Source organism: Ensifer sp. 22521 (assembly GCF_052044795.1).
Classification (GTDB): domain Bacteria; phylum Pseudomonadota; class Alphaproteobacteria; order Rhizobiales; family Rhizobiaceae; genus Ensifer.
Genome location: NZ_JBQENM010000007.1, coordinates 143,345 through 196,555 on the forward strand (window position 1 = coordinate 143,345; position 53,211 = coordinate 196,555).

The window sequence follows — 53,211 nt, forward strand, 5'->3', positions numbered from 1 at the left end:
TCTCAATTCATAAGCCTCGCCGACCCGAAAATATCACCTGCAGAAACCGGCGCTTTTTGTGGGTGATGTTGCGACTGGTACGCGCAGGCTTGCGGTAAGACTGCTATAGGTCGAGTCTTTCCTTCCCTTGTGTGCAGCCAATGACATTCCAGACCAGTTTCCGTGAGCGCATCGTTCTCTATGCGCTTCTGACCTCGCTGACCTCGATCAGCATCGATGCGCTTTTGCCGGGCTTGCGCCAGATCGGGGCCGATCTTGGCGTTCAGCCGCCACTTTCCACCCAGCACATCATCTCGCTTTTCATCCTCGGCATGGCGTTTGGCGAGCTCTTGCTCGGGCCGCTTTCCGATGCGATGGGGCGGAAGAGGGCGCTTGTTCTGGGGCTTGGCGTCTATGCGCTCGGAACCGTCATCGCCATGGCAGCCGGCTCGCTCGAAATGGTCATTCTCGGCCGCTTCCTTCAGGGCGTCGGGGTCTCGGGGCCGAAGATTGCGACGCGGGCGATGATCCGCGACCAGTTCGAGGGTGATGCCATGGCGCGTGTGATGTCGTTCATGTTCACGCTCTTCATTCTCGTGCCGATGCTGGCCCCGACGCTCGCGCAAGGGATCATCGCCGTCGGTGGCTGGCGTAGCGTCTTTGCGGTCTATCTCGCGGCGGCGGGACTTCTCGGCGTGTGGCTGGTGGTGCGCCAGCCGGAAACGTTGCCGCTAGAGAAGCGCATTCCCTTTCGCCCGCGGCTTCTCGTGTCGAACGGGCGGCGCATCCTGTCAAACCGGCGCGTGGCGCTGCTGATCGTGGCGACCGGGCTCGTCTTCGGTGCGCAGCTCCTCTATCTCAGCACCGCGGCGGATCTGTTCTTCGACGCCTACGGGATCGGGCAGACCTTCCCCTTGTATTTTGCCATGCTGGCGACCGGCATCGGGCTTGCCTCGTTCCTCAATGCCAAGCTCGTGCAGCGCTTCGGTTCGGAGGCGATGGCGCGTTACGGCTTTATTGGCCTGGCGGTGGCGGGGCTCGCGATGCTGGCGGCATCCACCCTTTGGGCCGGCCGGCCGCCGCTCACAGTGCTGATGGTACTCGGCTTTGCGGCCTTCTTTGCGATCGGGGTGCTCTTCGGCAACCTGAATGCCATGGCCATGCGCTCGCTGGGGCAGGTTGCGGGCCTCGGGGCGTCGTTGATCGCCTCCGGCTCGAGCCTGATCGCGACCTTTTTTGCGATCGCATTCGGCGCGTTTTACGACGGCACGACGCTCAATCTGTCCGCCGGGTTCTTTATCGCCGGCGTCAGCGCACTCGTGCTTGCGGAGATCGCGCTGCGGGCAGATGCCTTGCCGGTGGAGGCCGTACGCTAAGTCAGGCAAGATCCGAGCGGACCGTGCGGCAGGCGCGGCCCGCCCAGCCCCCTGGGAAATGGGAAACAAGCCCAGGGGAACCCGCAAAGCATGGTCGCGATCCGTCCGTGCACGTCGTTTTCGCAAAGCCGTCCCGTATTGTCCGCAACGGCAACCCTAGCCGTTGTAGACGACTGAAATCTTGTTTCCGGATGGATCGCGCATGTAGGCGGAGTACCAGTCAGGCCCATAGTGCGGACGCGGCCCGGGTGCGCCTTCGTCCGCCCCGCCATTGATGATGGCGGCCTGGTAGAAAGCATCCACCTCCGCGGGCGACTTGGCCATGAACCCGACCATGGAGCCGTTTCCGGCGGTCGCCGGCTCACCGTCAAAAGGTTTGCAGACCCACAGGACAAAGCCTTTGCCGGCTCCGCCTTCGGAATAGGCGCGCCAGTCCGGAAACTCTATGTGCTTGCTCCATCCGATGGTCGCGAGAATTGCGTCATAGAAGGCATTCGAGCGGGCGCAGTCCAAGGCACCCACGGTCAAATAAGCGCTCATAATGTCCCCTTTCTCCGGTGGTGAAGGTGGGGAATGCATAGCGCATCATAGTGAACATAACAAGAACAAAATGTGGCGACGGCGACTGACAAGATCCTGCTGCCGGGGCGGAAGACGCAATTGGGCATCTCCCTCGTCGCAATCTGGGAGCCCGGCACGGATGGCCGGGCTCGCGTCGTTTCGGACCGGATTCCTTCTTCAGCCGGCAAGTCTCGCCTTGCTCGCTTCCAGGAAAGCGCCGAGCTTCACCGGCGTTGCACCCGTCAGAGACGTCACGTCGTTCGTCACCATGTTGATATGGCCTTCGCGGGTGTTGGCATCGAAGGAGACGACGATCGGGATGAGGAAGTCCGGCAGGCCGGCGCCCTTCAGGCCGCCTGCGAGCGCCTCGTCCGAGATGTGCACGACATCGAGCCGCTTGCCGGTCGCCTTGGCGACGAGGGCCGCGATCTCGTCGGTCGAGCGCTGCTCGCCGCCGGTCAGCGTATAGGTGCGGCTCTCGCGCCCGCTTGAGGCAAGCGCAGCGGCGGCCGCCTTGGCGGCATCGGCGCGGGCGATGTGGGCGAGGCGGCCCTCGCCGGACGAGGAATACCATTGGCCGGTCTCTAGCGCGTGCGGCAGCGCCATGAACAGGTTCTCCATGTACCAGCCGTTGCGCAGGATGGTGTAGGGGATGCCGGTCGCCTTGATGGCGTTTTCGGTGCCGAGATGATCGGGCGCGAAGGGGATCACCGATGTCTCGGGGCTGGGCATCGAGGTGTAGAGGATATGCTTGGCGCCGGCCTTCTCGGCAGCTGCCACGGCGGCGAGGTGCTGCTTCAGGCGCTTGCCCGGCTGATCCAGCGCGTCGGTCGAGATGATCAGGATCCGGTCGGCGCCGGCAAAGGCCTTGTCGAGCGAGGCCGGGTCGTCGAAATCGGCGACGCGGGCCTGAACGCCCTTGGCCGTGTAGTCGGCAAGCTTCGCCGTGTCACGGCTGGTGGCGATGATCCTCGCCGGCTCGACGCCGGAGCCGAGAAGCTGGTCGAGCACGAGCTTGCCGAGCTGGCCGGTCGCGCCGGTGACGAGCAATGTATCGGACATGGTCTTTCCTTTTCCTCTAAACCTGAGACGGGATGGCCGCGGGAGATCGCCCGCACTTTCCTCGCTCGTCGTTGATGCCGGCGGCCCGGGAGGTCGCGCGGCACATGGTCTCTTTTTGAGACTTGCTCTTATCTCGTAATCTCGGTACAGCTGTAAAGGAGGCAGTTTTTTCTGCTGTGGTTACAGGAAGGGTACCGCCTATGAACAAGCTGACCGGGGATGTGAAGGGCAAGCGCGTGGCCATCGTCTGCGGCGTTCCGATGGACATGGAGAACTGCCCGGTGCGCGACGTCATGGACAATATCGGCGGCAAGTGGAACTCGCTGATGATCCTGTCGCTGGCCGACGGTCCCTTGCGTTTCTCCCAGCTTCGCCGGCTCATCCCCGACATTTCCCAGCGCATGCTGACCCAGACGCTGCGCGACCTGCAGCGCGACGGCTACATCCACCGCACCGTCTACCCGACCCAGCCGCCGAGCGTGGAATATGCACTGACCGATCTCGGCCGCTCCCTGCTTGGCCTGCTCAAGCATTTCGTCGACTGGTCGTTGGAAAACCACGGAGCGATCCGCGCGGCACGCGAGGTGTACGACGCGGAGGCGTAGGGCGTTTCCCTGCAGGCGCGAAATTCGCCGTGGGGGCCAATCATTGGCGCATACGGCGCTTTCTCTCTCGTTCCGGGCTTTCGCTAGCGAAGTTTGCCCCTCACCCTAGCCCTCTCCCCGCGGGCGAGGAGAGGGGACGTGGACGACGGCTGCGCTCCCAGCCGGGACCTGCTGTCGAGAATGTCGTGACTGAAAATCGTGAGGTGGAGCGAGGGGGTGCCACGAGTCTCCTTCGCCCCGCCTGCGGGGAGAAGGTCCCGGCAGGGGGATGAGGGGCTGTCGACCACGTGCGCGACGTCGTGTCCCTTCGTGTAGACTTGCGCTAGCGCCTTGATTTTCCCTATAGTTTCGTCGACTGCCTACTCACCTCGGGGACCCATGAAGACACTTGATATCGGCATTGCGGGCGCCGGCCCGGCGGGGCTCGCGGCGGCGCTGATGCTGTCGCGGCAGGGTCATCGGGTGGAAATCCTCGAACGCTTCGACGTGGCCTCGCCGGTCGGTTCCGGCCTGATGCTGCAGCCGACGGGACTGACGGTGCTGAACGCGCTCGGCCTGCTGCCGTCCATGCTTGCCCTCGGCAGCCGGATCGACCGGCTCTATGGCGCCGATGCAAGATCCGGCCGCACCGTTCTCGACGTGCGCTATGACGCGCTGGCCGGTGGCCGCTTCGGGCTGGCGGTGCAGCGCGCGGCGCTTTTCAACACGCTGCATGATGCCGTGGTCGCCGCCGGCTTGCCGATTCGCACTGGCGTCACGCTCGCCGATGTCCGAATGGCGGGTGCCAAGGCAGTGCTTCTGGACACAGAGGGGTGCGAGGTGGGCGCCTATGATCTGGTGATCGACGCGAGCGGTGCGCGCTCGACGCTATCGGCCGGCTCCGCTGTCGCGCCCAAAGTGCGCGAGCTCACCTATAGTGCCTTCTGGGCGACGCTCGACAGCGAAGGGCTCGTCCATGATCCTCACGCCCTGGTGCAGCGCTACGACCAGGCGCGGGTGATGATCGGCATCCTGCCGGCGGGCAGGGCGCGGGTCGGCGAGAAGGCGCGCGTCGCCTTCTTCTGGAGCCTGAGGGTCGCGGATGCGGACGCGGTGCGCATTGCCGGGCTTGAGCGCTGGAAGGCGCGTATCCTCGACTACTGGCCGGATTGTGCGCCCTTGCTCGATCAGGTCGCCGACTGGGAGCAGCTGACGCTGGCGCGTTATGCGCATCGCACCATGCGCCCGCCCGTCTCCGGCCGTATCGCCTTCGTCGGCGACAGTGCCCATTCGACGAGCCCGCAGCTCGGGCAGGGGGCCAACATGGCGCTTCTCGACGTGGCGGCGCTGGCGCATGCGCTGGAGACCGCGCCGGATCTTGATTGCGCCCTTGCCACCTATGCTGCCGCGCGGCGCAATCATGTCGCGCTGTTCCAGCTTCTCTCGCTGGCCTTCACGCCGTTCTACCAGTCGGACTCGGCGCTGCTCGCCTGGCTGCGCGACCGGCTGGTCGCGACGATCGCCCGCACGCCGCCGATGCAGGCGCTGCTCGCCTCGATCGTCTCGGGCACGCTGATCGACCCCTTCGCGTCGGCCGGGCTTGCCGAATGCGATTGGCAGGCGTTGGGCGCGCGCCCGGACGGCCTGTTCCGGTCCGCCTCGGATGCGATTTCCGCCTGAGGCAGTCGGCGAATCCTGTAACGAGAGGGCCGGATGGAGGGATGGAGAAATTGCGATGACCGAAAGCGTGGCGGCCATACTGGTGCATGTTCCCGACACGGAAGAGGGGCTCGCCTGGTATCAGCGTGCTTTCCCAACGGCCGAACGCCGGTGGCTTCAGGCGTTCGACTTCGCCTATCTCAAGGGCGGCACGGTGGATCTCGAAATCGTTCAGGCGGATGAGAAGGTGGCGAGCGGTGCCGCAGGTTCCGTCGTCTACTGGGCGGTCGAGGATTTCGACCGGGCGCTTGCCCATTTCGAAGCGCTCGGCGCACCTCTCTATCGTGGACCGATGGCGATCCAGGAGGGGCTCTGGATGTGCCAGGTGCGCGATCCCTGGGGCAATTGCATCGGCCTTCGCGGCCCGCGATCTGGATACAAGGGAGAGGAAGCCTGATGCCGGATGGTCCCGTCAGCTGTGAAATCCGCTACCGGCTCGCGCAGGGCCGGATGACGGAGTTCGATGCCTATGCCCGAACCTGGGTTGAGCTCATCGAGCGTCATGGCGGCACGCACCACGGCTATTTCATCCCGCGCGAAAAGCCCGAGGGCATCGGCACGAGCTTTCCGGGTGTCGGCGAGGAGGGCGCCGGGGATATCGCCATCGCGCTCTTTACCTTTCCGGACGAGGCGGCTTACCGCCGCTATCGTCGTGACGTTGCCAGCGATCCGGACGGCATCGCGGCCAATGCGCGTTATGCCGACGATCCGCCGTTCATCAGCTACGAGCGCATCTTTCTGAAGCCGCTTCCAAGAAAATGACTGGACGCAAAGCGGAGGGCGGATTTCCCGCCCTGCGTTTGCACCCGTTTCTCGTTTCTGTTCAGGCAGCCCGTGCCAGCAACGCGCCCTCGAGCGCAAACTCGACGGCAGCGTCCGCGTGGATCGCGGTCGAATCGAAGCCCGGCAGCGGCAGGGCCCTGGGGTCGAGGGTCAGGCAGATCTCGGTGCAGCCGAGGATGACGGCGTCCGCGCCTTCCGCCTCGGCCTTGTCGATCAGGTCGATCAAAGCTCTGCGGGAAGAACGCAGGACCTTGCCGGCGCAGAGTTCGTCAAAAATGACGTTGTGGACGAGCGTCCGGCCATCCGCGTCCGGCACCATGATGTCGATGCCGTGGCTCCGCATGCGCTCTGCGTAGAAGCCGTGCTCCATGGTATAGCGGGTGGCGAGCAGCAGCGGCTTGCGGCTGCCGGCGGCCTTGAGGCGGAGCGCCGTCTCGTCGATGATGTTGATCAGCGGGATGTTCACCGCCGCCTGCACCGCGTCTGCGATCAGGTGCATGGTGTTGGTGCAGATCAGCACGCAATCGGCGCCGGCCGCTTCCAGGCCACGGGCGACATCGGCAAGCCGCTTGGCGGCATCATCCCAGCGGCCAGCCTTCTGCAGGTCGACGATCGACTGGAAGTCGACGGAATGCAGCAGCACCTCGGCCGAGTGCAGCGCGCCCAGGCGCTCGCGAACCGCCTCGTTGACCATGCGATAATAGACCACCGAGCTTTCGAAGCTCATACCGCCGATCAGACCAATCTTGCGCATCGCCATTCCTCTTTCCCTTTATGGCGCGCCGGGCACGCCGTTGTTCGATGGCCAGAACTATGCGGCCGAAGCCGCCGGAATGGTTCGCTTTGTTCGCGAGAGGAATGCCGTTCGGCGCGAAAAATTTGCGCATAGAGGTAAATTTGTGCAAATATATACGGCATTGAATCGCAATGGGTGGAGGGATCGGCGTGCTTGACGAGAGAGACAGGAAGCTGCTTGGGCTGTTGCAGCAGGATGCCAGCGTCGCGGTCGGCGAATTGGCAGAGCGGGTCAATCTTTCGCTTTCCGCCTGTTCGCGCCGCATCCAGCGGCTGGAGGAGGCGGGTTACATCGCCAGGCGGATCGTCGTGCTCGACCGCGAGCGCATGGGCGTGCCGACCACCGTCTTCGCGCTGATCAAGACGGCGCATCATTCGGACGAGTGGATCGAGACGTTCCGCCGCGCGATCAGCGATATCCCTGAAATCGTCGAGGCACATCGATTGACGGGAAACCATGACTATATCGTCAAGGTCGTGCTGCCGCGCGTCGAGCACTACGACGTGGTCTACAAGCAGATCGTGCGAAAGGTGGAGCTCTTCGACGTTTCCGCCTCGATCTCGATGGAAATCCTGAAGAGCGGCACGGCGGTGCCGGTCGATTATGCGGAGTAAGAATCAATGACGGATGAGGCAAACGAGGCGAGCACCGCGAACGAAGGCGACGTTGCCGATGCGCTTGTGGTCGTCGATGTTCAGCGCGCTTTCATCTCCGGGCCGGAGGCGGTGCCCGGCCATGTCGGCCTTCAGCGCGCCGTCGGGGTTCTGTTGCGGCAGGCTCGTGCGGCAGGCGTGCCGGTGATCTTCCTGCAGAATGACGGACCCGAGGGTGCCTCCGACGAGCCGGAGACCGACGGCTGGCAGCTCTTCTATCCGGCGGAGGCGGAAGAGGCGGTGGTGCGCAAACTGAAGGACGACGGTTTCGATGGCACCGACCTTGAGGATCTGTTGCGGAAGCGAGAGATCGAAACGATCGCAATTTGCGGCATGCTCTCGGAGATGTGCCTGGCGGCGACGGCCCGCACGGCAATGGTGAAGGGCTTCACCGTGATCCTCGCCAACGACGCGCACGCCACCTATGACGTGCCGCCCGGTCCCGGCCGATCGCCGATGGTGCCGGCGCGGCTGGCCGCGCGCGCAGCCGAATGGTCGCTCGGCGACGAGATCGTGCTGGTGGACGCGGCCGACGAGATCACCTTCGCGACAAGGCCTTGATCGCCGGCCGTTCTTGACTTTTTGCAAGGGTGACATGAGGTGGCTGCGCTTGTCCTTGCTGACCACAACCCCAATCTTGTGGCATGTCCAATAGAAGGCCGGCTGGGAGCCAGCTGGAAGCAAACATGCAGGACAGGCATCATGTGGTCGTCGTTGGCGGCGGGTTCGGCGGATTGCAGCTCGTCAAAGGGCTCGCCGGCTCGCCGGTTCGCATCACCCTCATCGACCGGCGTAACCACCATCTTTTCCAGCCCTTGCTCTATCAGGTGGCAACGACGCTGATCGCCACCTCGGAAATCGCCTGGCCGATCCGCAGCCTTTGGCGCGACCGGCCGGAGGTGACGACGCTGCTCGGCGAGGTGACGGATGTGGACGCGGCCGAAAAGGCGGTCGTTCTCAGGGACGGCAAGCGCATCGGCTACGATACGCTGGTGTTGGCGACCGGGGCGACGCATGCCTATTTCGGCCATGACGAATGGGAGCCCTTCGCCCCCGGCCTGAAGACGCTGGAGGACGCGACGACGATCCGCCGCCGCGTGCTGCTCGCCTTCGAGCGCGCCGAGCTGGAAGAGGATCCGGATGCCCGCGCAGCGCTCCTGACCTTCACCGTCATCGGTGCCGGCCCGACGGGCGTCGAGCTTGCCGGCATCATCGCCGAGATGGCGCATCGCACGCTTCCAGACGAATTTCGCCGTATCGATACGCGGCAAACGCGCGTGCTCCTGGTCGAGGCGGGTCCGCGCATTCTCGCTGCGTTCAGCGAGGATCTCTCGGCCTATGCGGTCAAGGAACTGGAGCGCCTCGGCGTCGAGGTTCGCACCGGCACGCCGGTGACATCATGCACCGAAGAGGGCGTGATGATCGGCGAGGAATTCGTCGCCAGCCGCACGCTCGTCTGGGCTGCGGGCGTCCAGGCGTCACCCGCTGCCCGCTGGCTTGATATCACTGCTGACCGCGCCGGTCGGGCGATTGTCGGCGCCGATCTGACTGCACCCGATCATCCCGATGTCTTCGTCATCGGCGACACGGCTTCGGTTACCTATGACGGCGGCAAGCCGGTGCCGGGCATTGCGCCCGCCGCCAAGCAGCAGGGCGCCTATGTGGCCGATGTCATCCGCGCGCGGCTTGCAGGCGACAATCCGCCCGCCGATTTCCGCTACCGCCACCAGGGCAGCCTCGCCACCATCGGCCGCCGCGCCGCGATCATCGATTTCGGCCGGTTCAAGCTGAAGGGCGCGCTTGCATGGTGGATCTGGGGCATCGCCCACATCTACTTCCTGATCGGCACGCGCAGCCGCTTCGCGGTCGCCTGGAGCTGGTTCTGGACCTATCTCAGCGGCCAGCACAGCGCCCGGCTGATCACCCAGAAGGAGACGTTGAAGGAGAAGGGCTGAGGGGTTCTTTGCCGCATGATTCCAGCCGACCGGAGGGCAAACATGCGGCAACTCCGAAAGGGCGACAGCGCTGCGCGTCGGCAAAGGCGTGCAGTGCTGCAGAATTGCACTTTCTGGATGGTGCTCTGATCTCTATGTTCCCGTCTCATTTCAGGGAGTCGGGGATCCAGATGACGAGACATCAGCGCTTGGGCTGCCTTTATGCCATGGCCTTCACGCTTGCCGGTTTCAGTGCACCGGCTGCCGAAGCCGCGCCGTCCTGCCCCAAGATCAGCTACTCGGCGGAACGGGCCCGGCTGCAAAAGGTGCTCTCGGCGAATGCGTTCCCACGGGACGAAACCGCCTTCCTGCTGAGGGGTGTGGATCAACAGCTCAAGGAAATGCCCCAAATCCGCCTGAACGCACACGGCGCTGAATGCGGCATTCAGGCGGTACGTGCGCTCGTCCTGGGGTGCGTGAACAAAACACTCTCTGACATGTTGGAGACGACGTCCAGGCCGAGCGCCAAATCCGGACAGGCCTATTGGGACAAAGCGAATGTTTCCCGTCGCGAAGCGGCCGTGATCGGGGTCACCCATGCGTGCCGCAGCGCGGCGATGGAAACATTCCTCTCAGGCTCGTGACGCGAGGGTGGACCAAAGTGGCTACCTACTTCTGCACTTTCACGATCAGGATCATCGGGCGCTTCTTCGGCCAGGGCGGGGATCTCCGCGATCTGCGCCTCCGTCGGCCGCCACTCCTCTACGTGGCGGATGGCAAAGCCCGTTGATATCAGCGTGTTGAGCGTCGTGCCCATCGTGCGGTGGTGCTTGATGACGCCCTTTGCCAGCCAGTCGGTGGTGCGCGGTCCCTCGGCCGAATAGTGATCGACCGGCCAGGTGCGCTCGCCGTTCTCAAGCCGCCAGCCGGGATTGAGCGACGCCATATAGATCGGGTGCTCGATGGTGAAGACGAAATGCGCGCCGGGAACCAGCGCCCGGTGGATGGTGGCGACCACCCGGCCGAAATCCTCGACATAGTGGAAGGCGAGCGAGCTATAGGCGAAGTCGAAGCTCTCTTCGGGCAATTCGAGCTGATCGAGATCGGCGATCCGGTAGTCGATCTCCGGATCGGACGTATCGGCCCTGGCGCGGGCGATCATTTTTTCCGAGAGATCGAGGCCGAGCACCTGGGCCGCACCAGCCTCGCGGGCATAACGCGAGAACCAGCCGAAGCCGCAACCGAGATCGACGACGCGTTTTCCCGACAGATCCGGCAATTGGGCGCGAATCGCCGGCCATTCGGCAGCGCCCGCAAGGCCATGCACCGAGCGTCCGAGCTGGCTGTAGCCTTCGAAGAATTCCGGCTTGTCGTAAATGTTCTGGGCCATATCGGTCTCCTTCGGGGCAATGGGCAAGAGCGCGGTCGTCTGCCGCGCGCGATAGGGCGAGCGGGCATCGTTTGCCGTTACCTTGGGAACAGCATGCCGGCAAGGATCCTGCTCGAAACCTCCGGCATTTCAAAGTGCTGGCGCGTTGATCTGATAGGGCGCCGAGCGCCGCAAGGTCAAGTTGCGGCTGAGGTGCAAGGTTTTACTTGTGTTTTTTGGGGGTGTGTTAATGTACGATTCTCTTGGTCCAGTCCGTTTTGTGGAGGCGTAATGTCCGAGGCCATCCATCCCACTGCAATCCATCATTTGCCGGCATTCATCACGGCGCCGGGACAAAGCGACGTCCTGTTCAACGTCGTCGTCGTCTTCATGATCCTGGCGATCTTCGCCCTCGGCACCTTCTATCTCAGGCTGCATTCGCTGCCCGAAACCATGGCGCACAAGAGCCACAAGGTGCAATACGAGCTGGTGGCGGTGCTGGGGCTGATCTCGCTGCTCACGCACAACAACATCTTCTGGATCGCGGCGCTGATCCTGGCGCTGATCGACCTGCCGGACTTTTCCTCGCCGCTCTCGTCGATCTCCCGCTCTCTGGAGAGGATCGCCGGCAAGGTGGATGCATCAACTGAACCGGTGCCGGCCGAGCCCGAGACGGTGGCGAGCCATCCGGCCGCACCTGCAGATCAGCCGTCGATGGAAGGGAAGGCCTGAGCCATGTTCGAATTCATGCTTTGCTCGATGCTGACGATCCTTCCTGACTATCTCTTCCGCCGCTATGTCCAGGGCAAAAGGTTCGGGCGGGAGATCACCATCTATTCGGTGTGGTTCGAACTGCGCTGGGGCATCACCGCCTGCATCATCCTGACGATCTCGCTGATCACGCTGATCTTCTACTTCCACCCGTCGACGAAGAATGTCACCGCGGCGTTCCGCACGGTCGCCATCCTGCCGGAAGCCGGCGGGCGCGTTTCGGAAATCTATGCGACGCGCTTCGAGAAGGTGAAGGCCGGCCAGCCGTTGTTCAAGCTCGACAGCTCCGAACAGGAAGCCGCCGCCGAGGTTGCCCGCCGCCAGATCGCCGAAGTGGAAGCGGAGCTCGCCGTCGCTCGCACCGAGCTGGTCGCCGCCGATGGCGCGATCGTGGAAGCCCAGGCGGCCGTGCAACAGGCTCAGGACGAGTACGACACCCAGGTCGAACTCAACAAGCTGAACCCCAACGTCGTCGCACGGCGCGAGATCGAGCGTCGGCAGGTCAACCTCGAAGGGCGCAAGGGCGCACTCACCGCTGTCCTTTCCAACAAGCAGACACTGGAGACCAAGCTCGTTTCACTGCTGCCTTCGCAAAAGGCGAGCGCCGAAGCGGCCCTGAAGGAGGCGGAGGTCGATATTAGCAAGACCACCGTGCGCGCCGGCGTGTCCGGCCGGGTGCAGCAGTTCGCACTCCGGGTCGGCGAGGTCGTCAATCCGCTTCTGCGGCCAGCGGGCGTTCTCGTCCCTGAAGATGCCGGCCGGGCGCAGCTGGTCGCTGGCTTCGGGCAGATCGAGGCGCAGGTGATGAAGGTCGGCATGATCGGCGAGGCCACCTGCATCGGCAAGCCCTTCACCATCATTCCCTTGGTCGTCACCGACGTGCAGGACGTGATCGCCTCCGGCCAGGTGAGGGCGAGCGACCAGCTGATCGACGTCGCCCAGATCTCGCAGCCCGGCACGCTCACCGTGGTCATGGAGCCGCTCTATCCCGGCGTGCTCGAGGACATTCCGCCCGGCAGCAGCTGCATCGCCAATGCCTATACCAACAGCCATGACGAGCTCGAGTCGCCCGATATCAGCACCGCCCGCTGGGCCTATCTGCACGTGGTCGACGCCGTGGGCCTCGTCCATGCGATGATCCTGCGCATGCAGGCCCTGATGCTGCCGGTGCAGACGCTGGTGCTCGGCGGGCATTGAGGGGGCGGTGTAGCCTCTGCAGTGCCCCTGCGGCAGTCAATATAAGGGCCCCGACCGGAACTGGTCGGGGCCCTTTCTCTTTGCCTGTTCCTCAAATGAACTGAGCCTCCGCGGGGAACGGAGGCTCAGGCGCGCAATAAAAACAAATAAAGCAACTGCACGGCAATAAAAACGCAACCATACTACTCTTCCGGGGATTGTATGTTTGCGGTGTGCAATTACAGGTGCAGTGTGACAAAAGCGGGGTCTGAAATCAATCAAATTTATGTGGCATTTGAGTAGTCAATTCGAGCTAGGCAGGGCCGCGCGGCGGCCTGCCCAAGCGGATTAGAAAGGCTTTGCCGGGGTTAGACGTCATTTTTGTGGCCCATGGCCAGGCTGATCGCTAGCTTTCGCCGCCATCCGCGGTGATCTCCACCGGCATCGTCCAGGGTTCCCAGATCGCATCGTGGCTGCCGCCTTCGCGTCGGTAAAAACGCTTGGCGGCGTCGTTGGTCGCAAGCACGGTCCAGTTGATGCGCGGCGCGCCGATCCTGGCGGCGTGGCACTTCAAAGCTGCGATCAATGCGGCGCCTGCGCCCGAGGAACGTGCTGTTTCATCAACGAAAAGTTCCTTCAGCACCAGCGTCGGCTTCAGATCGTAGGTCCACGGGATGACATAGTGTACGGCGATGCCGACTGCACGACCGCCGAGACCCGCGACGAGCACGCCGAAGCGCGGGTTATCGCCAAGCCCGTGTTCGATGAGATCCGCTTCGGTCACGAAAAATTTGTCGATGTAACCTTCGAAGATTGCAAGGCCGCGCATCAGCTCCAGCACATCAGTCACGTCGTGGCGTTCGAAGGGGCGGACGGTGAGGGGTGATGCGTTCATCTCGACATCTCGTGCAAGGGGGGGTACCCGTTAGGTGTGGGTTACTGAAGGCCGGCGGGGACGCCGGCCTTGCTGCAGATTCTTTGGATAGCAACCCATTTAGGGACAATTATCCAGCGGTCCAAAGTGCGCAGCGATTTTGCGCTGACCGGCGCTCAGGCGGCGAGCAGGGCCTGCGCTTCGCCCGGTGCTGCCCCGGTGGCGAAGGCGAAGCCTTCGTCTTCCCAGCCGGTGATGCCGCCGATCATGATCTTCACGGGGCGGCCGAGGCGGGCGAGCTTGAGGGCCGCCTGATCGGCGCCGTTGCAATGCGGGCCGGCGCAGTAGGCGACGAAGATGGTATCTTCAGGCCACTCGGCCATGCGCTCGGCGCTGATCTCGCGGTGGGGCAGGTGGATCGCGCCCGGCACGTGGCGGCGGGCATAGGCAGCGTCCGAGCCGACCACATGCAAGAGCACGAAATCCTGCTCGCCGCTCTTCAGCGCATGGGCGACGTCGGCGCAATCGGTTTCGACGCTGAGGCGCCCGGCGAAATGGGCAATGGCAATCTCGGGGGAAGCAGCGGGGGTTTCGGTGACGTAGCTCATCGGGGCTCTCCTTGGCTCGGTGCGTGTTGACGAAGAGATATGTAGCAGCGCCCGATGAGGGCTGGCAGTTGGCAACATTGCCATATATGCTCAAGATCATGCCAAAGTCGTTTTCCGCTACCCGATCGCTCCAAAATCCGCTCGTCGTGGCACTCGCCTATGACGGGCTCTGCACCTTCGAGTTCGGCGTCGCCGTCGAGATGTTCGGCCTGCCGCGGCCGGAAATGGGCGAGGACTGGTATCGCTTCGCCGTCGCCTCGGTCGATCCCGGCGAGCTGAGGGCAACCGGCGGCGTGCGCTTTGTGGCCGATGGCGGCATCGAGCTTCTGGCCGAGGCCGGCACGATCATCGTGCCCGGTTGGCGCGGCGCGGACCAACCTGTGCCGGAGGCAGTCTGCCAGGCGCTGCGGGATGCGCATCAGCGCGGCACGCGCGTCCTTTCCATCTGTTCCGGCGTCTTCGTGCTGGCGGCGGCAGGACTGCTTTCGGGCCGGAGGGCGACGACCCACTGGCGCTATACCGACAAGCTTGGGGCGTTATATCCTGACATCGAGGTGGTGCCCGATGTGCTCTATGTCGATAGCGGGCAGGTGCTGACGTCTGCCGGCAGTGCCGCCGGCATCGACCTCTGCCTGCATCTGATCCGCCGCGATTTCGGCAGCGAGGCGGCCAACCGCGTGGCTCGCCGCCTGGTCGTGCCGCCGCACCGCGACGGCGGCCAGGCGCAGTTCATCGAGCGGGCGGTGCCTGATGTGCATGAGAGCGCCCGGCTCGGGCCCTTGCTCGATCGCATGCGCGAACGGTTGGGTGAAGACTTCTCGATCGCCGTGCTGGCAAAGGCGGCGGGCATGAGCGAGCGCACATTCCTTCGCCGCTTCGAGGCCGCGACCGGCACGACGCCGGCGCGCTGGCTTTTGAACGAGCGGCTTTCGCGCGCCCGGCAATTGCTGGAGGAAACCGCGCTCGGCATGGAGCAGGTGGCCGAAGCTTCCGGCTTCGGCTCGACCCAGACGCTGCGCCACCACTTCCGCCAGCAGCTTTCGACGACACCTGCCGCCTACCGCGCGACGTTTGGGCGGATGGCGGGGCAGGCGGGTGTGCCTGCCGAGGTCGCCGCGGAGTGAACCGGACGCCTTCCCTGGCCGCTACGCTTCCGATAGGGCAGGTTCGGTACCGTCCTTGCGGAAGAAGGACCGGAAGAACACGGCGTCCGGCGCCGAGCCAATGACCCGCGCGACGATGGCCGTTGCCGCGATGGCAAAGACGAGACGCCCGACGAAGACGCTGGTGAAATCCGCGCCCAGCGCGACGACCACCAATGTGTCTTCGATCAGGCTGTGGCCAAAACCCATGAAGACGCAGGCGAGGAAGACCTGGCGCGGCTCCACCTTGGCCACACGCGCCTCGCGGATCAGCAGCGCACCACCATAGGAGATCCCGAGGAGCACGCCGACGGCGGCAAACGGCACCGTTTCAGGCTTTATGCCAGCGAGACGGAAGAGTGGCGCCATGCCCCGGTTCAGCCAGCCGAGGATGCCGACGAGCTTCAGAATCTCGATCGTCCAGCTCAGGGCGAGCAGCACCACGAGCATGGTGGCGAGCGTCTTCAGCGTGCTCAAGCCGAAGGCGAGCCATCCGGAGCCCTCGTTGACCGGTATCCATGTGGGATTCAGCGGCGTGGTGAGCCATCCGGTTACCGCGAAGACTTGGTGTAGCAATGCCGCGAAGACGAGGCCGCCGCCAATCCTGAATGCTCCGGTGACGAGGAAGCTCGGCCCGGCCTTTTGGATGATGCGCTGCTCGATCGGGATGGCATGCGCCACCAGCATCAATGCCGAAAAGACGGTCATGTCGGCAGTCGTCAGCTCCGAGACCGGGACCAGCGCGAAGACAACGACGACGGCGCCCCAGATGCCGACAAGCAGGCCGGTCAGCCAGGCGAAGGCAAGCTCTGGCGGCAGGCCGACGAGTGTCATCAGCGGCTCGAAGGCGGGTGCGACCGCGCGGATGACGCCGAGTTCCTGCAGCACATGGGTAACGATCGTGACCGGCACGATGATGCGGACCAGGTCAAAGTAGACTTCGAGTGTGGCGAGCGTCTTGCGGTAGAAAATCATGTGAACGGCCATGACGGTGTCTCCTTGAATGTGTTGTCCAAGGACTAGCGCGAGGCCCTTCGCAGTTGTGGTCAAAATATGCACTTTCATGCAATAAAATTGCACGGCGCCACAAGTGGGAGGATTCGGCATGGACAAGATCGACAGCAAGCTTCTGAGGCTGCTGCAGGAGGATGCCTCGCGCACCAATGCCGAGCTTGCGGCTGAAGTCGGCCTGTCGCCATCGAGCTGCCTGCGCCGCATAAGGCGGCTTCATCAGGCCGGCGTCATCGATCGGATCGTCGCTGTCCTCAATCCGGCAAGGGCCGGGCGAACCATGAAGGCGATCATTACCGTGGAGCTCGAGCGTCACGGCGAACAATTCGTGCGCCGCTTCCTCGACATGGCCGCCAAGGAGCCGGCGGTCGTCCAGGCCTATAGCGTCAGCGGCGAGACCGACGCGCTTTTGATGCTGCGACTGAAGGACATGGACGAGCTCGACGCGCTGACCGAGCGGCTGTTTCGCGAAGAGAGCAATGTCGCGCGCTACTATACGGCCTTCGTGATCCGCACGGGGAAGGAGACGACGGAGATACCGCTGGGGTAGCGTCGCTTCGGGACACACGGTATCGCCGCGCGCTTGGTTCGCGCCGGGGCAACGTNCGGCGCACAAGACTGTCGCGACCGTCACTTCACCGCAGCATTGCCACCATCGGCAAATAGCGCCGCACCCGAGACGAAGCTTGCCATCGGGCCGGAGAGGAAGAGGGCTGCCTGGGCGATCTCTTCCGGCTGGGCAATGCGCTTCATCGCATGCAGGCCGGCGGCCCATTCCTTCTGCTCCTTGCTGCCGCCCGCCGGCGTATCGACTCCACCCGGGAGCAGGGCGTTGGCGCGGATGCCCTTTGCGCCATAGTCGGCGGTGATGCCCTTTACGAGGCCCATCAGTCCGGCCTTCGCCGCGCCATAGGCGGCCATGCCGGGAATGCCGACGCTGGTGCCGACGAAGGTGGAGGTGAAGACCAGCGATCCGCCATCACGCGCAAGCATCGCCGGGATCTGGTGGCGGGCGCCGAGAAAGGCGGAGGTGAGGTTGGTGGCAAGCGATTGCTGCCATTCCGAAGCGGTGATCTCGGCGACCGGCTTCATGACGTTGACGGCGCCGGCATTGTTGACGGCGATGTCGAGGCCGCCGAAATGCTCAAGCGCGGCTTCCACCAGCCGGACATGGGTGGCTTCCTCGGTGACGTCGCCGCTGACGGCGATCGCTTCGCCGCCATCCTCGCGGATCGCTTCGACAACGGCCGCAAGCTGCGCTTCGCCGCGGGCATTGGCGACGATCTTCGCACCCTCGGCGGCGAAGAGCTTGGCGACCGCGCGGCCGATGCCCGAGGAGGCACCGGTGACGATAACGATCTTGTCTTGCAGCATGGTCATGGTCTTATCCCTTCTCCTGGTTGAAGTGCGCCCTGGCTACAGCCGGCGGACGGCAGCGCCCACCCGATTTCCGCCCACCCAATTCGGAAGACGGTTGAGGGACGACGATTTTCAATCGGCGGGGCCGGTGGCATAGTCGCGGCCGACAAAAGGGGTAGGGAGGAACGGGATGCTGAAGACCTATCGGGGGAGCTGCCATTGCGGCGCGGTGCGCATCGAGGCGGACATGGACATCAGCGCCGGCACCGGGAAATGCAATTGCACGATCTGCGTGAAGATGCGGCTCTGGTCGGTGGTGGTGAAGCCCGAGGCTTTCCGCCTGATCGCCGGCGAAGAGGCGTTGACGGACTATCGCGGGCGCAACCCGGTCGCCCATCATTTCTTCTGCAGCCAGTGCGGCGTCAGGCCATTCGAGCGGATCGACGCGCCGAACATGACCGACGAGACCTACTACAACATCAACGTCGCCTGCCTCGATGGCGTCGATATCGACGAGTTAGTCTCAGCCCCCGTGACCTATTGCGATGGGCTCAACAACAACTGGGGTTCGATGCCGGCCGAGGTGCGGCATTTGTAGGGCTGGAATTAATTGATGGTGGAAAAGACGTTTCCTGAGGCTTTCCCGATCGCACTTCGCTGTCAGTCCGTGAATGCTGTTTCGGCACTCAGGTTGAATTCCGACTATGTATCCGGCCAGTTTTCGGTCAACATTCTCGGCGAGACCTTGCGCATACCCAACCGAGTTCATCTATCGGCAAGGCCGGAGTTCCCGGGACTGAGCCTGTTCGAGCGGCAGATGGCCCTTTGCTTGCTCACGCGCAGCACGGACGGCTTCCAACGCCAGGCCGCTCTGCAAGAAGTCCTTCGCATCAATCAGCCCTGGTCCATTCCCTTCGTAATCGCGCTGATCGGCGAATACGTCGTCGAAATCATCCGGGATATCCACGCGGCTCTACCCGACCTGGAGCGGGACGTCGTCTCGGCATTTATCAGGGCGAACCCGGTGTTTTATATGCTCACGTGTGATCGGGTGATGCGCTATTGGGACTGCTACTACCGTCGGCAGTTTTCGCGCAGTGATTACGTGGGCTTCAAACTCTTGCGGGAACTGGGTGCAATGCGTGATCTCGAACAGTGCCGTCCCCGAGAGGCGGCGTCGATAGGGACTGGCGGTCTCCGTGACCTGTCCAACTCCCACTAGTCCTCGTCCAGGTTCTCCAGCGTCCTCAGGGCATTGAGCGTTTCGCGCAGCGCCCGGTCGAGCCGCTTGTCGCGGCGAAGCACGAGGGCGGAGCGGCGTGAGAAGGGCGGCGTAACCTGCCGCACCTCCAGCCGTTCGCGATCCCCGGCGCGCAGCGCGATCTCCGGAACGAGGGCAGCACCGAGGCCGGCGGCGACCATTTCCTTGATCGCATCGACGCTGCCGAACGACATCAGCGGTTTGACGTCGGTGCCGCCCGACGCCAGCCATTCATCGGTGATCCGGCGGGTGTTGGCGCCCGGTTCGTAGAGGATCATCGGGTACTTCGCCAGGGTTTTTGCGGTCACGCTCTCGGGGAGATCGGTTCCCAGAGGGGCGATTGCGACGAAGCGTTCGTCGAAGAGCGGCGCGACATCGAAGATGCGGCCGGTGACCGGCAGGGTGACCAGCCCGATATCGAGCAGGTTTTCATCGACCGCCCGGACGATGTCGGCGCTGTTGCCGGTCGTTACCGTGATGTCGAGGTCGGGGAAGCGGCGCTTCAGATCGGCAAGCAGCGGCGGCAGCAGGAAGGCGCAAGGGGTGGCGCCGGTGCCGAGCCGCACCCGGCCAAGAACGCCCTTGGCATGGCGCGCCACCGCTTCGATGGCCTGGCTGGTTGCAGCCTCGATGCGGCCGGCATGGGCAAGCAGTTCCTCGCCGGCGGCACTTGGCCTTGCCGTGCGGCCGACGCGCTCGACCAGGCGCACGCCGAGCTGTTTTTCCAGCGCACGCACCTGCAGGCTGATCGCCGGCTGGGTCAGCCCCAGGCGCTCTGCGGCGGCAGAAAAACTGCCGAGCTCGGCGACCAGCGCGAAGGTTTTGAGATAATCGAGATTGAGGGCGCTCATATCAAAGTTTCTCTTATGCGTTGGATATGAAAGCTAAGCTTCTTTTATGGAATGTCGAGGCGCAGACTGTGCCCATGCTGAGAAACAAAACATGGGTGTTCGACATGTTCCGGGAAATCGGCCTTTATCTCGTCGCCTCGCCGCAGTCGCGGTACTGGCAGTTGCAGCAGTTGCGCGAACTGGACGCGGAGCGCCTTGCCGACATCGGCATCACACAGGCCGAGGCGCAGCTTGGAAGGCGCAAGGCAGCCCCGGTGCGAGCGCGAGAAAGCGCAATGCCCACACGGCATGCCGAAGCTGTGCGGGCAGGGGCGATGTAGGCGCTGCAGGTATGGGCGACGATTTCGCCTCTTGAGGCGGTGGGGCGAGGGGCGCCGGCCAAACGCGTGAAAGCCTTGACTCAATCCGACGCTAATCCCAGCTTTCGATGGTGAGGCCCGGCCAAAGGGCGCGCCAGCGATCGACTTTCCGCTCGTATATCTCGCGCGTGATCTGGCTCCTGTTGGCCCGCACGATGGGGGCCAACAGGTCGCCAAGGCCGAAGGGCGCACATACGTCCAGACCGCGCGATGACGGGCGAATGCCGACGGCGGTTGCCGTGGTCGGGAATGTCGCGATGGCCTCTTCCATCGAGCTATAGGGCTTGATCGGGCTGCCGAATTTCTCCCGGTACCAGAGATGGACACGCGCCTCGTTCTTGACATCGATGCGGACCGGCAAGCCGGCAAACAGGCTTGCGATCCGGGCGGCGTGCGCGGCCTCCGCCTCTTCGGAAAGGTCGTCACGGTCGAAATAGACGACGTCGATATCGCTGATGCCGTGCGTGGGCGGCAATCCGAAAGCGTGGTTCCAGACGGTTTGCGCGATTGCCCCGGCCACCAGCCAGCCATCCGGCAAGGCAATCCTCTCCCAGTTTGCGAGGATCGGAGAAAGTAGCGGGCTCTTGAGGACGATGGCCCGCAGCTCCTCGTGCTCGCGCATCGGATGTTGCCTTCGGTGTGAGAGGATCTCAGGATCTGCCATGTCACGCCGTGGATATCGAGAATCCGTCGAGCCTGATATCGCCCGCTGTCTGCACGGTTCCAGCGGCGATCCACACGGGATCTCCAAAACATTCGATCTGCCCGCCTGTGACGACGATGCCGTCGCCGTCGTTGCAGGCAGCGATCGGTCGCGCCGTCGTTGTGCTGTAGCGAATGAGCGCGGGCAGGTAGGTGTCGTCGTCGCTGAGATGCGGGAAGAACTCGAACGGCACGAGATCGAGCGCGTCGCCGTCGACTATGTCAGCGGGCCTCCGGCCGATGAAGAGCGCATCGGTCGCGATCGTCGGGGCCAAGAGAATGGCGCCGGCGCTGACGCCGATCAGAATGCCGCCGGCGAGCGCCCAGTCTCGGATCGGGCCGAGCATGCGGCTTTGCTTCAGACGTTCGAGAAATCCGCCGGTATGCCCGCCGGCAAGATGAATGGCGTCGCAGGCGAAAAGCGCGGCGAAGTCGTCTGGCGAATGCGGCTCGTCGAGATCGTAGAACAGCGCGAGGTCGAGGCCGTATCGGCCGTAATAGGACCGGGCAGCAAGGAAGAAGCTGCGGTCTGGCTCCGGGCCGGATGCTACATAGGCGATGCGGCGTCCCGGCCCAAGCGCCTCAAGCATTTCCACGAGCCTGAGGTCGATCGCTGCGCATGCAGGGGACAACTGATCGCTGTAGAGGACGAGGTTGAACATGTCTTTCCTGTCGTGACGAAGGGGTACAGCCCGTTTCCCTCGTGGTCTAACCCGCGACCGCCTTCATCCGGCGACCGTAACGCCAGACGCCGAGCCAGCTGAAATAATTGACGAGAAGCGACAGGGAAAGCCAGAGCAGGCTGGTGAGATCATCGCTCCTTTCGAACCGGGCGACGAATTGCACCACGCTGATCAACGACAGGCCGCCGAGCAGGATGCCGAGAAGCCAGCTGTACGGTCGCCAGAGACCGAAGGGCGGGAGTTGCAGGTTGAAGGCATAGGAGACGAGGCCGATTGCCGCGAGCGTTGCGATGGCCGTGCTCACGCCGCCCAGGATCACAATGGCCAACGCCATCTGCCCCCATGAACTCAGCAGCAGGTTGGCGGCGATTACCAGGCCGAAAACCAAGCCAAGCACATAAAGAACCGCAAACGCCTTCCACATCGCGAATCATCCCCGGTTTACGCTGGTTCTATCCTGGGTGGTGACAGGCGGCCTGTCCATCGTCCAGCGAGACGCGTGTCACTACGAGGCCAAGCGTGTCTGAGATCGCCCTCCTTCTCGCCGGTGCGAGCAACCTTCGCGCGTTGACGTGAATGCAGTACGCGCGGCGGGCGCGCCTGCTGTCAGCTCATGGAGGCCGGCTGCTGCTTCACGCGGCCAGCATAACGCCAGACGCCGAGCCAACCGAAATAGTTGAGCAGAAGCAAGAGCAACAAACCGAAAAAACCTGACAAGAGACTTTCGTCTCCGCCTTGGGGTGCGGTGATGAGTGAGACGAGGTCCCAAACCTTGGCCAGTGAGGTGTAGAGGCACCAGCCAGCGAGAAACCAACTGAACGGCCGCCACAGCGGAAAGGGCGGGATCTTCAGGTCGAAGGCGTAGGCAAACAGCCCTATTGTGACCGCAAATTCCACGACCAGACCTACATAGAACTGCGCTCGGTCGGCAGACGACAGCTGGCGTGCTATTTCAGGTGGCAACGTGACAAAAGCCAATGACAGGAGAAAAATGAAAATCAGCCCGTAAAGTACTGCAAACGCTTTCCACATCGCGAATCATCCCGGTTGCCCGGTTGCTATCTTCGGTAGTAGCACTCGATTTGTCCACGGCCCTGTTGAGGGCTGCGCGCCGCGCTTTAGTCGGCACTCAGCGCCACGGCCGGTTGCAGGCGTGAGGCGTTGCGGGCGGGCAGGAAGCCGAAGGCGAGGCCGGTGAGGAAGGCGCAGGTAAACGCGAGCGCCACGGGGCCGAGGGTGAAGGAAACGGGCATGCCGAACTGGCCGGCAAGCGCGCCGGTGCCGAGCCCGAGGAGCACGCCGATCGCGCCGCCGATCGCCGAGACGACCAGTGCTTCGATGATGAACTGCAGCAGGATGTCGCGCTGGCGGGCGCCGGTTGCCATGCGCACGCCGATCTCGCGGGTGCGCTCACTGACCGAGACGAGCATGATGTTCATGACGCCGATGCCTCCGACCAACAGCGAGATCGCGGCGACGGAACCCAGGAACAGCTTCAGCGTGTTGGAGGTCTCGGTGAAGGCCTCGCGCACCGAGGACATGTTGGTGATCTGCGTGTCCTGGCGCTTGTGGCGCTGGTCGAGCAGCGCCTGGACCGTCTGCTGGGTTATGTCGATCGCCGAGCCGTCCTTCACCTGCACGGTGATGGTTCTGATGTTGCGCTGGCCGAAGAGGCGGATGCTGCCCGTCGTCAACGGCACCAGCACCACGTCGTCCTGGTCGTTGCCGAAAGACGTTGCGCCCATTTCCGCCATCACGCCGATCACCTGGAAGGGGATCTTGTTGACGAGCACATATTGGCCGATCGGATTGTCGCCATCGGGGAAAAGCGTTTTCACCACCGTCTGGCCGAGAACCGCGACCGGCGCGTAAGCGTCCATGTCGTTCTGGTTGATGAACTCGCCGCTCGCCATTTTCCAGGATTTTGCCGTCGTGAACTGGGGCACGGTGCCGTTGGCGGTCGTCTGGTAGTCGATATTGCCGTGGCGAAGCGTGACGCTGCTGGTCATCTCCGGCACGGCGAAGGCGATGTTCGGCACTTCGAGGATCGCATCGGCATCGGCCGGTACCAGCGTCACGTTGCTGCCGCCGGCGCTGCCGCGAAAATTCGCCATGCTGGGGCGTACCACGAGCAGGTCCGACCCCATGGAGGAGATGCGGCTCAGCACCGAATCCTGCGCGCCGGTGCCGATCGCCAGCATCGCGACGACCGAGCCGACACCGATGACGATGCCGAGCAGCGTCAGGATGGTGCGGAAGAGATTGGACTTCAGCGCCCGGAACGCCATCTTCACCGCTTCGGTGACATCGGCGATCGCCGCCGAACCCTCGCTGACATGGTGGGCAAGCGCTGCCGCGCCTTCGGCGTTGCTGCGGCTCTTCTTGGCGCGGTCGGCGACGATGCGGCCGTCGTGGATCTCGATCAGCCGGTCGGCCTGCTCGGCGACCTCGCGCGAGTGCGTGATGACGATGATCGTGTGGCCCTGGTTGTTCATGTCGCGCAAGAGCGCCATGACGTCCGAGCCGCTCTGGCTGTCGAGCGCGCCGGTCGGCTCGTCGGCAAGGATCACGCGGCCGCCGTTCATCAGGGCGCGGGCAATGGAGACGCGCTGCTGCTGGCCGCCGGAGAGCTGGTTCGGCCGATGGTCGAGGCGCTCTCCGAGCTTCAGCGCTTCGAGCAACGCTTCGGCGCGGTCGTGCCGGTCGCGGGCGGACATGCCGGCATAGACGGCCGGCACCTCGACATTTTCCTTGGCGCTTGCCGTCGGGATGAGGTTGTAGCTCTGGAAGACGAAGCCGAAGGTGCGGCGGCGTAGCGCCGCCAGCTCATCGGTGTCGAGATCGGCGACGCTCTCGCCGTCGATCAGGTAGTCGCCGCCGGTCGGCTGGTCGAGGCAGCCGAGAATGTTCATCAGCGTCGACTTGCCGGAGCCGGACTGGCCGACGATCGCCACGAACTCGCCCGCCTCGATGTCGAGCGAGAGGCCGTGCAGGACCTCGACGGCGAGATCGCCGTTGAAATAGGTCTTGCTGACGTGCTTGAGCGAGATGAGCGGGGACATGGCCAGCCTCAGAACATCGGCGGCATGCGCATGCCGCGCTGGCTGCGGCTGTCACGGGCGTTGCCGCTGCTGCCGGAGCCGGTGCTGACCACGATCTTCTCGCCCTCTTTAAGGCCGCTCCTGATCTCGGCGCTGACGCGGTTGCGGATACCCACTTCGACGTCTCGCGTTTCGATCGCGCCGGAGGCGGTGACGACGGTCACCTCAGCTTTGCGGCCTTCGCCCCGTGCGCCGCCCGCCTGGCCATTGCCCTGGCCGGCCGCTTCGCCGGTACCCTTGGCCGGGTGGCTCAAGGCGGCGCTCGGCACGATCAGCACGTCCTTGGCGGCGGCCTGCACGAAGAACACCTGTGCGCTCATCGACATCATCAGCTCGCCGTCTGGATTGGGCACGTCGAAGAGCGCGTAATAGAGCACGACGTTGTTGGCGGTGGCGGGCATCGGCTGGATCTGCCGGAGCTTGCCGACGAAGCGTTTGCCCGGCTGGCCGAGCAGCGTGAAATAGGCATCCATGCCGACCTTCAGCCTGGTAACGTCGGCTTCCGAAACCTGTGCCTTCACCGTCATGGTCGAGAGGTCGGCAATGGTGACGATGGTCGGCGTCGTCTGGTTGGCGTTCAGCGTCTGGCCTTCTTTCGCCGGGTTGGCGACGATGGTGCCGGTCATCGGCGCATAGATCTTGGTGTAGCCGAGATCGACCTTGTCGCCGGCAAGGGTCGCCTGCTGCTTGCGGATCTGCGCCTCGATGGCGTTGACGTCGGCTTCAGCCGCAGCGAGATCGGCGATCGCCTGATCGAGCGTCGATTGCGCCACGCTTTTGGTTTCGACGAGATTGCGCTGGCGGTCGATATTGGCCTGTTTCAGAACCAGCTGCGCCTTCTTGGAGATGAGTTGCGCCTGGAGATTGGCAAGCTCCGCCTGATCGATCTCGATGCGGTTCTCGATCGTTGCCGGGTCAATCTCGGCGACCAGTTGATCCTGAGTGACCTTGTCGCCGATCTCGACATGCAGCGCCTTCAACTGGCCGGAGACCTGCGCGCCGGCATCGACGGACTTGACCGCATCGAGCGTGCCGACGGCGGTGACGCTGTTTTCGATGTCGCCGCGCGTCACCACATCGGTCACCATGGCAGCCGTTGCCGGCTCCTCGCCATAGCGCACCCAGCCGTAATAGCCGGCACCGGCAACGGCGAGAACGACCGGCAGCCAAAGCCAGGAGCGCGTGCGCCGCCTGCGCTTCAGCTTCTGTACCGCACCGGGAATGAAGGTGACGTTGGGGGCCGCGTCGTCGCGGGGCGTGGTGTCGGCTCGCGCCGTCTTGGCTGTCTTGTTCATCGCTTGCGCCTAACCGGCATCGTCGATGCCAAAAAAGGATAGGTCAAAAATAGAAGCGAATAGACGCGGCGAAAAGCATTGAGATCATTATATTTTCGTAATCTTCCTCATCGGCGGGGAAACAATGGGCGTCCACGATCGGTGGACGCCCGAGGTTTCGATTGCGGGTGACTGGTTTGTCAGCCTCGCGGCGCGACCAACGCGGCGACATCGACGACGGCGCCGTGGTGATCGGCAAGGCCTGCGAGCTCTGCATCATGCACGGCGCGCGCCGAGACGGTTCCGTTCGGCGAGGGCAGGTCGCGGGTGGTGCAGGCGTCGGCGGCAATGGTGATGCCGTAGCCGAGGTCCTTGGCGGCGCGGGCTGTCGAGGACACGCAATTGTGGGTCATGAAACCGGCGATGATAATAGGCGTGCCGGCCGGACCGACGATCTCGGCAAGGTCGGTGCCCGAAAAGGCATTGGGCCGCGGCTTCTCGACAACGGTTTCGCCGGCAAGCGGCGCCAGCGCATCGACGATCGCGCCGCGGTGCTGCGCCCGGTCGAACACGCCGCCGGCCGAACCGCGATGGGCAACATGGATGATCTTGGCGCCCGCGGCACGAGCGGCAAGCAAGAGCTCGCGCGCCTTCTTGACCGCGGCTTCCGGTTCGAAAAGCCGCAAGGGGCCGGCCAGGTATTCGTTCTGATAGTCGATCAGGATCAACGTCGCTTCACCCAGCGGCGGCGGGGTGAGCGTGACGCCGGCGAGCGTGAAGAGGGTTGCCGGGGCGGCGGGCGAAGGGGTGGCGGAATCGGACATGGGAAGGCTCCTTGGTTGGTCGAAGTGGCCGTTGTGAACCGGGTCGTCAAAGCGGTCTGTCGATAGGCTTGATCTTAGCGGCTGCATTGATGCAGAGTGACCCGAAGTTTTCGGAGGATGATCTGCATGAATGCAGGGACGTGGGCAGATCTCGAGCTGCTGGATCATCTGGTGCGCGGCGCGACGCTGAGCCAGGCCGCCCGTTCGCTCGGCGTCGACCAGACGACGGTGTCGCGCAGGCTCGCAGCGCTGGAGCGGCGGGTGGGGGCAGCACTCTTCGACCGCATCGACGGCCGGCTGACGCCGACGCCGGTGCTTGCCTCTGTTGTCGAGCGGTTGCGGACGATCTCCGAAGAAGCGTCGCTGTCGCTCGCGACGCTTTTGCGGCGGACGGCGGAATTGAAGGGCCAGGTACGGGTGACAAGCATCGGCTTCGTGCTGAGCGCCATCCTGGCGCCGTCGCTTTCCCGCCTCGAACAGCGGCACCCGGGCCTGACGCTCGATCTCGTTGCCGACAACCAGATGCTGAGCATCGAACGGCGCGAGGCCGATATCGCCATCCGCATGGCGCGCACGGGCGAGGATTCGGTGCGGGTGAAAAGACTCGGCACGCTTCGCTTCCGGCTGTTCCGGCCAAAGGGGCAGGGGATGGGGCCTTGCCCGGTCGTGCGCTACGGTCCGGGGCTTGCCCATGTGCCGGAGATGCAGGCGCTTAACCGGCTGCGGCCGGCTGCGCGCGTGGCGCTGACCGCCGACAAGCTCGAAATCCTAATGGAGGCGGCGCTTTCGCTCGGCGCCGAACTGATGCTGCCGGAGGTCTCCGCGATGCGCGACCCCCGCTTCGAAGCGGTGGACGAACCGGAGACGACAGCCGAGCGTCCGGTCTTCCTGATGATGCATCCGGAGAGGGCGCGCGTGCCGAGCGTGGCGGCGGTGGCGGCCTTCATCGAGGAAACGATGCGCGGGTGGAGGTAGGTGGAGCCCTTCTCTTTTCTCCAGTTCCGAGTTTGTCGCGGATCACAATTCGGATGCCAATTGCCGAGTCCGCTTGTCGCATAGGGTCAAACCCGAATATGTTCGGTGGTGTATCAGAAGTTGTTGTGGTGGAGGGGACATGGACGCGACAGCAGCAAAATTGGACGAGTTGGTCAAGCCGGACATGGACGCTGTGCTTTCGCGCACTCACCTGTCCTTGACGCTACACGACTTCCTGCTCCCAGTGTTTGAGGCCGTATCCAATGCAATGCATGGTGTTGAGGCCAAGTTTGGGGAGGAGCAAGCGAGCGCTCGCGGTCAGATCACGATCAAGTTCGAACAACCTAATGACCCAACCAAGCTCAAAATTACCATCAACGATAACGGCGTGGGGCTGAACGACGAGAACTACACGTCATTCAAGACGCCTTTTTCTGGATACAAACTTAAAGCGCATGGCAGAGGTTTCGGCAGATTTATTGCTTTTAAGGTATTCGCTCGCTCGATCTATCTTAGCCGATATGAATTTTTTACTGCCAAGAACATTCGGTCCTTCCAGTTTGACATTCGTCGCGAGAAGGAATTCATCTTCTTAGACGATGAGCCCGCCTTTGATGAGACCGGCGTCTGCGTTGTTTACGATCAGCCACTGTCGCAATGGCACGAATTGATCCGCGAGCTTCAGTCGAAAGATGTCGAGGACTCGATAGCCAGCCATTTCCTCCCGTATTTTCTTTATCGTTGGCTCCCTGAGATTACGATCCAGTTTGACGATAAAGACCCGGAGGACATCAAAGCTCACTTTGGCTCAGTCTTTATTCAATCCGATTCTGGAGAGTTTCCATTCGAGATCGATGGAAAAACCGAGACTGTCCATTACGCTCTGACCAAGATTGTTAAGACCAAGTCTTTCAGAAACCATTGCCTTCTCTTCTCAGCCGCGGACCGCATCGTTGGCGCTCCACGCGACCTGACGAACAAGTTGGGGCAGCCTCATTTTCTCGATGAGGAAAATGAGAGTTACATTGTCATAGCAGTCGTTCGAAGCGCGGCATTCGAGTCAAGACTGAACGATGCGCGAACCGGTCTAAACCTGTCCTCCAAAACCATCGAGGGGATCGTTTCTGAAGTCAGCAATGTGATTCAGAAATCGGAAGCGACGCAAATCGAGAAGATTAAAAGCGAACAGTCGCACGATCTGTCCGGCGCCCTACGAGAGAATCCTATCCTGCGCATCGGCCTAAAGGGCCGGAGTGTAACGGAATATGTTGCCTCGAAACCGAATAACTGGTCGGCAGAAGAGTTTATATCGGACCTTGCAATCGAGCGTTTCCGGGCATCGACGGACCTGACTAAACAGATTGCAAATGCTACGACGAATCCAGAAGACTACCGACAAAAAATAGAAAAGCTTGCAAAAACACTTGATGCAAACAAGAAAGAAGCACTTGCTGAATACGTCCTTCATAGAAAAAGCGTGATAGAATTGGTTGAGGCCGCGCGCAAGTTTCAATCTGATGGCACCAGAACACCTGAAGATGTCATCCACGAGTTAGTGTTTCGTCGATTCACTGATAGCGTGGCTGTTAGTTATTTTGAGCATAATCTTTGGCTTATCGATGATGCTTTGGCTTTCCTTCCTTATATTTCCAGCGATCGTACGATGCATGGAGGTGGTCGGAACGTTGGTGACAAAGTCACTGATATTGCTTTTTTTGATGACAGCATGGTCCTTGGTGACAACGATGGGACCACCATCACCATCGTAGAGTTCAAACGTCCTAGTCGTGATGATTACACTTTTGGGAATGTGAAGAGTGATCCTGTCTTGCAGGTGATAGAGACCTTGGAGAAGGCAACTGAAAAGGGCTCTATAACTAAGACTGACGGAACCTTCTTCGCGTTCCGTGGCGTTGTGCGCCGGTTTGCTTTCATTATCGCCGATCAAACGCCATCACTTGAGAAAGTGTTAAAGCGTCATGACTTCAAAAATGACTGGAACCCGGAGATCTTCTTCAAATATCGCGACAACGAGGAGATTTTCATTCAGGCATTTGGATACGACACCCTAGTCGCCAACGCGAAGAAACGAAATCAGGCATTCTTCTCCGTTCTCCTCGGAGAGTAGGCTGGCCGAGGGCAGAGCGGGGAAATTCTGCCTCTGTACGCACCGATCCTCATCTGCATCGCCGAAATTTCGCCCCGTTGTAGGAATCGTCTTGACGCTCCCAAGACGCTTCACTAGAAGGGTGCGAACCGTACCGTACGGTACTGATCGGGAGCGAGGCGACGTGCAGATGACTGCGGCGATAAGGGAGGCGAATGCCGGGGAGGGGCTGACGGAACGTCAGGGCGCCGTTCTCGAACAGGCATTGCGTCTTCTGGTCGACGGCGGCGAAAAGGCGCTGACGACGGCCGGCATCGCGCGCGCGGCCAATTGCTCCAAGGAAAGCCTCTACAAGTGGTTCGGCGATCGCGACGGCCTGATCTCGGCGATGATCGGCTTCCAGGCGAGCAAGGTGCGCACGCAGGACGTCGCCGCCCGGGCGCTCGATGCCGAGAGCCTGGAGCGCCATCTGATCGTTTTTGCCAAGGATCTGCTCGAGGTTCTGGCCGGCGACGTGTCACTGGCGCTGAACCGGCTGGCGATCGGCCAGGCGAGCCGCGACGGCTCCAAGCTTGGCCACATGCTGCAGGAGCGCGGGCGCCGGCAGATCGGCCGCCGGGCGGCAGCATTGCTCGAGGCCGGGCGCAAGGCGGGGCTGCTCACCTTCGACGATGCCGACGAGGCCTATGGTGCGCTCTACGGGCTTGTCGTCTCCGATTGGCACCTGAAGATGCTGCTCGGCGAAGAGGCCGGCGAGATGAAGAAGAGTTTCAGCCGCAAGGCGGAGCAGGCGGTTTCGTCCTTCCTCGCGCTTTACGGCACGAAAAGGTAACTGCAGCGCCGCGCTTCGCAAGAAGCGCAAAGGTCGCTGCAGCACAAGGAATGGCAGCGCCGCGCTTCGCAAGAAGCGCAAAGGCCGCTGCAGCACTAGGAATTGCTGCATGGCTCCTGCGCCATGCAGCGAAGACAACTGACAACAACGGGAAGGACCACTAAAATGCGCGTCTATTACGATCGTGATGCCGATATCAACCTGATCAAGTCGAAGAAGGTCGCCATCGTCGGCTATGGCAGCCAGGGCCGCGCCCATGCGCTGAACCTGAAAGATTCCGGCGCCAAGGAAATCCGCATCGCGCTGAAGCCGGGTTCGGCAACGGCTGCCAAGGTCGAGGCCGACGGTCTCTCGGTTCTGTCGGTTGCGGAAGCCGCCAAGTGGGCCGACCTGATCATGATGGCAACCCCGGACGAACTGCAGGCCGAAATCTACAAGGCCGACATCGCCGGCAACATCCGCGACGGCGCTGCGATCGCTTTCGCCCACGGCCTCAACGTTCACTTCGGCCTGATCGAGCCGAAGGCTTCGCTCGACGTCGTCATGATCGCGCCGAAGGGCCCGGGCCACACGGTTCGCGGCGAATACCAGAAGGGCGGCGGCGTTCCCTGCCTCGTTGCCGTTCACCAGGACGCTTCGGGCAACGCCCTTGACCTCGCGCTCTCCTACGCCTGCGGCGTCGGCGGCGGCCGTTCGGGCATCATCGAAACCAACTTCAAGGAAGAGTGCGAAACCGACCTCTTCGGCGAACAGGTCGTTCTGTGCGGCGGTCTCGTCGAACTCATCCGCGCTGGCTTCGAAACGCTGGTTGAAGCCGGCTACGCTCCGGAAATGGCCTATTTCGAGTGCCTGCACGAAGTGAAGCTGATCGTCGACCTGATCTATGAAGGCGGCATCGCCAACATGAACTACTCGATCTCGAACACGGCCGAGTGGGGCGAATACGTCACCGGTCCGCGCATCATCACGGCAGAAACCAAGGCCGAGATGAAGCGCGTCCTCAAGGACATCCAGACCGGCAAGTTCACCTCCGAGTGGATGCAGGAATACAAGTCGGGTGCCGCCCGCTTCAAGGGCATCCGCCGCGTCAACGACAGCCACCAGATCGAGGAAGTCGGCGCCAAGCTGCGCGGCATGATGCCCTGGATCGGCAAGAACAAGCTGGTCGACAAGGCGAAGAACTAAGCCTTATCGAACGATTGAATGAAGGAAGCCGGGGCAGTGCCCCGGCTTTTTTCGTGACGTGGGCAGGCCATTTGCAAAACCGCGTCATTGCTGCCGGATCGGCGCGAGATTGGTCGAGGCAGACGGGTGGCAGCCTGACGGCGTGCGGCGGCAAGATGCAAGCAGTCGGCCTGGAGCATCCTGCCTGAAGTGAAACCAGTTGAGACAGAAAGATGGGCTACTGCATGTTTCCTTTAATCGTGGCCGGTTAAAGGACAAAAACATGCAGCACTTCAAAGTGCTACAGCGACCTTTGCGCGTCTGATAAGACGCGCGGCGCTGTAGAACCAAAGCACTCGAGCGTGATTGGTGCGATCATCTGAACGCACGGCGCCCTAGACGACTTCCCAGAGAAACCGAAGTAGATCCAAACAGAGACTCCCAAGCAGATCCAGCCAAAAGCCAGGGAAGGCGACAAAGGCTGAACCGGCGCCGAAGCCGACCACGCCGAAACCGAGCGCTCCGTCCCAGCCGTGACCTTGCCAGCCGAGCAGGGCGCCGAAGGCGGTCGCCGCACAGACGACTGTGACCCGAACGATAAACAGGAACGTCTCGCGCATGCTTGCCTTCCTGACTGAGAGCAGAACAATCTATGGTTCACTCCAGCATATAAGTTCGCGTATGCGTAATCGCCAGGGGCCAGGCGCGAGGAGGTCCGAAGAGAGGGCCGTTCCGTTTCGGCTACCGCATGTCTCCTTTAATCGGCTTCGATTAAGGGACAAAGACATGCAGCAAATCAAAGTGCTGCAGCGACCTTTGCGCGTATGATAAGACGCGCGGCGCTGTACCTCGGGTGTCAGTCCCGCTGCGCCGCCAGGATGAGATCGCAGGCGGCCGTAATGTCGTCGACAACCGCCGAAGGCGCCGGCTGGAAACGCTGCTCATCGCCATCGCGATATTTGCCGCTGCGCACGAGGATCGCGGTGCCGATCCCGGCGGCAAGCGCACCGGCGGTATCGCTTTCGGCATCGTCGCCGATCATGGCCAAATCGGCCGGGTCAAGGCCCATGCTCGCTGCTGCTGCCAGGAAGAAATCGGCAGAGGGTTTGCCGAAGAGCTTCGCCTTGATGCCGCTCGCATGTTCCAGCGCCTCGACAAAGGGGCCGGCATCGAGGCTCAGCTCGCCGTCGCGATCACGGAAGAACCGGTTGCGGGCGAGCGCCAGCAGCGGCGAGCCAGCCATCAGGGCGCGAAACGCGGCGTTGAGTCCCTCATAGCTGAAGCGCTCCGCAGCATCGCCAAGCACGACGGCGATGGGGCCGTCCATGCGGCAATCGGCGAAGTCTTCCTCAAGCGCGGGATGAATGAGCAGGTGCGGCTGGTGGCTGTTCGCCTTGAGCCAGGCGCGCGCGGCGGCAACCGGCGTGAACACCTCGTCGGCAGCGCAATCGAAGCCAAGGCGCTGCAGGTGAGCGACGATCTGGCGTTTCGACTGGCGGGTGGTGTTGGTCAGGAAGCGGACGGGGAGGCGAGCTGCGCGCAGCCGCAGCACCGCCGCGATGGCACCCGGCAACACCGTGTCGCCGTCATAGAGCACGCCGGAGAGATCGAGCAGCACGCCTCTTGCCATGGCAAGAGACTGCCTGAGCGCCAGACCATGGTCAACGTTGGGCGGCGGACGCCTCCCAATCGGTCCGCGCCTATCGCGCCGGCACCTTGGGGACTGGCTGCTGTCTTCCCACTGCACGCGGGAAGGGGCGGCGGTGCCGCCCAAAGGTCAGACTGCCTGCCAGGCCTGCAGCCGTTCCACCGTCGTCGTCGCGCCGCCGCAGACGATCATCAGCACGCGCTCGAAGCGCAGGAGTTGATCGGCGTGCTCGTAGGCGATGGCCAGGGCGGCGCCGCAGGCGGGTTCCACCAGCACGCGGTGGTCGTCGAGGAAGCGGGTGCAGGCGTCGACCGCCGACTGGTCGCTGACGACGACGCATTCGACCGGCCGGATCTGGCTGATCTCGAAGGCACGCTTGCAGACCTTTCGGGCGCCGAGCGAAGTGGCGACGCCACTGATCGAGGGAAGCTCCACCAGCTCTCCCGCCTTGACGGAGGCGAGGTAGGACGCGGTGCCTTCGGTCTCCGCGGTGACAATAGGAATTTCCCGGAGCCCGTTGCGCTCCAGTCCCTCGGCGACGCCCGACAGCAGCCCGCCGCCGCCGACAGAGAGCACGACCGCATCGAAGGCGAGGCCGGCCTTGACCACCTCGTCGATCATCGTCGCGTGCCCGGCCCACAGCAGCGGATCGTCGAAGGGATGGATGAAAGCGGTCTCGGCATCGGCGGATGCGAGCGCGCGGGCATTCGCTTCATCCCAAGCGGCGCCGTGGACGATCACCTCGGCGCCTTCCTGGCGGATAAGCGCCTTTGCCCGTTCGGTGGTCGTTTCGGGAACGAAGACGGAGACGGGGATCGAGAGCTGGCGGCCGGCATAGGCAACCGCCATGCCGGCATTGCCGCCGGAGGAGGAGACGAAACGCCGCTTGCCGTTTCGCGCATGGTGCTCGCAGGCAGCACCAACGCCGCGGATCTTGAATGAACCGGGCGGCTGCAGCGCCTCCATCTTCAGCCAGATGGAGCAATCGGATGCGAGGCTTAGCGGGCGGGATTCAAGGAGGGGAGTTTCGAGGTGAAGTGCCATGGGATGTTCCGTTGAGCGCGCGGTGCTGGAGGCCGGTTTGTTGCAATGGCTCCTGCGGGAGAATCTTGAAACAATTCTCCCCTGATCGCTAATTCAACGCAACACGGGGAGGAGTGCAGTCGCGGATGGCCGCGTCCTGTCGCGGGATACGATGGGTTCACCGCGCCCGTCACCAGAGAAGGCCGCTCAATGTCATGAGCGTGATGAAGAGCAGGGACAGGACGAGCGATGCCTTGATGGCTGCCAGAGTGTAGTCGTATCGGCGAAGTCTGTGTGTGAGAGTCTGGAACATGTGTTCGTCCAATCGTAAGGGATCTGCGGCTCCTCGCCGTTCGTTCAAGCGCAATGCGGCGCCCGTAAAATGTAGCGCCCGTAAATTCGCTGTGGCGAGAATGTCTGCTCAGCCCCCGAACACACCCGTTACACACCCGTTCGGCTCACGGTTGCCTCTCGCCTCCGCGCAACGTCGCGGACGTACTGCTGTCGATAAAGGAGGAAATTGGCGGTCGGGAGCCCCCCCCACCGCGATATGCCAAGTCGGCCAGTGTCGATCGTCGAACGATGCGCCTCAAATGTGTCCAGCACAAGGGAGATCCCGTTCGAAGGGCATCCCTTCGACGTTCCGGCACTCATGGCCTGTCCGGGTTACGGGCCTGTCCGGATTTCGGGCCTATCAGGATTTCGGGGCCTTGCCGGATTTCGGGCCCTTGCCGGGACGGGGTGTCGGGTTCAGGGGCGATATCGCGCCCGGCCAGGGGAGGCGTCGGGCACCGGTGTAGCGGGTAATCGCGCTGGGTCTTTGCGGCGCGCCGCCGTCGTTTTCCCACTGTTCGAGATTTGCAGTTTCAATCTGCCGCGGGGTGCGCTGCCCATCCCGGTTCTGCAGCTCAGCAAGCAGGATATCCGCGGTGGTAACGCCCGCCTGGAACCTTCTGACAAGGAAGACGGCGGCAAGGCGAAGGCTGTCTTGATCGTCAAGGTCGACGCGCTGATGAAAGCCCGCGCGCCGCAACACGCCATCGAGCATTGCCAGGTCGGAGGGAGCCAATGGATGCCGCTGAGCGGGTGACATGAAGCCACCTCCTGTTGACGGGAAACGTCGTTTTCGGCGCGTCCAGGGCGCCGTACGTTCATCTGAACGCACAAAGGACGCTCCGACAATTCTCTCCTACTGCATGTCTCCTTCAATCGATCTCGATTTAAGGACGAAGACATGCAGCAACTCAAAGTCTACAGCGACCTTTGCGCGTCTGATAAGACGCGCGGCGCTGTCGGTGCTTCCGCAAGGCCTTATGCCCATGTCCGGGCTTGCGCGTTCGGTTTCAGTCGATATTACGGCCGGCGCGATTTTCGGGATGGTTTGCTTGCGGGCACCTCCGCAGGCGGTTCGGCGGCGGCGCGCTCAAGGCGCTGGGCCTTGAGCTTCTCGGTCTTCTTGTCGCGGGCGATCTTTTCGGCAGCAACGATTGCTCTCGCCGTGTGATCGGTGGCGGAGGCCTTCTCGCTCGCGGAGGTCTTGGCCGGTTTAAATGCCGTGTTGGGGTGTGGCGTCATGACCTGTCTCCTGAAACGGGCGGATTTTTGCCGACCCCAAGCCTCAGCGCGAAGGTCGCGCTGCCTTCTTGGGTCCCGGCAGCAGGCCTTCGCGCTGGAGCTTCTTGCGCTGCAGCTTGCGCTGGCGCCGTACCGCTTCTGCCTTTTCGCGGACGCGCTTTTCCGAAGGTTTCTCGTAGCTGCTGCGCGCCTTGAATTCACGGAACAGACCCTCGCGCTGCATCTTCTTCTTCAAGATGCGCAAGGCCTGGTCGATGTTATTGTCCCTAACGAGTACCTGCAAAAGATGTTCTCCTGTTGTCGGTCGCGGCTTTCCCTGTAGCCGCGGTTATCTGCCGGGTTTGGTGCTCAATTTTTTGAGCCAGGGCCCGGTGATGGCCGCCTGGGGGGCGTCCTCTTTCGAAGTCTCGGCATGCTCGATGTCAGTCTCCAGCACGCAGCGTTCGAACGTCTCGCCTTCGACCCTTACGCGAAAGCGCGCCTCGCCACGATCGTTGGGCAAAAGGCCGACGATCAGACCAAGACGGCTGTTCAAGGTCGACTGAGCGGCACTTGCCCTCAGCGTGACCTTGTCGCCAATCTCATAGGTTTTGCGGCTCATGGTGGTCTCCTGAAAAGGGCCCTGAGACGCAAAAAGGCCGGGTTTTTCCCCGACCTCTTCCCGTCATTCAAGCGCCTCCCTGCCAGTACATCCGTGGTCAGAGGAGGGCGAATGACAAATTATTCGGCCCTGAGATTGTCGGCCGAGCTCTTGCCCGTTCTGCGGTCGGCAACAACGTCAAAGGTCACTTTCTGACCTTCGTTGAGCGAGCGCATGCCAGCGCGTTCGACTGCGGAGATGTGAACAAACACATCCGTGCTGCCGTCGTCGGGCTGAATGAAGCCGAAGCCCTTGGTGCCGTTGAACCACTTTACCGTGCCTGAAGCCATGACGATTTCCTTTCAATCGCTGAATTTACCAGAAATATTTCTCTGGCGGTGATCGATATTTGAGAGGAGATCTGGCCGCGCGGAAGCGCCGTGTCAAAGGTCACAAGCAATATTCGATGAGGTGATATATAGACGATACTTTTTGAAACTCAATGAAAATATTAAATTATTTGATTTTGAGCGATCGCGAAAACATCTGCAAAGGCCTGAAATGGCGGGTTTTTCGTCCATTTATTTTTCTTGTTATTCAAGCTGATACGGCTTCTCGAGAGCCAGACGCTGTGCGCGTGAGCCACGCCGCGACCCGTCGTTGCGCGGTGCTCCGGACGCATAGCTGCTGAATGAAAAGGCAGGCGCTGCTTCGAGAGCGGGCGAGCGGATTCTTGGATGTTTCGGCAAGCGGGCTGTCGCTGGCCATTTCGACCAAAGCGGCCGGTCGCCACAGGAGGCGCGAGGGTAGAAGGCGGCGGCGCGCTGTCTTCGGCGCACCGCCCCCGCTTGTCAGGCGCTTGTAAAGGTCTGCGGCGAGACCTGCAATGCGGCGGCGATGCGCTGCAGCTTGGCGGGATCGGTATCGGCGCCAAGCTCGATCTTTGAGATTTCAACTTCCGTCAGGCCAGTCGTGACCGAGAGATCGTCGACCGTATAGCCGGCGGTTTCACGCGAATGCTTGATGGCGGCTCCGATATTGACGCGGGACAGAGATGCGCCGGGGGCCTTGGTTAGGTCTTTCTTAAAGGACATGAAGTGTCTCCTTCGTTGGTCCACCGACAAAGAACATTGTCGGTTGAAGGGGGCCCAAAACTGAAATGCGACTCGGACAGATGAGCGCGAACCTAGGGCGCCGCTAATATAAGCGAGAAGTTTCCGGGCGCAAGTTTGCGGCCGAAGTTTTGTGAAATGCCTATTTAAATCAATCGTTTACCCTGTGATTTCCGCGCCAGGAGGCCGGTAAATCCCATCGGTCAGGGGCATCATCCTTACGACGCGCGGGTGCTCGACGCAGTGCAAAGCGGCAGGGAAATTCACACGAGGCGAGCCTCGATCAGAAAGGGCCCACGCCGCGATAGCGCGGCATCGAAGAGCGCTGCAAAGGCTTCGCAGGAGGTCGCGACGGCAGCTTCGACGCCGAAGCCGCGGGCGAGCGAAACCCAGTCGAGCGCGGGGTTGTCGAGGTTCAGCATGCGGCGCGCGTTGGTGCCGATCTCCTCGACGCCGACATTGCGCATTTCGGCATGCAGGATGGCGTAGGTACGGTTGGAAAAGATGACGGTGACGATGTCGAGGTTTTCGCGCACCTGCGTCCACAGGCCCTGAATATTGTACATGGCGCAGCCATCGGCCTGCAGGCAAATCACCTTGCGGTCGGGACAGGCGATCGCGGCACCGGTGGAAAGCGGGATGCCTTCGCCGATCGCGCCGCCGGTCTGCATGATGAAATCGTGCGGCGCAGAGAAGGCCGAAAGTGCGAAGTAACGCCGGGCCGAAGTGGCCGCCTCGTCGCAGACGATCGCATTCTCCGGCACCTTATGGGCGACGATGACGGCGATTGCGTCTTCGGTCAGCGCGCCCGAAGGCTCGCCCTCGTCTGTGGGGGCGCTTGGCATCGGCAGGGGCAGCGTGGCGCTGATACCGAGTTCGTCGCGCAGCGCTTCGAGCGTTCCTTTCAGGTCTTCACCGTGGCGGGCAAGCGTGACCACCGCGCAGCCTTCCGGCACCAACCGGCCGGGCTTTCCGGGATAGGCGAAGAAAGCCACCGGCTCCGGTCCGCCGACGAGGATCAGAACCTTGACGTCGCGGAGCGTTTCGAGCGCCATGTCGATCGGGTAGGGGATGCGCCGCGGCGCCACCCGCCCGCGGCCGCGCTGGGTGTGGGCGACAAGCACTTCGTTGAAAAGCTGGACGTTGCAGGCTGCCGCGATCCGCCCGGCGATGGCGAGGCTCTCGGCCCTTGCGGCGGCGCCGCTTAAGACCATGGCGACCCCTTCCGGGTTTGCTCGGACGAGGCGGGCCACCTCGCGGACCGTCTCCGCACTTGCCGGCCGCGGGGCTTCGACAAGCACCTTTTGCGCAGGCGCGTCGGTGGAAAGCGCGCCCCAGGACGCGTCTGCCGGCAGGATCATGGTGGCAACGCCCGGTGGCGTCAACGACGCGCGATAGGCGGCCGCCGCCGTCGGCCTCACGTCGGAGGGATCTTTCACCCGCCGCACCCAGTTCGACATCGGGCGGGCCAGTCCCTCGATGTCGCTGGTCAGCGGTGCATCGAGCGCAAGATGGTAGGAGGCATGGTCGCCGACGACGTTGATGACAGGCGTGCGGGCGCGCCGCGCGTTGTGCAGGTTGGCAAGGCTGTTGGCGAGACCGGGACCGGTGTGGAGCAGGGTCGACGCCGGGCGACCCGTCATGCGCGCATAGCCATCGGCCGCACCGGTGACGACTCCTTCGGAGAGGCCGAGAATACAGCGCATCTCCGGCTTGCGATCAAGGGCGGCGACGAAGTGCATTTCCGACGTGCCGGGATTGGCAAAACAGACATTCACATCGTTTGCCAGAAGTGTATCGACGAGGATGTCCGCACCTGTGGTGCGAATACGTTGGCCGCCTTCTCCCATGCGCGTGTCCCCCGATGGCGTTCACGCATGATAGCTGCAAGTGATGCGGGTGCAAGGTAGGCTTGCGGCGGCGCTCGATGCGCCGCCCAAGTGGGGTTACGTCCGCTGCCAGGCAAGATGGGCGCCGAGCCCGATCAGCACCGTGCCGCCGGCGCGCTGCAGCAGGCGCTGGGCCCGGGTGGAGCGGCGCATCCTGACGACGACCGCATCCGCGAGAAACACGCAGACGAGATCGGCGGAGGAGAACATCAGGTTGACGATGGTGCCGAGCAGCAGAAACTGCACCCACACCGGGAAGGCGGCGGAGGCATCGGTGAACTGCGGCAGGAAGGCGACGAAGAAGATCGCGGTCTTCGGGTTCAGAACCTCGACGGTGATGCTTTCGAAGAAGGCGCGGCGGGCCGATTTCGCCTCGACCGCGGGCAGGTGACCGTCGCCGCTCGCCTTGGCACGCATCAGCGTGAAGCCCAGCCAGACGAGATAGGCGGCACCGGCAAGCTTCACCGCGAGATAGAGCGTCGGCACCGCATGGAACAGGATCGAGAGACCGGCGGCGGCCGCAAGGACATGCACGTAACCACCGAGATGGATGCCGAGCGAGGCCATCAGCCCGGCAAAACGGCCGCGCGCCATCGTCTGCGCAGCGGCGTAGAGCATCGCCGGTCCCGGGATATAGGCGAAGATCGCTGTCGTGACGAAGAAGGTGAGGAGAATGTCGAGCGATGGCATGGGGTACCTCGTCTGCTGATGCGCGGCCTCTTTCGAGAGTCGTTCTAAGGTCTTGCGCGGGAAAGTTGAAGGGAAATCGGAGCGCCCCCGTGATCGTCAGACGGGAATCTCCTCGGCAACCCGGCGATCCTCAAGCCGCCCGCTGGCTGCGAGCCCTACGGCCACGCCCTGACGATCTTCAATGCTGCGGTTCTGACTGAACTTGCGCTTGCCGTCGAGGCGGTCGATCGGCAGCCTGAGGCCGACGATACCGCGAAGTTGGGCCTTGACGAAGGCGGGTGGTGCGTCGCTCACCTGCCAGGGTTCGGGCCGCGCCGCCTCGTGACGATTGGTCAGGCGGGTGACGACATCGAGAAGCCGATCCTCGTCGGTGAAGAACTCGACCTCGCCATAGGCATGCACGGCCGAATAGTTCCAGGTCGGCACCACTTTTCCGTGCTCGCGCTTGGAGGCGTACCAGGAGGGGGTGACATAGGCGTCCGGCCCCATGAACGTCGCCATGGCCGCGCCGATCGGCGCGGTCGTCCCTTGCGGGTTGGCGCGGGCGAGGTGGCCGTAGAGTGTGCCATAAGGACCTTCGTCGCGATCGAGCAGCAGCGGCAGCGGCGTGGCCAGCAGGCCCTCGGCCGTTGCGGTGACGAAAGTGGAAAGCGATGCGGCCTCGATGATCGCGTGCAGCACGCTCAGTGTTTCCTCCTTGAAGGCCGGGGGTGTGTACATGACCTTGCTCCTTGTGCTTGTCCTGTCATAGATGCAAACTGGACCAGAACGAATATCCAGTTTCTGCATAAATGAGTGGGCCAGTTCGTGACGGAGAAGGACGAGGCGAGGGGCGGGACCACCCGGCGGATCTACGAGGCGCTGAAGGCGCAGATCCTCGGCGGCACCTATGGACCCGAAGATCGGCTGCCATCGACGCGGGCGCTGGCGGCCGAGCTCGGCGTCTCGCGCACAACGGTGACCGCGGCCTATGAGCAGCTTCTTTCCGAGGGGTTTCTGGAGAGCCGGCAGGGGGCGCCTTCAAGGGTGGCGCTGCTGCATGCGCATGAGGGTGCCAGGCCGCTCCCCGGCGGGACGACTTTCCGGCCTGCGCCGAGACCGGCAGCCCCTGTTCGCCTGTCGCGCTTTGGAGCGGCCCTTGGCGACGGGCCGACCTGGGTGCCGCCGCAGTCGGGTGGGTTGATCGCCGATTTTCGCTATGGCGACCTGTCGGCGGCCGATTTCCCGGCGGAAGCCTGGCGGCGGTCGGTCACCGCCGCACTTCGGCGGCGCCAGCCGCGGCTCGCCTATGACGACCCCGGCGGCTCGGCGGAGCTGCGGGCGGCCCTGCAGGCCTATCTCTGGCGGGCGCGCGGGCTCAGATGCGCGCCGGACCAGATCATCATCGTCAACGGCTCGCAGCAGGGACTGGATCTTGCCGCCCGCGTGCTCGTCGATCCCGGCGACCGCGTTGCGATCGAGGATCCCGGCTACGTCATGGCGCGCCGGGTGTTTGCGGCCGCCGGCGCTGAAGTGGTTCCGATTGCCGTCGACGGGGAGGGGTTGCGGACCGATGCGCTCGCAGGGCTCGACGCCGTCAGGCTCGCCTATGTCACGCCCTCGCATCAGTTTCCGCTCGGCGGCGTGCTCTCGGCCCGGCGCCGGCAGGAGCTTCTCGCCTGGTCGGACCGCAGCGGCGCCTACGTGATCGAAGACGATTACGATGGCGAGTATCGATACGATATCCGGCCGATCCCGCCGCTGCAGACCATGGCCCATGCGGAGAACGTTCTCTATCTCGGCACGATCTCGAAGAGCCTGTCGCCGATGTTGCGCCTTGGCTATCTCGTCATGCCGCCGCCGCTTTACCCCGTCTTCGCCGCCGCCAAGCAGCTCGTCGACCGGCATTCGCCTGTTCTCGAGCAGGAAGCGCTGGCGACGATGATTGCAAGCGGGGCCTATGAACGCCACATCCGCCGGAGCCGGCGCAGCAATGGCCGCCGCCGCGAGGCGCTGCTCGCGGCGCTCAAGGCGGAACTCGGCGACGAGGTGACGATATCGGGCGCCGATGCCGGATTGCACGTCGTCGTCTGGTTCGAGCGGCTGGACCGGGCGCAGGAAGGCGAACTGATCACGCGGGCGCGGGCAGCGGGCATCGGCCTTTATCCGATCTCGCCCCTCTACGGCGCCGATGAAGCCGGTCACCGCCCGGACCGCGCCGGCGTCGTCATGGGCTATGCAAGCCTCGAAGTGCCGCAGATCGGTCAGGGTGTCGCGGCGCTCGCGAAGCTGCTGGGTGACTGGCTCGATTAGCACCGGCGGCACAAAACGCCATGCAGATCACCATTCGACGTGGGCCGTTCGTCCACCTGTGATAGGGTGGGCTATCTTCCGCCATGGCCCGGCCTCGGGGCGGGCGGCAATGGGAGCGAAATTCACGGGCAGGGACGGAGCGGCGCAGGGGCGTCGACTGGGGGAGCAGATGGCAGACCGGAGAGTGCAGCCGTTGCAGCCGGGACAACCCGCACCCGCCTTCGAGCTTGCAAGCGCCAATCGGGACGATCCGGTTTCGCTTGCGAGCCTTCGCGGCCGGCCGTTTCTGATCGGTCTGTTCCGCGGCCTGCACTGCCCGTTCTGCCGGCGCCAGATGCGGCAGTTCTCCTCCGTCGAGCCGGCATTGCGTGCCGTCGGCGTGGAAACGCTGGCGGTGGTCAACACCCCGGTCGAGCGGGCGCGCCTCTATTTCCGCTTCCAGCCGACGCCGGTCACGGTCCTTGCGGATCCGGACTGCCAGACGCACAGGGATTTCGGCGCGCCACAGGCCGCGCTGCTTCCGCCCGAAAGCACGGAGACGCCGGAATGGCCCCATCGCACGCGGCCTGCCGATTTCGCCGCAGCGCGCATCAACCCGACAGGCGAGCTCGCCGAACCGATGCATCCGATGCAGGCCAATGAGTTGCTCAATGCACGCGAAGGCTTCGAGCCGGACGAGACCGATCTGCGCATCTTTGCCGAACACGGAACGCAACTGGTCGGCCACTTCCTGGTCGATGCAGCCGGCATCATCAGCTGGAGCGAGATCGAGGCGCGGTTCGGCCCCGACGAACTCGGCGTGTTCCCGAGCGCCGCGGAGATCATGATGGCCGTCAAGAGGGTCGCAAGCTAACAGGGGCAACCGGCTTGCAGGCAGGTGTCCGCAAACAGGTGCAGGCCAAGGTCGCAACCGGCCGCGCGTTACGGTTAGCCGCTTGCGCCCTGGCTGCGTCTGCTCACAGTGGCCAACTCTTCAGTGTGGCGGTGTGGCCTTCATGAGATCTCTTCGCATACATCCCCAGCTTCACGACATGTTCGGTGAATAGCAGCCGCCGGCCTATCTGCTGGCGATCCTCCTGTTCGGTGTCGGTGTTGCGGCCACCTTTGCCCTGTCGGCGGGCCAGATGCTGGCAGGCCTTGCCTGGTGGCGGGCGGCACTGGCGCTTGTCCTCGTCCTCGATATCGCCGCCGGCTGCATCGCCAACTTCACGCCCTCGACCAACGACTTCTACGCGGCGCGGCCGCGCAATCGCTGGATCTTCATCGCGATCCACTTCCATGTGGTCATCGTCGCGCTGCTCGTCGGCACCGGGCTCGGTGCTGCGGTCGCCGTCTGGGCCTATACGATCGCTGCGGCCGCGGTCGTCAATCTGCTTGCGGGACGCGCCGCACAGACCTTTGTCGGCGGGCTGCTGCTGGCGGTCGGCCTCACTGGCTTGCCGCTGTTGCCGGGCTTGACGCCGGCGATGGCGGCGGTGTCGGCCCTGTTCATGCTGAAGGTGCTTTTCAGCTTCGCGGTCGATCACTACCGCACTGTCGTTTCCAGCGGTGGGTAGCCGCGCTGGCATCCTTGCCTTGCAGGACCGCATTCAATAGCCTCGGAAGTGGCAAGCTCAGGGAGAGGCTCATGGCAGTTTCAGCGGCAGAGGCGGCATTGCGCCTTCCGACATTCGACGACGTGCAGGCGGCACGGGACCGCATCGCCGGCATGGCGCATCGAACGCCGGTGCTGACCTCGCGCACAGCCGATGCCGCCACCGGCGCGCGGCTTTTCTTCAAGGCGGAAAATTTCCAGCGCGCCGGCGCCTTCAAATTCCGCGGTGCCTACAACGCGATCGCCGCCTTGCAGGAAGGCGGCCAGAAGCGGGGCGTCGTCGCCTTCTCCTCCGGCAACCACGCGCAGGCGATCGCCTATGCCGCGCGGCTGCAGGGTGTTGCCGCGACGATCGTGATGCCGAAGGATGCGCCCGAAATGAAGGTGGCGGCGACCCGCGGCTATGGCGCCGATGTCGTGTTCTATGACCGCTACACCGAGGACCGGTCGGCGATCAGCGCGAAGCTGGCGGCCGAGCGCGATGCCGTCCTCATCCCGCCCTTCGACCATCCTGATGTGATCGCCGGGCAGGGCACGGCGGTGCTGGAACTGATCGAGGAGGTGGGCGAACTCGACCTGATCGTCACGCCGCTCGGCGGCGGGGGCCTGCTCGCCGGCACGGCACTCAGCGCCCAGGAGCGTTCGCCGGGCGCGGTCGTCGTCGGCGTCGAGCCGGAGGCTGGCAATGACGGCCAGCAGTCGCTCAGGAAGGGCGAGATCGTCCATATCCCGGTGCCGAAATCGATCGCCGACGGGGCGCTCACCAATCATATCGGCGAACACAATTTCCCGATCCTCAAGCGCGGTGTCCGCGAGATCGTCACGGTGAGCGACGCCCAACTCGTGGAGACCATGCGCTTCTTCGCCGAGCGCATGAAGATGATCGTGGAGCCGACCGGATGCCTGGCGGCGGCCGCCGTGCTGCAGGGCGTGCTTCCCTGCGCCGGGCAACGAGTGGGCATCGTGATCAGCGGCGGCAACGTCGATCTCGCGACGTTCTGCGCCCTGCTGCAGTAGAGAGCGGCTGTCCCAGAGCAATTCCAGGAAAAATGTGCAGCAGTTTTCCGTGCGGAATTGCGAAATTCCAAACCAGAACAACACGAAAGCGTGAATTGGGGGAGTGAATTTTTTGCGTGTATTTTAGTTGGGTTTCGTCATGCCGCTCAACCGCAATCCAGAGGGTTTGCTCATGAGAACGCTCATTCTTGCCATCGCCGCACTCGCGCTTACGGGCTCCAGCGCCTTCGCTGATCCAATTGCAGATCGCAAGGCTATCATGAAGGAGCGCGGTAGACTGGTCGGCACCGTCGCCCCGATGGTCAAGGGAGAAAAGCCGTTTGACGCTGCCGGTGCCATGACCGCCCTCAAGGGCCTTAGCGAGAACGCAGAAAAATTCGACGTGGACGTGCTGTTTCCCGCTGGCAGCGAAACCGGAGACACGGCCGCCTTGCCGGCAATTTGGCAAGACATGCCCGCGTTCACGGCGGCTGCCGAGAAATTCCGGGTGGATGCGGCCGCTGCCGTCGCTGCCAATCCGCAGGATCTCGAAGCATTTAAGACGCAGTTCAACGCGGTAACCACGAATTGCGGCAGCTGTCACGAGAAATTCCGAATGAAGAAAGAGTAGCAGCGACAGGCATACGAGCCTGCTCAAGTCGCCCGTCGGATGCGAACCTTCCGGCATTGGCGGATGAAACCGGCGAGCGATGTCCGCATTGTCGAATAGCCAAGGATAAGATCAATGGCGCTTGGCGCGTCTGCACACGCGTGCAGCGGCGAGGCCGACGTTGCGACAACATTTCGACGCGTGGCTGGCTTGCCGCGGCGACCGACGATCGATGATGCAAGCCTCGATCCGGCCGGTTGCAATGGCGCGTCTTTCCGGTTGCCTTAAGCGGCAAAAGTGGCACACTGGGCATCGCGCCTTGGCGCCGGGCTTCCCGGTGTGCTCCAAGGCTGCCGTAATGATTTGATTTTCTAAAGGAATTTTTCCTCCGGACGGTTGTCGCCGGAGCGTAAACAATGGACGAAAGCAGAGGATTGCAGCGGCCGTTGGGCGCCTTGCCGGACGCGGCGCTGTCAAGAAAATAGAGTGCTCCCATCGCGCCCGGCGGGCGCGGCGCACACACACATTGGAGGGTATCGTGACGCTTGCAATCAATGACCTCGCACCGGACTTCGAGGTCGGAACGACCGATGGCACCATCCGGTTTCACGACTGGATCGGCGACTCCTGGGCGGTCCTGTTCTCGCACCCCAAGGACTACACGCCCGTCTGCACCACCGAGCTCGGCTACATGGCGCGCATCAAGCCGGAATTCGACCGGCGCGGCGTCAAGATCATCGGCCTCTCCGTCGATCCGCTCGACCGGCATGCCGGCTGGGCCGCCGACATCGAGGAAACGCAGGGCCATGCGCCGAACTTCCCGATGATCGCCGACGTCGACTACACCGTCTCGAAGCTCTACGGCATGCTGCCGGCCCCCGTCTCCGGCGATCCGACGCAGCGCACGCCTGCCGACAACCAGACGGTGCGCAACGTCTTCGTCATCGGCCCGGACAAGAAGATCAAACTCGTCCTCATCTACCCGATGACCACTGGCCGCAACTTCGACGAGGTGCTGCGCGTCATCGACTCGCTACAGCTGACGGCCAAGCACAAGGTGGCGACGCCGGTGAACTGGAAGCAGGGCGACGACGTCATCATCGCCGGCTCGGTCAGCGACGAGGACGCGCGCAAGGTCTATCCGGAAGGCTGGCGCGCGCCGAAGCCCTATATCCGCATCGTGCCGCAGCCGAAGGGCTGAGGCGTCGCATCGGCAAAGGGGTGAGGCAAGTGCCCCTCATCCGCGCGGTGAGGGGCAAACCTCCTCACCTGTGCGGATGAGAGGCGACCACCTCTCTTTGCCATCGCGCCCCGATTGGAAGCCGCGTTATCGTCAGCCAAGGAGCCGCCGATGATCTTCCGTCAATTGTTCGACAGCGTGTCCGGCACCTATACCTACCTGATCGCCAGCCGCCAGGGCGGCGAGGCGCTGATCATCGATCCGGTACTGGAAAAGGTCGAGCGTTACCTGCAGCTCGTCCGCGAACTCGACCTCCGGCTGGTCAAGGCGGTCGATACCCATCTCCATGCCGATCACATCACCGGGCTCGGGGCGCTGCGCGACCAGACCCATTGCATCACCGTGATGGGCGAGCAGACGGCGGCCGACGTCGTTTCCATGCGGGTGGCGGAGGGCGACCGGGTGTCGATCGAGGGTCTCAGCCTCGACGTGCTCTATACGCCCGGCCATACCGACGATTCCTATTCCTTCCTGATGGGCGGTGACATGGGGCGGCGGGTCTTTACCGGTGACACGCTCTTGATCCGCGGCACCGGGCGCACCGATTTCCAGAACGGCGACCCGCGCCAGCAATATGACTCGATCTTCAACAAGCTCCTGAAGCTGCCGGACGAGACGCTCGTCTACCCGGCGCACGACTACAAGGGCGACACGGTTTCGACCATCGGCGAAGAGAAGCACTTCAATCCACGTCTCAGGGTGAAATCCGTCGACGAATATGTCGACCTGATGAACAACCTCAACCTGCCGAACCCGAAGATGATGGATGTGGCGGTGCCGGCCAACGTCCACATCGGCCTGCACCAGGACGAGATCGCGCGGCGTGGCTGGGCGCTTTCGGCCAAGGAGGCGCTGGCGCTCTGCGGCCGGGCGAAGATCGCGCTGGTCGACCTGCGCGAGAAGGCCGAGCGGGAAAAGCACGGGGTCATCCCCGGTTCGCTGCACGCGCCCTATCCGGATCTCGAGCAGAACATCGCGACCGGCGGCGTGCTTCACGAACTGGCAGAGGCAACCGGCAAACGCATCGTCTTCTACTGCGCCTATGGCGAGCGTTCGGCGATGGCTGTCGAGGCGGCGCAGCAAGCCGGCATCGCGAGCGCCTGCCACATCGAGGGCGGCATCGCCGCCTGGAAGAAGGCGGATGGGCCCGTGACACATTGATGCCGACGCATTGACGTCGACGCATTGACGCCGGGCGCGGGCGCGCCATCTCATAGGAGCGTTCAAAGAGCAGGGCCGGCCATGCACAAGTTTTCCGTCAGCGTTGTCAAAGAGTTCGAGGCCGATAGCGCCGAGGAAGCAGCGCTTCTGATGTACCAGTGTCTGACGCGCGAGCCGGCGCCGCTCACCTACGCCGTCACCGATGCGGCGAGGAACGCCACCAGCCAGACGCTCGACCGGGAAACGGCCGACGAATTCGCCAGCATCGATCACAGTGCTGATCCGGGCAACTGGTAGCACCCGCTGGCAGCGGCAGCTGTGGGCAACAGCCACGAATCCGACATTTTCGGTTGCAAATCCTCAAGCATTCACGTCTCGACTGCGGGTGTGAAAGACGCGGTTCCGCGGGATTGCGCTTCAGGAGGAAACCTGCCTTGTTCATTGCCCATCTGCCGGCAGGCTATCTGCTGAGCCGCCCCTTTGCGCGTCGCAATCCCTCGCAGGCCCGCGCCATCTTCGGCATCGGGCTGCTCTGTTCCGTTCTGCCGGATTTCGATCTCGCCTATTTCTACCTGATCGACCAGCGCCGCACGCCGCATCACGACTACTGGGTGCATACGCCGGTCTTCTGGCTGGTGCTGGCGGCGGCGATCGCGCTTCTCCTCATCGCCACCGGGCGACGCAATCAGCTCGTCCTCGTCAGTGTCGGGCTCATCAGCGTGCTCCTGCATCTGGTGATGGATTCGATCGCGGCAGATATCCGCTGGCTCTTTCCCTTCGCCGATCTCCGGGTGAACCTGGTGCATGTGCAGGCGGTCTATAAGCCCTGGTATCTGAACTTCCTGCTGCACTGGACCTTTGCGCTTGAGCTGGCGATTTGGTTGGTTGCAGGCCAGTTCGCCCTGCGCGATTTCAGGGCGCGGCGCGCCATCGGGAAAGAGGCTGCCCGTGCGGCAGAGCCGTAGGCTCCACGAACTCCGGCATGCAATGCTTGCGGTCTCGCGCGGTGCTGCGGCGTGAACGCCGATGAAGAGGCCCTCCCCATGCAACGTGCGGTGTAGCCGGATCGTTGACGAAGGCCGTCGTTCTATGCATCCTGCCGGCCAAGAAACGAAGATGCCGGCAGACGGCACAGGGAACACTGCAGCGCCGCGGTCTTACCGGACCCGCAAAGGTCGCTGTATCACTTTGATAGCATTCGCATAGCCGTGGCGCGCGCCTCGTGTTGCCCCGGAACTTGGACGCATTCCTGATACGCATTCACGACGTCATTCGCATCGATTAATCGAGGCCGGAGGGGACTGTGAAGGGAAAGTCGAGGTATCTGCCAGCGGCGCTGGCTGTCATGCTTGCCGCATCCGTGACCGTGCCGGCCACTGCCGCCGACCTGGTGATCGCCATGCCGAACTGGCCGTCGGGCCAGGCGACGGCCAATATCCTGAAGGTCGGCATCGCCAAGAAGTTCGGCCTCGATGCCGAGGTCAAGGAGCTCGGCACGCTCAATGCCTTCGTCGGCTTCGAGACGGGCACGGTCGATATCCAGCCCGAAGTCTGGCGGCCGAATTTCGAGGATGTCGTGCGCAAATACGTGACCGACAAGGGTGTCGGTCAGCTGACGGAACGCAGCGTGCCGGCCTGGCAGGGGCTTTGCGCCACGCCGGAAGCCGCCGCGACGATCAAGACGGTCGCCGATCTCAGCGACCCCGAGAAAACCAAGATCCTCGACACTGACGGCGACGGCAAGGGCGAGATGTGGATCGGTGCTGCGACCTGGCTTTCGACCGGTATCGAACGGGCGCGGGCGGCGGGCTACGGCTATGGCGAAACCCTGACGCTGTTCGAGGCGGAAGAGGAAGTGGCGATGGCGGCGGTGGACGCGGCGGTCGCGACCGGGCGGCCGATGGTGTTTTACTGCTACGCGCCGCACCATGTGTTCGAGCTGCACCAGATTGCCAGGCTCGAAGAGCCGCCGCACGATGCCGCCAAGTGGAAGATCGTGCCGCCGAGCGACCCGCTCTGGGTGTCGAAATCCAGCGCCTCGACCGCCTGGGAGGCGGCGCATTTCCAGATCGCCTATGCCACCGCCTTCGGCAAGAAGCACCCTGACATTGCGAAGTTCCTGGAGAAGGTGGATTTCTCGCCGGAGGAAGTGACGAAGATGAGCTACGCGCTGGAGGTCGAGCGGCAGGCGCCGGCCGACTATGCGAAGAAATGGGCCGAGGACAACGCAGCGCGCATCGACGGGTGGGCCAAGCCATGACCGCGACATCCGACCATAACCGTCCTGTCAGCAAAGATCAGCCGGCATGGACGCGGCGCAAGCTCGGTGCTGCCGTTCTTGCCGCTGCGCTCTGCCTCGGTCCGCTGGCCGCACTGGCACAGACGCAGATCTATGATGCCCGCACCAAGAAGTGGGTGAATTACGACAAGAAGAAAGCGCGGCAATACTTCGCCCGCAACAACCAGCTGCCGGAAGCCTTCCGCCGCCAGGTGGTGCCGTTCCGCACGGCGGAGCAACCCGGCACCATCATCATCGACGGCAACCAGCATTTCCTCTACCTGGTGCAGCCGGGCGGCCAGGCGATCCGCTACGGCATCGGCGTCGGCCGCGAGGGCTTCGGCTGGGCCGGAATCGTGCGCGTCGGACGCACGGCGGAATGGCCGACCTGGACACCGCCGGCCGAGATGGTGGCCCGCGACCCGAACGCCGCCAAATGGGCGGCCGGCATGCCCGGCGGGCCGGACAATCCGCTCGGCGCCCGCGCGCTTTATCTCTACGAGGGCGACCAGGACACGATCTACCGCATCCACGGCACGGTCGAGCCCTGGACGATCGGGCTCGACGTTTCGTCCGGCTGCATCCGCATGAACAATGACGACGTCACCGACCTGCATTCCCGCATCGAGATCGGCGCCAAGGTGATCGTGCTGATGCAGGGGGCAGCACTCTACAAGGGGGTATGACGTCGCTCGAACAGGGGTGGCGAGTGCTTTTAATTGGCCGCAGGGTCAGGCGTGGCCAATCCGTCCCGCAGGACCCAGTGACAGGCAAATACTCAAAGGGGAGAACAGATAGTGAGCGAGGGGATGTTGCGTTCGAAGGGGTTTGTTCCCGTGGCTTTGGCGCTGGCCATAATCGTTGGCTGCCAGTCAGCGCCCAAACCTGAGGATATGGCGCGCACGAGCCTGCAGACGGCGCCGGCCGACCTGCAGCTGATCTGCGCCAACGCGGTCGCGGGCACGGCGAAGCTCGAAAGCACCAAGGTGCTACCGACGAGCTCCCGGGCGCTCGACGCGACAAGCTACAGCGTCGATCTCGACGCAGGCGGCCGCAAATACAACTGCGTCGTCGATAGTACCGGCAGCGTGAAATCCGTGACGCCGGTTTAGGCGGGCAAGCGCCCGCGCTTGCGCGACCTTCGCTGATAATCAATCTCCAAGGCTGAACAGCGTCGCAGGGTCGGCGACGACCGGCGGTGCATAGAAGGTCAGCCGCGCGGCATCCATGAGAAGAAGCGGCTGGACCATTTCGCCGGCGAGCCTGGTGATCCAGTCCTGAAGTTCGCGCAGCTTGTCGCCGTTCTCTGCCGAGAGATCCTTCGTCTCGGACGGGTCGGCGGCGATGTCGAAAAGCTCCAGCCTGGAGGGCAGGGCTGCCTTCCAGACGAGCTTCCAATTGTCCTTGCGCACAGCACCTGCCAGCGGATCGACATTGTAGACGAGCTCCCCGCGCGGCGAAGGTTTGCCTTCACTCAAGGCCGGCCAGAGGTTCATGCCGTCGAGCGGCTTGTTCTTGCCGAGCGGCGCACCGGCGATGGCTGCGAGCGTCGGGTACATGTCGACGACATGGACCATGCCGCCGACCTTGCCCGGCTTGATCCTTCCCGGCCAGTTGGCAAGCGCTGCGACGCGGGTGCCGCCTTCGTAGAGCGTGCCCTTGCCGTCGCGGTAGGGGCCGTTGTTCGCCGGCAATCCGCCGCTGACCTTGTTGTCGCCGGCAAAGAGCGAGCTTGTCACGCCGCCATTGTCGCTGTGAAAGACAATCAGCGTGTTGTCGCGCATGCCGCGTTTTTCGAGCGCTGCCACCAGTTTGCCGATGCCATCGTCAAGCACGGAAATCATCGCCGCGTAGGCGCGGCGGTTTTCATCCGCGATGTGCTTGTAGCGGTCGAGGTAATCCTCAGGCGCCTGGAACGGCGTGTGCGGCGCGGTAAAGGCGAGATAGAGGAACAGGGGAGCAGCGGCATCGTGCCCTTCCACGACCCGCGCCGCCTCATCGCCGAAGAGCGTGTTGTCGAAACCGCTTTCCTCGAGCGGCTTGTTGTCCCGGTACCAGTCCTTCACCCCGTGGGAGGAATGCTTGAAGTGATCGATTTCGCCGACCAGCGCACCGTAGAACGTATCGAAGCCGCGCTGCTTCGGCCAGTATTCCACCTTGGCGTGGCCGAGATGCCACTTGCCGACAAGCGCGGTTTTATAGCCGGCATCCTTCATCACCTGAGGCAGCAGATATTCGTCGAGCGCCAGCCCGTAGGAGCCGGGCGAGGGGATGACCCCGGTCTGCAGTCCGTAGCGCAAGGGGTAGCGGCCGGTGAGGAAGGCGGCGCGCGTCGGCGTGCACATGGGCTGGGTGTAGAATTCGTCGAAGGTCACGCCGGTTTCGGCGAGCTTGTCGAGATTGAGCGTCCTGATGTCGGAGCCATGGAAGCCGACATCGGCCCAGCCGAGATCGTCGGCGATGATGTAGACGATGTTCGGCGGCGTCGTGCCATTGGCGAGGGCCGGGTTTGCGGAGAAGGCGGCAAGGCCGGCCGGCATGCCGGCGGCAACGGCAAACGCCGCGCCGCTCATGAGAGCCTCGCGCCGCGTCAAGCCGCTTTTGTCCTTGTCGGCGACGGCCGTTTCGCCGCC

Annotated in this window: 62 protein-coding genes and 1 pseudogene (2 of these 63 only partly in view); 33 read left to right on the forward strand and 30 right to left on the reverse strand. The window is 63.3% G+C overall.

Going from position 1 to position 53,211, the window contains the following annotated elements:
* Positions 1–13, forward strand: partial view of a histidine phosphatase family protein gene (locus ACTJKE_RS12150; RefSeq protein ID WP_113514322.1) — the end only. Its footprint begins 611 nt before the window's first position; 13 of the gene's 624 nt are visible here — the last part of the coding sequence; its start codon lies beyond the left edge, outside the window; the stop codon is at positions 11–13.
* A gap of 127 nt (positions 14–140) precedes the next feature.
* Entirely contained in the window at positions 141–1,355 is a 1,215-nt protein-coding gene (locus ACTJKE_RS12155; RefSeq protein WP_113514320.1) for a multidrug effflux MFS transporter, read from the forward strand.
* Positions 1,356–1,511: 156 nt separating this feature from the next.
* Here the strand turns inward: ACTJKE_RS12155 and ACTJKE_RS12160 are convergent, their stop codons facing one another.
* A complete protein-coding gene (locus tag ACTJKE_RS12160; RefSeq protein WP_058321300.1) occupies positions 1,512–1,895 on the reverse strand; it encodes a VOC family protein in 384 nt (127 codons plus the stop codon).
* 198 nt (positions 1,896–2,093) lie between these two features.
* Positions 2,094–2,978 carry an SDR family oxidoreductase gene (locus ACTJKE_RS12165; protein WP_113514318.1) on the reverse strand — a complete coding sequence of 295 codons (885 nt, stop codon included), beginning with the start codon at positions 2,976–2,978 and terminating at the stop codon, positions 2,094–2,096.
* A gap of 200 nt (positions 2,979–3,178) precedes the next feature.
* On the opposite strand from ACTJKE_RS12165, the gene ACTJKE_RS12170 reads away from it, so the two are divergent.
* The 4 genes from ACTJKE_RS12170 to ACTJKE_RS12185 all read left to right on the forward strand — a co-directional run bounded on the left by ACTJKE_RS12170 (position 3,179) and on the right by ACTJKE_RS12185 (position 6,043).
* Positions 3,179–3,583, forward strand: a complete 405-nt coding sequence (locus ACTJKE_RS12170; protein ID WP_058321302.1) for a winged helix-turn-helix transcriptional regulator — start codon at positions 3,179–3,181, stop codon at positions 3,581–3,583.
* Between the two features lie 378 nt (positions 3,584–3,961).
* Positions 3,962–5,242 (forward strand): FAD-dependent oxidoreductase, encoded by a 1,281-nt coding sequence (locus ACTJKE_RS12175; RefSeq protein ID WP_440691874.1) that lies wholly within the window; start codon positions 3,962–3,964, stop codon positions 5,240–5,242.
* A 55-nt stretch (positions 5,243–5,297) separates the two neighbouring features.
* A complete protein-coding gene (locus tag ACTJKE_RS12180; protein ID WP_440691875.1) occupies positions 5,298–5,678 on the forward strand; it encodes a VOC family protein in 381 nt (126 codons plus the stop codon).
* A complete protein-coding gene (locus tag ACTJKE_RS12185) occupies positions 5,678–6,043 on the forward strand; it encodes an NIPSNAP family protein (protein ID WP_113514314.1) in 366 nt (121 codons plus the stop codon). The genes ACTJKE_RS12180 and ACTJKE_RS12185 overlap by 1 nt, the downstream gene beginning before the upstream one ends.
* A gap of 61 nt (positions 6,044–6,104) precedes the next feature.
* On the opposite strand, the gene ACTJKE_RS12190 is transcribed toward ACTJKE_RS12185, so the two are convergent.
* Positions 6,105–6,824: an aspartate/glutamate racemase family protein gene (locus tag ACTJKE_RS12190; protein ID WP_082616040.1), complete on the reverse strand. Its 720-nt coding sequence runs from the start codon at positions 6,822–6,824 to the stop codon at positions 6,105–6,107.
* 185 nt (positions 6,825–7,009) lie between these two features.
* Here ACTJKE_RS12190 and ACTJKE_RS12195 point away from each other — a divergent pair, with 185 nt between their 5' ends.
* The 4 genes from ACTJKE_RS12195 (at position 7,010) to ACTJKE_RS12210 (ending at position 10,091) form a co-directional block, all read left to right on the forward strand.
* Complete coding sequence (locus tag ACTJKE_RS12195; RefSeq protein ID WP_057253667.1) at positions 7,010–7,474, forward strand: Lrp/AsnC family transcriptional regulator; 465 nt, start codon at positions 7,010–7,012, stop codon at positions 7,472–7,474.
* Between the two features lie 6 nt (positions 7,475–7,480).
* A complete protein-coding gene (locus ACTJKE_RS12200) occupies positions 7,481–8,074 on the forward strand; it encodes an isochorismatase family protein (protein WP_058321306.1) in 594 nt (197 codons plus the stop codon).
* A 125-nt stretch (positions 8,075–8,199) separates the two neighbouring features.
* Positions 8,200–9,468 carry an NAD(P)/FAD-dependent oxidoreductase gene (locus ACTJKE_RS12205; RefSeq protein WP_440691876.1) on the forward strand — a complete coding sequence of 423 codons (1,269 nt, stop codon included), beginning with the start codon at positions 8,200–8,202 and terminating at the stop codon, positions 9,466–9,468.
* 206 nt (positions 9,469–9,674) lie between these two features.
* Positions 9,675–10,091: a hypothetical protein gene (locus tag ACTJKE_RS12210; RefSeq protein WP_162764779.1), complete on the forward strand. Its 417-nt coding sequence runs from the start codon at positions 9,675–9,677 to the stop codon at positions 10,089–10,091.
* A gap of 25 nt (positions 10,092–10,116) precedes the next feature.
* On the opposite strand, the pseudogene ACTJKE_RS12215 reads toward ACTJKE_RS12210, so the two are convergent.
* A pseudogene (locus tag ACTJKE_RS12215) lies at positions 10,117–10,837 on the reverse strand (class I SAM-dependent methyltransferase).
* Positions 10,838–11,107: 270 nt separating this feature from the next.
* Here ACTJKE_RS12215 and ACTJKE_RS12220 point away from each other — a divergent pair.
* Positions 11,108–11,548, forward strand: a complete 441-nt coding sequence (locus ACTJKE_RS12220) for a hypothetical protein (protein WP_162764778.1) — start codon at positions 11,108–11,110, stop codon at positions 11,546–11,548.
* 3 nt (positions 11,549–11,551) lie between these two features.
* Entirely contained in the window at positions 11,552–12,784 is a 1,233-nt protein-coding gene (locus ACTJKE_RS12225; protein ID WP_057253677.1) for an HlyD family secretion protein, read from the forward strand.
* Positions 12,785–13,169: 385 nt separating this feature from the next.
* Here ACTJKE_RS12225 and ACTJKE_RS12230 read toward each other — a convergent pair whose 3' ends face one another.
* Complete coding sequence (locus ACTJKE_RS12230) at positions 13,170–13,658, reverse strand: GNAT family N-acetyltransferase (RefSeq protein ID WP_113514312.1); 489 nt, start codon at positions 13,656–13,658, stop codon at positions 13,170–13,172.
* Between the two features lie 155 nt (positions 13,659–13,813).
* Entirely contained in the window at positions 13,814–14,245 is a 432-nt protein-coding gene (locus ACTJKE_RS12235) for a rhodanese-like domain-containing protein (protein ID WP_057253681.1), read from the reverse strand.
* 86 nt (positions 14,246–14,331) lie between these two features.
* Between ACTJKE_RS12235 and ftrA the strand changes: the two genes are divergently transcribed.
* Positions 14,332–15,369: a transcriptional regulator FtrA gene (ftrA, locus tag ACTJKE_RS12240; RefSeq protein ID WP_440691914.1), complete on the forward strand. Its 1,038-nt coding sequence runs from the start codon at positions 14,332–14,334 to the stop codon at positions 15,367–15,369.
* 21 nt (positions 15,370–15,390) lie between these two features.
* On the opposite strand, the gene ACTJKE_RS12245 is transcribed toward ftrA, so the two are convergent.
* Positions 15,391–16,374, reverse strand: coding sequence for a nucleoside recognition domain-containing protein (locus tag ACTJKE_RS12245; protein ID WP_113514310.1), 984 nt, complete (start codon positions 16,372–16,374; stop codon positions 15,391–15,393).
* A 118-nt stretch (positions 16,375–16,492) separates the two neighbouring features.
* Here ACTJKE_RS12245 and ACTJKE_RS12250 point away from each other — a divergent pair, with 118 nt between their 5' ends.
* A complete protein-coding gene (locus ACTJKE_RS12250) occupies positions 16,493–16,948 on the forward strand; it encodes an Lrp/AsnC family transcriptional regulator (RefSeq protein WP_113514308.1) in 456 nt (151 codons plus the stop codon).
* 80 nt (positions 16,949–17,028) lie between these two features.
* Here ACTJKE_RS12250 and ACTJKE_RS12255 read toward each other — a convergent pair whose 3' ends face one another.
* Positions 17,029–17,778, reverse strand: coding sequence for an SDR family oxidoreductase (locus ACTJKE_RS12255; RefSeq protein ID WP_113514306.1), 750 nt, complete (start codon positions 17,776–17,778; stop codon positions 17,029–17,031).
* Between the two features lie 169 nt (positions 17,779–17,947).
* Between ACTJKE_RS12255 and ACTJKE_RS12260 the strand changes: the two genes are divergently transcribed.
* Both ACTJKE_RS12260 and ACTJKE_RS12265 read left to right on the forward strand, forming a co-directional pair.
* Positions 17,948–18,355 (forward strand): GFA family protein, encoded by a 408-nt coding sequence (locus ACTJKE_RS12260; protein WP_058322362.1) that lies wholly within the window; start codon positions 17,948–17,950, stop codon positions 18,353–18,355.
* 15 nt (positions 18,356–18,370) lie between these two features.
* Positions 18,371–18,979 (forward strand): hypothetical protein, encoded by a 609-nt coding sequence (locus tag ACTJKE_RS12265; RefSeq protein ID WP_113514304.1) that lies wholly within the window; start codon positions 18,371–18,373, stop codon positions 18,977–18,979.
* Here the strand turns inward: ACTJKE_RS12265 and ACTJKE_RS12270 are convergent.
* A complete protein-coding gene (locus ACTJKE_RS12270) occupies positions 18,976–19,869 on the reverse strand; it encodes a LysR family transcriptional regulator (protein ID WP_058322364.1) in 894 nt (297 codons plus the stop codon). The genes ACTJKE_RS12265 and ACTJKE_RS12270 overlap by 4 nt on opposite strands.
* A gap of 74 nt (positions 19,870–19,943) precedes the next feature.
* On the opposite strand from ACTJKE_RS12270, the gene ACTJKE_RS12275 reads away from it, so the two are divergent.
* Complete coding sequence (locus tag ACTJKE_RS12275) at positions 19,944–20,189, forward strand: hypothetical protein (protein WP_162764777.1); 246 nt, start codon at positions 19,944–19,946, stop codon at positions 20,187–20,189.
* 91 nt (positions 20,190–20,280) lie between these two features.
* Here the strand turns inward: ACTJKE_RS12275 and ACTJKE_RS12280 are convergent, their stop codons facing one another.
* The 7 genes from ACTJKE_RS12280 to ACTJKE_RS12310 all read right to left on the reverse strand — a co-directional run bounded on the left by ACTJKE_RS12280 (position 20,281) and on the right by ACTJKE_RS12310 (position 26,812).
* On the reverse strand, positions 20,281–20,850 hold the full coding sequence (locus ACTJKE_RS12280; protein WP_440691877.1) for a nucleotidyltransferase family protein: 570 nt from the start codon (positions 20,848–20,850) through the stop codon (positions 20,281–20,283).
* Positions 20,851–20,893: 43 nt separating this feature from the next.
* Positions 20,894–21,592, reverse strand: a complete 699-nt coding sequence (locus tag ACTJKE_RS12285; protein ID WP_440691878.1) for a Type 1 glutamine amidotransferase-like domain-containing protein — start codon at positions 21,590–21,592, stop codon at positions 20,894–20,896.
* 46 nt (positions 21,593–21,638) lie between these two features.
* Positions 21,639–22,037 carry a hypothetical protein gene (locus ACTJKE_RS12290; protein ID WP_440691879.1) on the reverse strand — a complete coding sequence of 133 codons (399 nt, stop codon included), beginning with the start codon at positions 22,035–22,037 and terminating at the stop codon, positions 21,639–21,641.
* Between the two features lie 182 nt (positions 22,038–22,219).
* Positions 22,220–22,645 carry a hypothetical protein gene (locus tag ACTJKE_RS12295; RefSeq protein ID WP_113514294.1) on the reverse strand — a complete coding sequence of 142 codons (426 nt, stop codon included), beginning with the start codon at positions 22,643–22,645 and terminating at the stop codon, positions 22,220–22,222.
* A gap of 86 nt (positions 22,646–22,731) precedes the next feature.
* Positions 22,732–24,675 (reverse strand): MacB family efflux pump subunit, encoded by a 1,944-nt coding sequence (locus tag ACTJKE_RS12300; protein ID WP_113514292.1) that lies wholly within the window; start codon positions 24,673–24,675, stop codon positions 22,732–22,734.
* Positions 24,676–24,683: 8 nt separating this feature from the next.
* On the reverse strand, positions 24,684–26,009 hold the full coding sequence (locus ACTJKE_RS12305) for an efflux RND transporter periplasmic adaptor subunit (protein WP_440691880.1): 1,326 nt from the start codon (positions 26,007–26,009) through the stop codon (positions 24,684–24,686).
* 179 nt (positions 26,010–26,188) lie between these two features.
* Complete coding sequence (locus ACTJKE_RS12310; RefSeq protein WP_113514288.1) at positions 26,189–26,812, reverse strand: cysteine hydrolase family protein; 624 nt, start codon at positions 26,810–26,812, stop codon at positions 26,189–26,191.
* A gap of 126 nt (positions 26,813–26,938) precedes the next feature.
* On the opposite strand from ACTJKE_RS12310, the gene ACTJKE_RS12315 reads away from it, so the two are divergent.
* The 4 genes from ACTJKE_RS12315 to ilvC all read left to right on the forward strand — a co-directional run bounded on the left by ACTJKE_RS12315 (position 26,939) and on the right by ilvC (position 31,911).
* Complete coding sequence (locus tag ACTJKE_RS12315) at positions 26,939–27,787, forward strand: LysR family transcriptional regulator (RefSeq protein WP_162764776.1); 849 nt, start codon at positions 26,939–26,941, stop codon at positions 27,785–27,787.
* A 139-nt stretch (positions 27,788–27,926) separates the two neighbouring features.
* Entirely contained in the window at positions 27,927–29,915 is a 1,989-nt protein-coding gene (locus ACTJKE_RS12320; RefSeq protein WP_440691881.1) for an ATP-binding protein, read from the forward strand.
* Positions 29,916–30,084: 169 nt separating this feature from the next.
* The gene (locus ACTJKE_RS12325; RefSeq protein WP_255571032.1) at positions 30,085–30,726 is read left to right on the forward strand and encodes a TetR/AcrR family transcriptional regulator C-terminal domain-containing protein; all 642 of its coding nucleotides are present in this window, start codon (positions 30,085–30,087) and stop codon (positions 30,724–30,726) included.
* A gap of 123 nt (positions 30,727–30,849) precedes the next feature.
* On the forward strand, positions 30,850–31,911 hold the full coding sequence (gene ilvC / locus ACTJKE_RS12330) for a ketol-acid reductoisomerase (RefSeq protein ID WP_113515426.1): 1,062 nt from the start codon (positions 30,850–30,852) through the stop codon (positions 31,909–31,911).
* 374 nt (positions 31,912–32,285) lie between these two features.
* On the opposite strand, the gene ACTJKE_RS12335 is transcribed toward ilvC, so the two are convergent.
* From ACTJKE_RS12335 to ACTJKE_RS12395, 13 genes are all read right to left on the reverse strand, one after another.
* A complete protein-coding gene (locus ACTJKE_RS12335; RefSeq protein ID WP_057253719.1) occupies positions 32,286–32,510 on the reverse strand; it encodes a hypothetical protein in 225 nt (74 codons plus the stop codon).
* A 236-nt stretch (positions 32,511–32,746) separates the two neighbouring features.
* A complete protein-coding gene (locus ACTJKE_RS12340; RefSeq protein WP_113515267.1) occupies positions 32,747–33,520 on the reverse strand; it encodes a TIGR01458 family HAD-type hydrolase in 774 nt (257 codons plus the stop codon).
* Positions 33,521–33,667: 147 nt separating this feature from the next.
* Positions 33,668–34,582 carry a pyridoxal-phosphate dependent enzyme gene (locus ACTJKE_RS12345; RefSeq protein ID WP_057253723.1) on the reverse strand — a complete coding sequence of 305 codons (915 nt, stop codon included), beginning with the start codon at positions 34,580–34,582 and terminating at the stop codon, positions 33,668–33,670.
* A 169-nt stretch (positions 34,583–34,751) separates the two neighbouring features.
* Positions 34,752–34,874, reverse strand: coding sequence for a hypothetical protein (locus ACTJKE_RS12350; protein WP_255571031.1), 123 nt, complete (start codon positions 34,872–34,874; stop codon positions 34,752–34,754).
* Between the two features lie 381 nt (positions 34,875–35,255).
* Positions 35,256–35,654 (reverse strand): hypothetical protein, encoded by a 399-nt coding sequence (locus ACTJKE_RS12355; protein WP_162764841.1) that lies wholly within the window; start codon positions 35,652–35,654, stop codon positions 35,256–35,258.
* A 260-nt stretch (positions 35,655–35,914) separates the two neighbouring features.
* Positions 35,915–36,136, reverse strand: a complete 222-nt coding sequence (locus ACTJKE_RS12360; RefSeq protein WP_057253726.1) for a hypothetical protein — start codon at positions 36,134–36,136, stop codon at positions 35,915–35,917.
* A 43-nt stretch (positions 36,137–36,179) separates the two neighbouring features.
* Positions 36,180–36,419: a 30S ribosomal protein S21 gene (gene rpsU / locus ACTJKE_RS12365; protein WP_057253728.1), complete on the reverse strand. Its 240-nt coding sequence runs from the start codon at positions 36,417–36,419 to the stop codon at positions 36,180–36,182.
* Positions 36,420–36,464: 45 nt separating this feature from the next.
* Entirely contained in the window at positions 36,465–36,737 is a 273-nt protein-coding gene (locus ACTJKE_RS12370) for a hypothetical protein (protein WP_057253730.1), read from the reverse strand.
* A 119-nt stretch (positions 36,738–36,856) separates the two neighbouring features.
* Positions 36,857–37,066, reverse strand: a complete 210-nt coding sequence (locus tag ACTJKE_RS12375) for a cold-shock protein (RefSeq protein ID WP_057253733.1) — start codon at positions 37,064–37,066, stop codon at positions 36,857–36,859.
* Between the two features lie 501 nt (positions 37,067–37,567).
* Positions 37,568–37,810: a helix-turn-helix domain-containing protein gene (locus ACTJKE_RS12380; RefSeq protein ID WP_057253735.1), complete on the reverse strand. Its 243-nt coding sequence runs from the start codon at positions 37,808–37,810 to the stop codon at positions 37,568–37,570.
* Between the two features lie 281 nt (positions 37,811–38,091).
* Positions 38,092–39,678 carry an acetolactate synthase large subunit gene (locus ACTJKE_RS12385; protein WP_440691882.1) on the reverse strand — a complete coding sequence of 529 codons (1,587 nt, stop codon included), beginning with the start codon at positions 39,676–39,678 and terminating at the stop codon, positions 38,092–38,094.
* Between the two features lie 96 nt (positions 39,679–39,774).
* The gene (locus tag ACTJKE_RS12390; RefSeq protein ID WP_113515416.1) at positions 39,775–40,407 is read right to left on the reverse strand and encodes a LysE family translocator; all 633 of its coding nucleotides are present in this window, start codon (positions 40,405–40,407) and stop codon (positions 39,775–39,777) included.
* Between the two features lie 96 nt (positions 40,408–40,503).
* The gene (locus ACTJKE_RS12395) at positions 40,504–41,127 is read right to left on the reverse strand and encodes an FMN-binding negative transcriptional regulator (protein WP_113515414.1); all 624 of its coding nucleotides are present in this window, start codon (positions 41,125–41,127) and stop codon (positions 40,504–40,506) included.
* A gap of 87 nt (positions 41,128–41,214) precedes the next feature.
* Between ACTJKE_RS12395 and pdxR the strand changes: the two genes are divergently transcribed.
* From pdxR to ACTJKE_RS12455, 12 genes are all read left to right on the forward strand, one after another.
* Entirely contained in the window at positions 41,215–42,699 is a 1,485-nt protein-coding gene (gene pdxR, locus ACTJKE_RS12400) for a MocR-like pyridoxine biosynthesis transcription factor PdxR (protein ID WP_440691883.1), read from the forward strand.
* Between the two features lie 169 nt (positions 42,700–42,868).
* A complete protein-coding gene (locus ACTJKE_RS12405; RefSeq protein WP_113512509.1) occupies positions 42,869–43,552 on the forward strand; it encodes a redoxin domain-containing protein in 684 nt (227 codons plus the stop codon).
* A 271-nt stretch (positions 43,553–43,823) separates the two neighbouring features.
* Positions 43,824–44,255: a hypothetical protein gene (locus tag ACTJKE_RS12410; RefSeq protein WP_440691884.1), complete on the forward strand. Its 432-nt coding sequence runs from the start codon at positions 43,824–43,826 to the stop codon at positions 44,253–44,255.
* 71 nt (positions 44,256–44,326) lie between these two features.
* Entirely contained in the window at positions 44,327–45,310 is a 984-nt protein-coding gene (locus ACTJKE_RS12415) for a threo-3-hydroxy-L-aspartate ammonia-lyase (protein WP_057253746.1), read from the forward strand.
* 139 nt (positions 45,311–45,449) lie between these two features.
* Positions 45,450–45,920 (forward strand): c-type cytochrome, encoded by a 471-nt coding sequence (locus ACTJKE_RS12420; protein WP_440691885.1) that lies wholly within the window; start codon positions 45,450–45,452, stop codon positions 45,918–45,920.
* A gap of 517 nt (positions 45,921–46,437) precedes the next feature.
* Positions 46,438–47,100 (forward strand): peroxiredoxin, encoded by a 663-nt coding sequence (locus ACTJKE_RS12425; protein WP_058326683.1) that lies wholly within the window; start codon positions 46,438–46,440, stop codon positions 47,098–47,100.
* Between the two features lie 150 nt (positions 47,101–47,250).
* Complete coding sequence (locus ACTJKE_RS12430; protein ID WP_113512507.1) at positions 47,251–48,300, forward strand: MBL fold metallo-hydrolase; 1,050 nt, start codon at positions 47,251–47,253, stop codon at positions 48,298–48,300.
* 81 nt (positions 48,301–48,381) lie between these two features.
* A complete protein-coding gene (locus tag ACTJKE_RS12435; RefSeq protein WP_113512505.1) occupies positions 48,382–48,597 on the forward strand; it encodes a hypothetical protein in 216 nt (71 codons plus the stop codon).
* Positions 48,598–48,734: 137 nt separating this feature from the next.
* The gene (locus ACTJKE_RS12440) at positions 48,735–49,265 is read left to right on the forward strand and encodes a metal-dependent hydrolase (protein WP_057253755.1); all 531 of its coding nucleotides are present in this window, start codon (positions 48,735–48,737) and stop codon (positions 49,263–49,265) included.
* Between the two features lie 380 nt (positions 49,266–49,645).
* On the forward strand, positions 49,646–50,560 hold the full coding sequence (locus ACTJKE_RS12445) for an ABC transporter substrate-binding protein (protein WP_057253758.1): 915 nt from the start codon (positions 49,646–49,648) through the stop codon (positions 50,558–50,560).
* Positions 50,557–51,264: a L,D-transpeptidase gene (locus tag ACTJKE_RS12450; RefSeq protein WP_057253759.1), complete on the forward strand. Its 708-nt coding sequence runs from the start codon at positions 50,557–50,559 to the stop codon at positions 51,262–51,264. Before ACTJKE_RS12445 ends, ACTJKE_RS12450 begins: the two co-directional genes overlap by 4 nt.
* 123 nt (positions 51,265–51,387) lie before the next feature.
* Complete coding sequence (locus tag ACTJKE_RS12455; protein WP_440691915.1) at positions 51,388–51,690, forward strand: hypothetical protein; 303 nt, start codon at positions 51,388–51,390, stop codon at positions 51,688–51,690.
* 39 nt (positions 51,691–51,729) lie between these two features.
* Here ACTJKE_RS12455 and ACTJKE_RS12460 read toward each other — a convergent pair whose 3' ends face one another.
* Positions 51,730–53,211, reverse strand: partial view of an arylsulfatase B gene (locus tag ACTJKE_RS12460; RefSeq protein ID WP_113512517.1) — the 3' portion only. The gene runs 36 nt beyond the window's last position; the window shows 1,482 of its 1,518 coding nt (coding positions 37–1,518); its start codon lies beyond the right edge, outside the window — the gene reads right to left on this strand; its stop codon occupies positions 51,730–51,732.

What these genes read in the sequence shown, in the direction of transcription:
- ACTJKE_RS12155 (WP_113514320.1), top strand. Translation starts at nt 141, where the DNA reads ATGACATTCCAGACCAGTTTCCGTGAGCGCATCGTTCTCTATGCGCTT.
- ACTJKE_RS12160 (WP_058321300.1), bottom strand. Translation starts at nt 1,895, where the DNA reads ATGAGCGCTTATTTGACCGTGGGTGCCTTGGACTGCGCCCGCTCGAAT.
- ACTJKE_RS12165 (WP_113514318.1), bottom strand. Translation starts at nt 2,978, where the DNA reads ATGTCCGATACATTGCTCGTCACCGGCGCGACCGGCCAGCTCGGCAAG.
- ACTJKE_RS12170 (WP_058321302.1), top strand. Translation starts at nt 3,179, where the DNA reads ATGAACAAGCTGACCGGGGATGTGAAGGGCAAGCGCGTGGCCATCGTC.
- ACTJKE_RS12175 (WP_440691874.1), top strand. Translation starts at nt 3,962, where the DNA reads ATGAAGACACTTGATATCGGCATTGCGGGCGCCGGCCCGGCGGGGCTC.
- ACTJKE_RS12180 (WP_440691875.1), top strand. Translation starts at nt 5,298, where the DNA reads ATGACCGAAAGCGTGGCGGCCATACTGGTGCATGTTCCCGACACGGAA.
- ACTJKE_RS12185 (WP_113514314.1), top strand. Translation starts at nt 5,678, where the DNA reads ATGCCGGATGGTCCCGTCAGCTGTGAAATCCGCTACCGGCTCGCGCAG.
- ACTJKE_RS12190 (WP_082616040.1), bottom strand. Translation starts at nt 6,824, where the DNA reads ATGGCGATGCGCAAGATTGGTCTGATCGGCGGTATGAGCTTCGAAAGC.
- ACTJKE_RS12200 (WP_058321306.1), top strand. Translation starts at nt 7,481, where the DNA reads ATGACGGATGAGGCAAACGAGGCGAGCACCGCGAACGAAGGCGACGTT.
- ACTJKE_RS12205 (WP_440691876.1), top strand. Translation starts at nt 8,200, where the DNA reads ATGCAGGACAGGCATCATGTGGTCGTCGTTGGCGGCGGGTTCGGCGGA.
- ACTJKE_RS12210 (WP_162764779.1), top strand. Translation starts at nt 9,675, where the DNA reads ATGGCCTTCACGCTTGCCGGTTTCAGTGCACCGGCTGCCGAAGCCGCG.
- ACTJKE_RS12220 (WP_162764778.1), top strand. Translation starts at nt 11,108, where the DNA reads ATGTCCGAGGCCATCCATCCCACTGCAATCCATCATTTGCCGGCATTC.
- ACTJKE_RS12225 (WP_057253677.1), top strand. Translation starts at nt 11,552, where the DNA reads ATGTTCGAATTCATGCTTTGCTCGATGCTGACGATCCTTCCTGACTAT.
- ACTJKE_RS12230 (WP_113514312.1), bottom strand. Translation starts at nt 13,658, where the DNA reads ATGAACGCATCACCCCTCACCGTCCGCCCCTTCGAACGCCACGACGTG.
- ACTJKE_RS12235 (WP_057253681.1), bottom strand. Translation starts at nt 14,245, where the DNA reads ATGAGCTACGTCACCGAAACCCCCGCTGCTTCCCCCGAGATTGCCATT.
- ftrA (WP_440691914.1), top strand. Translation starts at nt 14,332, where the DNA reads ATGCTCAAGATCATGCCAAAGTCGTTTTCCGCTACCCGATCGCTCCAA.
- ACTJKE_RS12245 (WP_113514310.1), bottom strand. Translation starts at nt 16,374, where the DNA reads ATGGCCGTTCACATGATTTTCTACCGCAAGACGCTCGCCACACTCGAA.
- ACTJKE_RS12250 (WP_113514308.1), top strand. Translation starts at nt 16,493, where the DNA reads ATGGACAAGATCGACAGCAAGCTTCTGAGGCTGCTGCAGGAGGATGCC.
- ACTJKE_RS12255 (WP_113514306.1), bottom strand. Translation starts at nt 17,778, where the DNA reads ATGACCATGCTGCAAGACAAGATCGTTATCGTCACCGGTGCCTCCTCG.
- ACTJKE_RS12260 (WP_058322362.1), top strand. Translation starts at nt 17,948, where the DNA reads ATGCTGAAGACCTATCGGGGGAGCTGCCATTGCGGCGCGGTGCGCATC.
- ACTJKE_RS12265 (WP_113514304.1), top strand. Translation starts at nt 18,371, where the DNA reads ATGGTGGAAAAGACGTTTCCTGAGGCTTTCCCGATCGCACTTCGCTGT.
- ACTJKE_RS12270 (WP_058322364.1), bottom strand. Translation starts at nt 19,869, where the DNA reads ATGAGCGCCCTCAATCTCGATTATCTCAAAACCTTCGCGCTGGTCGCC.
- ACTJKE_RS12275 (WP_162764777.1), top strand. Translation starts at nt 19,944, where the DNA reads ATGCTGAGAAACAAAACATGGGTGTTCGACATGTTCCGGGAAATCGGC.
- ACTJKE_RS12280 (WP_440691877.1), bottom strand. Translation starts at nt 20,850, where the DNA reads ATGCGCGAGCACGAGGAGCTGCGGGCCATCGTCCTCAAGAGCCCGCTA.
- ACTJKE_RS12285 (WP_440691878.1), bottom strand. Translation starts at nt 21,592, where the DNA reads ATGTTCAACCTCGTCCTCTACAGCGATCAGTTGTCCCCTGCATGCGCA.
- ACTJKE_RS12290 (WP_440691879.1), bottom strand. Translation starts at nt 22,037, where the DNA reads ATGTGGAAGGCGTTTGCGGTTCTTTATGTGCTTGGCTTGGTTTTCGGC.
- ACTJKE_RS12295 (WP_113514294.1), bottom strand. Translation starts at nt 22,645, where the DNA reads ATGTGGAAAGCGTTTGCAGTACTTTACGGGCTGATTTTCATTTTTCTC.
- ACTJKE_RS12300 (WP_113514292.1), bottom strand. Translation starts at nt 24,675, where the DNA reads ATGTCCCCGCTCATCTCGCTCAAGCACGTCAGCAAGACCTATTTCAAC.
- ACTJKE_RS12305 (WP_440691880.1), bottom strand. Translation starts at nt 26,009, where the DNA reads ATGAACAAGACAGCCAAGACGGCGCGAGCCGACACCACGCCCCGCGAC.
- ACTJKE_RS12310 (WP_113514288.1), bottom strand. Translation starts at nt 26,812, where the DNA reads ATGTCCGATTCCGCCACCCCTTCGCCCGCCGCCCCGGCAACCCTCTTC.
- ACTJKE_RS12315 (WP_162764776.1), top strand. Translation starts at nt 26,939, where the DNA reads ATGAATGCAGGGACGTGGGCAGATCTCGAGCTGCTGGATCATCTGGTG.
- ACTJKE_RS12320 (WP_440691881.1), top strand. Translation starts at nt 27,927, where the DNA reads ATGGACGCGACAGCAGCAAAATTGGACGAGTTGGTCAAGCCGGACATG.
- ACTJKE_RS12325 (WP_255571032.1), top strand. Translation starts at nt 30,085, where the DNA reads ATGACTGCGGCGATAAGGGAGGCGAATGCCGGGGAGGGGCTGACGGAA.
- ilvC (WP_113515426.1), top strand. Translation starts at nt 30,850, where the DNA reads ATGCAGCGAAGACAACTGACAACAACGGGAAGGACCACTAAAATGCGC.
- ACTJKE_RS12335 (WP_057253719.1), bottom strand. Translation starts at nt 32,510, where the DNA reads ATGCGCGAGACGTTCCTGTTTATCGTTCGGGTCACAGTCGTCTGTGCG.
- ACTJKE_RS12340 (WP_113515267.1), bottom strand. Translation starts at nt 33,520, where the DNA reads ATGGCAAGAGGCGTGCTGCTCGATCTCTCCGGCGTGCTCTATGACGGC.
- ACTJKE_RS12345 (WP_057253723.1), bottom strand. Translation starts at nt 34,582, where the DNA reads ATGGCACTTCACCTCGAAACTCCCCTCCTTGAATCCCGCCCGCTAAGC.
- ACTJKE_RS12350 (WP_255571031.1), bottom strand. Translation starts at nt 34,874, where the DNA reads ATGTTCCAGACTCTCACACACAGACTTCGCCGATACGACTACACTCTG.
- ACTJKE_RS12355 (WP_162764841.1), bottom strand. Translation starts at nt 35,654, where the DNA reads ATGTCACCCGCTCAGCGGCATCCATTGGCTCCCTCCGACCTGGCAATG.
- ACTJKE_RS12360 (WP_057253726.1), bottom strand. Translation starts at nt 36,136, where the DNA reads ATGACGCCACACCCCAACACGGCATTTAAACCGGCCAAGACCTCCGCG.
- ACTJKE_RS12370 (WP_057253730.1), bottom strand. Translation starts at nt 36,737, where the DNA reads ATGAGCCGCAAAACCTATGAGATTGGCGACAAGGTCACGCTGAGGGCA.
- ACTJKE_RS12375 (WP_057253733.1), bottom strand. Translation starts at nt 37,066, where the DNA reads ATGGCTTCAGGCACGGTAAAGTGGTTCAACGGCACCAAGGGCTTCGGC.
- ACTJKE_RS12380 (WP_057253735.1), bottom strand. Translation starts at nt 37,810, where the DNA reads ATGTCCTTTAAGAAAGACCTAACCAAGGCCCCCGGCGCATCTCTGTCC.
- ACTJKE_RS12385 (WP_440691882.1), bottom strand. Translation starts at nt 39,678, where the DNA reads ATGGGAGAAGGCGGCCAACGTATTCGCACCACAGGTGCGGACATCCTC.
- ACTJKE_RS12390 (WP_113515416.1), bottom strand. Translation starts at nt 40,407, where the DNA reads ATGCCATCGCTCGACATTCTCCTCACCTTCTTCGTCACGACAGCGATC.
- ACTJKE_RS12395 (WP_113515414.1), bottom strand. Translation starts at nt 41,127, where the DNA reads ATGTACACACCCCCGGCCTTCAAGGAGGAAACACTGAGCGTGCTGCAC.
- ACTJKE_RS12405 (WP_113512509.1), top strand. Translation starts at nt 42,869, where the DNA reads ATGGCAGACCGGAGAGTGCAGCCGTTGCAGCCGGGACAACCCGCACCC.
- ACTJKE_RS12410 (WP_440691884.1), top strand. Translation starts at nt 43,824, where the DNA reads ATGCTGGCAGGCCTTGCCTGGTGGCGGGCGGCACTGGCGCTTGTCCTC.
- ACTJKE_RS12415 (WP_057253746.1), top strand. Translation starts at nt 44,327, where the DNA reads ATGGCAGTTTCAGCGGCAGAGGCGGCATTGCGCCTTCCGACATTCGAC.
- ACTJKE_RS12420 (WP_440691885.1), top strand. Translation starts at nt 45,450, where the DNA reads ATGCCGCTCAACCGCAATCCAGAGGGTTTGCTCATGAGAACGCTCATT.
- ACTJKE_RS12430 (WP_113512507.1), top strand. Translation starts at nt 47,251, where the DNA reads ATGATCTTCCGTCAATTGTTCGACAGCGTGTCCGGCACCTATACCTAC.
- ACTJKE_RS12435 (WP_113512505.1), top strand. Translation starts at nt 48,382, where the DNA reads ATGCACAAGTTTTCCGTCAGCGTTGTCAAAGAGTTCGAGGCCGATAGC.
- ACTJKE_RS12445 (WP_057253758.1), top strand. Translation starts at nt 49,646, where the DNA reads ATGCTTGCCGCATCCGTGACCGTGCCGGCCACTGCCGCCGACCTGGTG.
- ACTJKE_RS12450 (WP_057253759.1), top strand. Translation starts at nt 50,557, where the DNA reads ATGACCGCGACATCCGACCATAACCGTCCTGTCAGCAAAGATCAGCCG.
- ACTJKE_RS12455 (WP_440691915.1), top strand. Translation starts at nt 51,388, where the DNA reads ATGTTGCGTTCGAAGGGGTTTGTTCCCGTGGCTTTGGCGCTGGCCATA.